The sequence below is a fragment of the Bacillus sp. V2I10 genome (assembly GCF_030817055.1).
GTDB lineage: Bacteria > Bacillota > Bacilli > Bacillales > Bacillaceae > Bacillus_P.
This window is the reverse complement of record NZ_JAUSYV010000001.1, coordinates 5,114,207-5,171,877: the sequence shown is the minus strand read 5'-3', so window position 1 is coordinate 5,171,877 and position 57,671 is coordinate 5,114,207. Positions and strand designations below refer to the sequence as shown.

52 protein-coding genes and 4 pseudogenes (1 of these 56 cut by a window edge) are annotated in these 57,671 nt (G+C 40.8%); 35 read left to right on the top strand and 21 right to left on the bottom strand.

Features of this window, described 5'->3' with window-relative positions; genetic code table 11:
• Positions 1-183: 183 nt before the first annotated feature.
• The gene (locus QFZ72_RS26090; RefSeq protein WP_307439124.1) at positions 184-2,088 is read left to right on the top strand and encodes an ABC-F family ATP-binding cassette domain-containing protein; all 1,905 of its coding nucleotides are present in this window, start codon (positions 184-186) and stop codon (positions 2,086-2,088) included.
• A gap of 49 nt (positions 2,089-2,137) precedes the next feature.
• Here QFZ72_RS26090 and QFZ72_RS26085 read toward each other — a convergent pair whose 3' ends face one another.
• The 4 genes from QFZ72_RS26085 to QFZ72_RS26070 form a co-directional block, all read right to left on the bottom strand.
• A complete protein-coding gene (locus QFZ72_RS26085) occupies positions 2,138-2,263 on the bottom strand; it encodes a hypothetical protein (protein WP_275976734.1) in 126 nt (41 codons plus the stop codon).
• A 97-nt stretch (positions 2,264-2,360) separates the two neighbouring features.
• Positions 2,361-3,140, bottom strand: coding sequence for an SDR family oxidoreductase (locus QFZ72_RS26080; RefSeq protein ID WP_307439121.1), 780 nt, complete (start codon positions 3,138-3,140; stop codon positions 2,361-2,363).
• Between the two features lie 333 nt (positions 3,141-3,473).
• Positions 3,474-4,961, bottom strand: coding sequence for a sodium:solute symporter family protein (locus QFZ72_RS26075; RefSeq protein WP_307440021.1), 1,488 nt, complete (start codon positions 4,959-4,961; stop codon positions 3,474-3,476).
• Positions 4,961-5,161, bottom strand: a complete 201-nt coding sequence (locus QFZ72_RS26070) for a DUF3311 domain-containing protein (RefSeq protein WP_307439120.1) — start codon at positions 5,159-5,161, stop codon at positions 4,961-4,963. The genes QFZ72_RS26075 and QFZ72_RS26070 overlap by 1 nt, the downstream gene beginning before the upstream one ends.
• Positions 5,162-5,400: 239 nt before the next feature.
• Between QFZ72_RS26070 and QFZ72_RS26065 the strand changes: the two genes are divergently transcribed.
• The 7 genes and pseudogenes from QFZ72_RS26065 (at position 5,401) to QFZ72_RS29665 (ending at position 10,364) form a co-directional block, all read left to right on the top strand.
• A complete protein-coding gene (locus QFZ72_RS26065; RefSeq protein WP_307439118.1) occupies positions 5,401-5,754 on the top strand; it encodes a lmo0954 family membrane protein in 354 nt (117 codons plus the stop codon).
• A gap of 21 nt (positions 5,755-5,775) precedes the next feature.
• The gene (locus QFZ72_RS26060; RefSeq protein ID WP_307439116.1) at positions 5,776-6,420 is read left to right on the top strand and encodes a PspA/IM30 family protein; all 645 of its coding nucleotides are present in this window, start codon (positions 5,776-5,778) and stop codon (positions 6,418-6,420) included.
• A 77-nt stretch (positions 6,421-6,497) separates the two neighbouring features.
• Positions 6,498-7,229, top strand: coding sequence for a cell wall-active antibiotics response protein LiaF (liaF, locus tag QFZ72_RS26055; RefSeq protein ID WP_307439114.1), 732 nt, complete (start codon positions 6,498-6,500; stop codon positions 7,227-7,229).
• The gene (locus tag QFZ72_RS26050; protein WP_307439112.1) at positions 7,226-8,266 is read left to right on the top strand and encodes a sensor histidine kinase; all 1,041 of its coding nucleotides are present in this window, start codon (positions 7,226-7,228) and stop codon (positions 8,264-8,266) included. The genes liaF and QFZ72_RS26050 overlap by 4 nt, the downstream gene beginning before the upstream one ends.
• Positions 8,259-8,891 (top strand): response regulator transcription factor, encoded by a 633-nt coding sequence (locus QFZ72_RS26045; RefSeq protein WP_307439110.1) that lies wholly within the window; start codon positions 8,259-8,261, stop codon positions 8,889-8,891. Before QFZ72_RS26050 ends, QFZ72_RS26045 begins: the two co-directional genes overlap by 8 nt.
• Positions 8,892-9,056: 165 nt before the next feature.
• Positions 9,057-9,596: pseudogene (locus QFZ72_RS29670) on the top strand (protoglobin domain-containing protein); the annotation flags it as partial.
• A gap of 3 nt (positions 9,597-9,599) precedes the next feature.
• The gene (locus tag QFZ72_RS29665; RefSeq protein ID WP_373464720.1) at positions 9,600-10,364 is read left to right on the top strand and encodes a methyl-accepting chemotaxis protein; all 765 of its coding nucleotides are present in this window, start codon (positions 9,600-9,602) and stop codon (positions 10,362-10,364) included.
• A 78-nt stretch (positions 10,365-10,442) separates the two neighbouring features.
• Here QFZ72_RS29665 and QFZ72_RS26035 read toward each other — a convergent pair whose 3' ends face one another.
• The 9 genes from QFZ72_RS26035 to QFZ72_RS25995 all read right to left on the bottom strand — a co-directional run bounded on the left by QFZ72_RS26035 (position 10,443) and on the right by QFZ72_RS25995 (position 18,636).
• Positions 10,443-11,000 (bottom strand): bifunctional transcriptional activator/DNA repair enzyme AdaA, encoded by a 558-nt coding sequence (locus tag QFZ72_RS26035; protein WP_307439107.1) that lies wholly within the window; start codon positions 10,998-11,000, stop codon positions 10,443-10,445.
• 22 nt (positions 11,001-11,022) lie between these two features.
• Entirely contained in the window at positions 11,023-11,793 is a 771-nt protein-coding gene (locus QFZ72_RS26030; RefSeq protein WP_307439105.1) for an isocitrate lyase/PEP mutase family protein, read from the bottom strand.
• A gap of 145 nt (positions 11,794-11,938) precedes the next feature.
• On the bottom strand, positions 11,939-13,252 hold the full coding sequence (locus tag QFZ72_RS26025) for a sodium:solute symporter family transporter (protein WP_307439103.1): 1,314 nt from the start codon (positions 13,250-13,252) through the stop codon (positions 11,939-11,941).
• A gap of 2 nt (positions 13,253-13,254) precedes the next feature.
• Positions 13,255-13,941, bottom strand: coding sequence for a response regulator transcription factor (locus QFZ72_RS26020; protein ID WP_307439102.1), 687 nt, complete (start codon positions 13,939-13,941; stop codon positions 13,255-13,257).
• A gap of 2 nt (positions 13,942-13,943) precedes the next feature.
• Positions 13,944-14,726 (bottom strand): sensor histidine kinase, encoded by a 783-nt coding sequence (locus QFZ72_RS26015; protein WP_307439100.1) that lies wholly within the window; start codon positions 14,724-14,726, stop codon positions 13,944-13,946.
• A gap of 65 nt (positions 14,727-14,791) precedes the next feature.
• The gene (locus tag QFZ72_RS26010; RefSeq protein WP_307439097.1) at positions 14,792-15,775 is read right to left on the bottom strand and encodes an ABC transporter ATP-binding protein; all 984 of its coding nucleotides are present in this window, start codon (positions 15,773-15,775) and stop codon (positions 14,792-14,794) included.
• Positions 15,772-16,776, bottom strand: coding sequence for an ABC transporter ATP-binding protein (locus QFZ72_RS26005; protein WP_307439096.1), 1,005 nt, complete (start codon positions 16,774-16,776; stop codon positions 15,772-15,774). The genes QFZ72_RS26010 and QFZ72_RS26005 overlap by 4 nt, the downstream gene beginning before the upstream one ends.
• Positions 16,777-16,788: 12 nt before the next feature.
• On the bottom strand, positions 16,789-17,709 hold the full coding sequence (locus QFZ72_RS26000; protein ID WP_307439094.1) for an ABC transporter permease: 921 nt from the start codon (positions 17,707-17,709) through the stop codon (positions 16,789-16,791).
• 18 nt (positions 17,710-17,727) lie between these two features.
• Positions 17,728-18,636, bottom strand: coding sequence for an ABC transporter permease (locus QFZ72_RS25995; RefSeq protein ID WP_373464643.1), 909 nt, complete (start codon positions 18,634-18,636; stop codon positions 17,728-17,730).
• A 187-nt stretch (positions 18,637-18,823) separates the two neighbouring features.
• Here QFZ72_RS25995 and QFZ72_RS25990 point away from each other — a divergent pair, with 187 nt between their 5' ends.
• The 12 genes and pseudogenes from QFZ72_RS25990 to QFZ72_RS25940 all read left to right on the top strand — a co-directional run bounded on the left by QFZ72_RS25990 (position 18,824) and on the right by QFZ72_RS25940 (position 32,066).
• Positions 18,824-20,407: a glutathione ABC transporter substrate-binding protein gene (locus QFZ72_RS25990; protein ID WP_307439090.1), complete on the top strand. Its 1,584-nt coding sequence runs from the start codon at positions 18,824-18,826 to the stop codon at positions 20,405-20,407.
• Between the two features lie 84 nt (positions 20,408-20,491).
• Positions 20,492-21,751 (top strand): amidohydrolase family protein, encoded by a 1,260-nt coding sequence (locus tag QFZ72_RS25985; protein ID WP_307439088.1) that lies wholly within the window; start codon positions 20,492-20,494, stop codon positions 21,749-21,751.
• Positions 21,723-22,961 carry an amidohydrolase gene (locus QFZ72_RS25980; protein ID WP_307439086.1) on the top strand — a complete coding sequence of 413 codons (1,239 nt, stop codon included), beginning with the start codon at positions 21,723-21,725 and terminating at the stop codon, positions 22,959-22,961. Before QFZ72_RS25985 ends, QFZ72_RS25980 begins: the two co-directional genes overlap by 29 nt.
• Positions 22,958-23,239, top strand: a complete 282-nt coding sequence (locus QFZ72_RS29660; RefSeq protein ID WP_373464642.1) for an EamA family transporter — start codon at positions 22,958-22,960, stop codon at positions 23,237-23,239. The genes QFZ72_RS25980 and QFZ72_RS29660 overlap by 4 nt, the downstream gene beginning before the upstream one ends.
• A gap of 210 nt (positions 23,240-23,449) precedes the next feature.
• Positions 23,450-24,139, top strand: coding sequence for a DUF2306 domain-containing protein (locus QFZ72_RS25975; protein WP_307439084.1), 690 nt, complete (start codon positions 23,450-23,452; stop codon positions 24,137-24,139).
• A 168-nt stretch (positions 24,140-24,307) separates the two neighbouring features.
• Complete coding sequence (locus tag QFZ72_RS25970) at positions 24,308-25,369, top strand: putative 2-aminoethylphosphonate ABC transporter substrate-binding protein (RefSeq protein ID WP_307439082.1); 1,062 nt, start codon at positions 24,308-24,310, stop codon at positions 25,367-25,369.
• A gap of 63 nt (positions 25,370-25,432) precedes the next feature.
• Positions 25,433-26,440, top strand: a complete 1,008-nt coding sequence (locus QFZ72_RS25965) for an ATP-binding cassette domain-containing protein (RefSeq protein WP_307439080.1) — start codon at positions 25,433-25,435, stop codon at positions 26,438-26,440.
• Complete coding sequence (locus QFZ72_RS25960; protein ID WP_307439078.1) at positions 26,441-28,204, top strand: putative 2-aminoethylphosphonate ABC transporter permease subunit; 1,764 nt, start codon at positions 26,441-26,443, stop codon at positions 28,202-28,204.
• Positions 28,204-29,001, top strand: coding sequence for a phosphonoacetaldehyde hydrolase (phnX, locus tag QFZ72_RS25955; protein WP_307439076.1), 798 nt, complete (start codon positions 28,204-28,206; stop codon positions 28,999-29,001). The genes QFZ72_RS25960 and phnX overlap by 1 nt, the downstream gene beginning before the upstream one ends.
• Complete coding sequence (gene phnW / locus QFZ72_RS25950; RefSeq protein WP_307439072.1) at positions 28,994-30,106, top strand: 2-aminoethylphosphonate--pyruvate transaminase; 1,113 nt, start codon at positions 28,994-28,996, stop codon at positions 30,104-30,106. The genes phnX and phnW overlap by 8 nt, the downstream gene beginning before the upstream one ends.
• A pseudogene (locus QFZ72_RS25945) lies at positions 30,103-31,282 on the top strand (saccharopine dehydrogenase family protein). Before phnW ends, QFZ72_RS25945 begins: the two are co-directional and overlap by 4 nt.
• Positions 31,283-31,298: 16 nt before the next feature.
• A complete protein-coding gene (locus QFZ72_RS25940) occupies positions 31,299-32,066 on the top strand; it encodes a DeoR/GlpR family DNA-binding transcription regulator (RefSeq protein WP_307439070.1) in 768 nt (255 codons plus the stop codon).
• Positions 32,067-32,116: 50 nt separating this feature from the next.
• On the opposite strand, the pseudogene QFZ72_RS25935 reads toward QFZ72_RS25940, so the two are convergent.
• A pseudogene (locus QFZ72_RS25935) lies at positions 32,117-33,475 on the bottom strand (IS3 family transposase).
• Between the two features lie 69 nt (positions 33,476-33,544).
• A complete protein-coding gene (locus QFZ72_RS25930) occupies positions 33,545-34,576 on the bottom strand; it encodes an NADP-dependent oxidoreductase (RefSeq protein ID WP_307439068.1) in 1,032 nt (343 codons plus the stop codon).
• 107 nt (positions 34,577-34,683) lie between these two features.
• Between QFZ72_RS25930 and QFZ72_RS25925 the strand changes: the two genes are divergently transcribed.
• The 3 genes from QFZ72_RS25925 (at position 34,684) to QFZ72_RS25915 (ending at position 37,277) form a co-directional block, all read left to right on the top strand.
• A complete protein-coding gene (locus QFZ72_RS25925) occupies positions 34,684-35,145 on the top strand; it encodes a GNAT family N-acetyltransferase (RefSeq protein ID WP_307439065.1) in 462 nt (153 codons plus the stop codon).
• On the top strand, positions 35,142-35,852 hold the full coding sequence (locus tag QFZ72_RS25920; protein WP_307439063.1) for a 5-formyltetrahydrofolate cyclo-ligase: 711 nt from the start codon (positions 35,142-35,144) through the stop codon (positions 35,850-35,852). Before QFZ72_RS25925 ends, QFZ72_RS25920 begins: the two co-directional genes overlap by 4 nt.
• A 93-nt stretch (positions 35,853-35,945) precedes the next feature.
• Entirely contained in the window at positions 35,946-37,277 is a 1,332-nt protein-coding gene (locus QFZ72_RS25915; protein WP_307439061.1) for an amino acid permease, read from the top strand.
• Between the two features lie 170 nt (positions 37,278-37,447).
• On the opposite strand, the gene QFZ72_RS25910 is transcribed toward QFZ72_RS25915, so the two are convergent.
• From QFZ72_RS25910 to QFZ72_RS25895, 4 genes are all read right to left on the bottom strand, one after another.
• Positions 37,448-38,059 carry a DedA family protein gene (locus tag QFZ72_RS25910; protein ID WP_307439058.1) on the bottom strand — a complete coding sequence of 204 codons (612 nt, stop codon included), beginning with the start codon at positions 38,057-38,059 and terminating at the stop codon, positions 37,448-37,450.
• An 83-nt stretch (positions 38,060-38,142) separates the two neighbouring features.
• The gene (locus QFZ72_RS25905; RefSeq protein ID WP_307439056.1) at positions 38,143-38,955 is read right to left on the bottom strand and encodes a YihY/virulence factor BrkB family protein; all 813 of its coding nucleotides are present in this window, start codon (positions 38,953-38,955) and stop codon (positions 38,143-38,145) included.
• A 119-nt stretch (positions 38,956-39,074) separates the two neighbouring features.
• Positions 39,075-39,860, bottom strand: a complete 786-nt coding sequence (locus tag QFZ72_RS25900; RefSeq protein WP_307439055.1) for an endonuclease/exonuclease/phosphatase family protein — start codon at positions 39,858-39,860, stop codon at positions 39,075-39,077.
• A gap of 2 nt (positions 39,861-39,862) precedes the next feature.
• The gene (locus tag QFZ72_RS25895) at positions 39,863-41,503 is read right to left on the bottom strand and encodes a PTS transporter subunit IIBC (RefSeq protein WP_307439054.1); all 1,641 of its coding nucleotides are present in this window, start codon (positions 41,501-41,503) and stop codon (positions 39,863-39,865) included.
• A 436-nt stretch (positions 41,504-41,939) separates the two neighbouring features.
• Between QFZ72_RS25895 and QFZ72_RS25890 the strand changes: the two genes are divergently transcribed.
• Entirely contained in the window at positions 41,940-43,007 is a 1,068-nt protein-coding gene (locus tag QFZ72_RS25890) for a nitric oxide synthase oxygenase (RefSeq protein WP_307440020.1), read from the top strand.
• Between the two features lie 366 nt (positions 43,008-43,373).
• Here the strand turns inward: QFZ72_RS25890 and QFZ72_RS25885 are convergent, their stop codons facing one another.
• Together QFZ72_RS25885 and QFZ72_RS25880 are read right to left on the bottom strand one after the other, a co-directional pair.
• A complete protein-coding gene (locus QFZ72_RS25885) occupies positions 43,374-44,795 on the bottom strand; it encodes an aldehyde dehydrogenase family protein (RefSeq protein WP_307439053.1) in 1,422 nt (473 codons plus the stop codon).
• A 48-nt stretch (positions 44,796-44,843) separates the two neighbouring features.
• Positions 44,844-46,193 (bottom strand): aminotransferase family protein, encoded by a 1,350-nt coding sequence (locus tag QFZ72_RS25880; protein ID WP_307439052.1) that lies wholly within the window; start codon positions 46,191-46,193, stop codon positions 44,844-44,846.
• A 229-nt stretch (positions 46,194-46,422) separates the two neighbouring features.
• On the opposite strand from QFZ72_RS25880, the gene QFZ72_RS25875 reads away from it, so the two are divergent.
• The 11 genes and pseudogenes from QFZ72_RS25875 to QFZ72_RS25825 all read left to right on the top strand — a co-directional run.
• A complete protein-coding gene (locus QFZ72_RS25875; RefSeq protein WP_307440018.1) occupies positions 46,423-47,814 on the top strand; it encodes a sigma-54 interaction domain-containing protein in 1,392 nt (463 codons plus the stop codon).
• 344 nt (positions 47,815-48,158) lie between these two features.
• Positions 48,159-49,610: a sigma-54 interaction domain-containing protein gene (locus QFZ72_RS25870; RefSeq protein WP_307439050.1), complete on the top strand. Its 1,452-nt coding sequence runs from the start codon at positions 48,159-48,161 to the stop codon at positions 49,608-49,610.
• Between the two features lie 323 nt (positions 49,611-49,933).
• Positions 49,934-51,337 carry a lysine 2,3-aminomutase gene (gene kamA / locus QFZ72_RS25865; RefSeq protein WP_307440016.1) on the top strand — a complete coding sequence of 468 codons (1,404 nt, stop codon included), beginning with the start codon at positions 49,934-49,936 and terminating at the stop codon, positions 51,335-51,337.
• A gap of 34 nt (positions 51,338-51,371) precedes the next feature.
• Positions 51,372-51,638 carry a YokU family protein gene (locus tag QFZ72_RS25860; RefSeq protein ID WP_307439048.1) on the top strand — a complete coding sequence of 89 codons (267 nt, stop codon included), beginning with the start codon at positions 51,372-51,374 and terminating at the stop codon, positions 51,636-51,638.
• Positions 51,639-51,699: 61 nt separating this feature from the next.
• Positions 51,700-52,560, top strand: coding sequence for a putative beta-lysine N-acetyltransferase (ablB, locus tag QFZ72_RS25855; RefSeq protein ID WP_307439046.1), 861 nt, complete (start codon positions 51,700-51,702; stop codon positions 52,558-52,560).
• A 30-nt stretch (positions 52,561-52,590) separates the two neighbouring features.
• On the top strand, positions 52,591-52,821 hold the full coding sequence (locus QFZ72_RS25850; RefSeq protein WP_307439044.1) for a ferredoxin: 231 nt from the start codon (positions 52,591-52,593) through the stop codon (positions 52,819-52,821).
• Positions 52,822-53,136: 315 nt separating this feature from the next.
• Positions 53,137-54,505, top strand: a pseudogene (locus QFZ72_RS25845) (aspartate aminotransferase family protein).
• A 10-nt stretch (positions 54,506-54,515) separates the two neighbouring features.
• Entirely contained in the window at positions 54,516-55,214 is a 699-nt protein-coding gene (locus QFZ72_RS25840; protein WP_307439042.1) for a CoA transferase subunit A, read from the top strand.
• Positions 55,199-55,861, top strand: a complete 663-nt coding sequence (locus tag QFZ72_RS25835; protein ID WP_223439603.1) for a 3-oxoacid CoA-transferase subunit B — start codon at positions 55,199-55,201, stop codon at positions 55,859-55,861. The genes QFZ72_RS25840 and QFZ72_RS25835 overlap by 16 nt, the downstream gene beginning before the upstream one ends.
• Before the next feature lie 18 nt (positions 55,862-55,879).
• On the top strand, positions 55,880-57,061 hold the full coding sequence (locus tag QFZ72_RS25830) for a thiolase family protein (RefSeq protein WP_307439038.1): 1,182 nt from the start codon (positions 55,880-55,882) through the stop codon (positions 57,059-57,061).
• A gap of 5 nt (positions 57,062-57,066) precedes the next feature.
• Positions 57,067-57,671: the 5' portion of a peptidase gene (locus tag QFZ72_RS25825; RefSeq protein WP_373464719.1), read on the top strand. It continues 673 nt past the right edge of the window; only the first 605 of its 1,278 coding nucleotides appear in the window; its start codon is at positions 57,067-57,069; its stop codon lies beyond the right edge, outside the window.

The window sequence follows — 57,671 nt, the reverse complement described above, 5'->3', positions numbered from 1 at the left end:
GTTCGACATTTCCTTGGAAATAAATCAGGTTATTTGCGGATTCCTGTAGAAAAAGGATGAGAAGTTTATCGGGATTTATCCAAGCTTGTCAGTCACATAGGAATGGAAAATATCTTATGCTAGTTTTTGTGCATCTAACTGCTGTACAATATAATGAAACATTATATAAGGGCGGATAAATAAATGAGCATTCTTTCTGTAGAGAATTTATATAAAACATATGGCGAAAAGACTTTGTTTGATCATATTTCATTTTCAATTGCTGAAAGGCAGAGAATTGGATTAATCGGGACAAACGGGACAGGGAAATCAACCCTTTTGAAATATCTTTCAGGACTAGAGACTGTTGAAGAAGGAAAAATGATTCATGCCAATTCGTTTCATATTGAATACCTTCCGCAGCAGCCTGTGCTTGAGGAAGAATTGACAGTCCTTGAACAGATCTATTACGGGGATTCCTTGATCATGCGGGCAATGCGTGATTATGAGCTTGCTCTTTCAGAACTGGAAGCAGATCCGTCTAATGAAAAAAAACAGTCCAAGCTTCTTTCAATGCAGCAAAAAATGGATGAAAACGACGCGTGGGAAGCGAGTACGGTTGCCAAAACCGTTTTGACCCGTCTCGGCATTTCCGACTTTGCAAGGCCAGTAAGGCTTTTATCCGGCGGTCAAAAGAAACGTGTTGCAATTGCAAAAGCTTTGATTCAGCCAGCAGATCTGCTGATTCTGGATGAGCCTACAAACCATCTGGATAATGAAACGATCGAATGGCTTGAGACTTTTTTAGCACAATACAAAGGCTCTATTCTTCTCGTGACCCATGATCGTTATTTCCTTAACCGGGTAACAAACCAAATTTTCGAATTAGAAAATGGCAAGCTGTATGTTTATGAGGGAAACTATGAAGTATTTCTTGAGAAAAAAGCAGAGCGTGAATTCAATGCCGAGCAGTCTGAAAGCAAGCGCCAAAATCTGCTGCGCAGAGAGCTTGCCTGGCTGAGACGCGGCGCTAAAGCCCGGACAACAAAACAAAAAGCACGCATTGGACGTGTGGAAGACCTTCAGGATCAGGAAGGACCGGCAGCAAAACATAGCGTTGATTTTGCCATCGGGTCAACAAGACTTGGAAAAAAAGTAATTGAGCTTGAAGGTGTTTCAAAAGCTTTTCAGGACCGTACCTTAATGACAAATGTAGATTATCTCGTGGTTCCCGGGGAGAGACTTGGAATCATCGGACCTAATGGAAGCGGGAAATCGACACTATTAAACATCATTGCAGGACGCATTCAGCCTGACAGCGGCAAGGTTGAAATTGGCGAAACCGTCAAAATCGGCTATTATACTCAGGATCATGAGGCAATGGATGAAGATTTGCGCGTCGTTGAATATATAAAAGAAGTCGCGGAAGTTGTGCAGACAGTTGATCATCAAACGATTACAGCAGAGCAAATGCTTGAGCGCTTCATGTTTCCAAGATCGATGCAGTGGACATACATCCGCAAGCTATCAGGCGGAGAGCGCCGCAGATTGTATTTGCTCAAGGTATTAATGCAGGAGCCAAACGTTCTCTTTCTTGATGAGCCTACAAATGACTTAGACACTCAAACACTCAGCGTCCTCGAGGATTATCTTGATCAATTCCCTGGCGTTGTCGTCACTGTTTCCCATGATCGCTATTTTCTTGACCGTGTAGTGGATCATCTCCTTGTTTTTGAAGGCAGCGGCAAGGTTCTCCGATTCCAGGGAAGCTATTCAGATTACATGGAAACAAGAAAAAGAATGAAGGAAGCTGAAAGTGCAGCACCAGCTCCTAAAGTTCAGGAAACGGCGGCAGCTCCGAAGCAGAGAAAAAAACTCTCCTATAAAGAGCAGCAAGAATGGGACGTTATTGAAGATAAGATTGCGGAACTGGAAGAAAAAAGAGAAGATCTTGAAGGCCAAATCGCTTCAAGCGGCAGTGATTACGGGAAAATTCAGCAGCTGATGGAGCAGCAGCAGGCTATTGATGCGGAGCTTGAAGCAACAATGGAGCGCTGGGAAGAACTCTCGCTTATGGTTGAAGAAATAGAAAATGCGAAGCAGCAATAAGTATAAGCAAACAGCCCGGAAAAATTTTCTTTTCGGGCTGTTTGCTTGCTTATTTTTTCAAATCTTTTTTCGTTTCTTCACTTCGGATGTTGATTTCTTTTGAGAATTCAGTATCCTGCTTCTTGTTGTTGGGATATTTGTTCTTCGATTCACGATTATCGTTGCGGTTAGTCAAGGTTAACCCTCCTTTAGTACAGATTAGAGGTTTATTTTGGTCCAAATCAGGCATTTTTATCCGAAAAAAACACCTTCTGTTTAGAAGGTGCTGCAGGTTAAAGCAATGATTCTGCTCCATCAATATAGACTTCTGTGCCAGTAATATGACTGGATAAATCGGATGCAAGAAAATAAACTAGATCTGCCACTTGTTCAGGCGAGCCTGCTTTCTTTTCTAAAGGCTGCTCACCCTCTGGAAACTCGACTGGAATCTCTACCTTTTTTATGTTTTCTTCTTCTGCAAAGGTATTGCTGCCGATGTTTGTTTCAATGGCTCCAGGACAGATCATATTGACGCGGATTTTATAACCTGCAAGCTCCAGGGCAGCCATTTTTCCAAATCCGACCTGGCCTATTTTTGACGTGCTGTAAGCTGACCGGCCAAATCCTCTGTATAAGCGGTTGCCATTAATAGAGCTGGTAATGATAATGCTTCCGCCTTTTTCTTTCATATACGGAATCGCATATTTGACACTCAGAAATGTACTCCTTAAATTCGTGTTGATTGTTTGATCCCAGTCCTCTGGAGTAAGATCCTCAATCGGGGTCCATCTGCCGTTGATCCCCGCGTTTGCAAACACGATATCGATTTGCCCCCACGTGCTGATGACTTTTTTGTAGCTGCTCTCCATTCGTTTTGCATCGGATACATCACACTCAATAATGATGGCCTCTCCGTTTTTTGCTTCAATCGCAGATTTCACTTTTTTGGCATTTTCCTCTTTTATGTCCAAAAGAGCTATTTTTGCTCCCTGTTCTGCAAGTTTTATCGCGGCAGCTTCACCAATGCCGGAGCTTGCGCCAGTAACAATCGCTACTTTACCAGATAAATTCATAATGGGGACAGCCTCCTTAATATTGCACTTTTCTTTTTATTATCCCCTTATTGCCAATTAAGGAAACCACTTTATTAAAAGGGCTGTGACCGGCTGTTTTTTGTATGGAATATCGGATAGTGCCCGATAAAAATAGGGAATCCGGATATAAACAGAAAAAAGCCGGATAAATTCAACACAGTGAAGATCTCTCCATTAATACCGTTGTGTTATCTGATTTCACAGCATGCACCTTCTGCATTTCAAACGCATTGGGAACGAAGTGAAATCCAATTCTTTGTAAAGGTAATAAAACAAAAAACAGGTACATCTCTTGGATGTACCTGTTTTTTGTTAAGCGCCTTTTCTGATAGGTTCATGCTGCTTTTTATCCTTAAAAAGGAAATGGGCAACATGGTTTGTTTTTGCTGAAAAAATCGGATTTAAGATGAATAGAGTTAAGAAGTTAGCTGATAATCCCCAGAAACCTTCATAAACTCCAAACGAAAGGCCTGTTCCATATACTGTGAATGTTACCACGAGTCCTACGATGAGACCGATAATGGTTGCTTCCTTCGTCTGCTTTTGCCAAAAGAGGCTGAGCACGATGGCAGGGAAAATCTGAACCATTCCTGATACCCCAAGCAGCTGCAGGGATACTAGAGCAGTCGGAAATAATAATCCAAAGATTAAGGCTAATCCGATTACTAGAAAAACCATGCTTCTTGTAATCATTGTCAGCTTTGCCGGTTTTACCCGGGGATTAATTAAATCTCTATAGATATTATTAGCGAATAAATTCGATGCGCCAATTGCCATAATGGAGCATGGAATGAGAGAAGCAAGGGCAATTGTTGAATAAGCGAGGCCCTGTGCAACACCGCCATAGGATGTCTGAATCAGCGTCAGCAGTGCAAAACGAGGATCCGTATCTCCCGGCAGAACAAGAAAAGCAATGAATCCTATGAAGATGACAAGAATTAAAACGACATTATATAAAGGCAAAAATATGGAATTCTTACGGATGGCATCTGCGCTTCTTGCTGTAAATACACCTGTAGCAGCATGAGCCCACATAAACAGGGCAAGAGACGAGACGACTGCCGCACTTGAGAACCACATCAGCCCTTTTGGTCCTGATTCAGGGATTGTTAAAAGCTGCGGAGCCTCTGTCACTACTTTATCGATCATCGGTGTCCATCCCCCGAAGTGAATAATTGGAAGAGATGCAACCATGAAAAGCATAATGGCCCATACAAGAACATCTTTAATAATGGCTGTGTATGTTGGACCTTTGATTCCACTGAAGAAAGTATACAGTGCAACTAAGAAAAAAGAGGTAATAACAACGACGGTTACATTGATATATCCAGTTCCGGCAACACGCAATGTGTCCATAATACCGCTGAGCTGCAAATCAATATAAGGAATCAGCATAAGTACGCCGACGATGGCAATTAACGACGAAAGCAGCTTGCTGTCAAAGCGTTCGCGTGCATAATCGGCGAGTGTTGTCAGCTGAAATTCTTTTGCCACCTTCCAGAGCTTCGGAAGGAAAAAATAAGCGATAAAGTACGCGAGCACCGAATAAGGAATCGCGAAAAAGGCAATGCTCCCGGCCTGAAATGCTGTACTGGTCAAACCAAGAAAGGTATAAGCGGTGTATAGATCAGCACCTACTAAAAACCAGACAAGCAGTCCTCCAAATTTTCTGCCTCCAACTGACCACTCTTCAACAGAGCTTCTCGATGCTTTATCACGTCCGGCTATAAATCCAATTAATACAACCGTTAAAATGATGAAAATCGTAATACTTAGTGCTGTCACATTTCCCTGCTGCATCATTCATGACCTCCCTGATTCTTTTGGATTTTAAAGATTCCCCACGTACATAAAGGAGTCAGGGCAATCCATAGGAAGAGCCAAAAGTGAAGGAACGGCAACCCGAGTATGATCGGATCGATCCTGTTTACGAAAGGAAGCAAGATAACCTGTAATAATGGGATAAAAATAAGTAATCCAATAAAATATTGCTTTTTCACTAAAATGCCTCCTGTAGTTACATAGTTGAATGTTCATTATGATAACAAGGAAAGAAGTATTGGACAAGAGGGAATTTTTAAAATTATATAAAAATTTAATATATTAGGCGAAATCTTGTTGAATCATGCCAGTCTCATGGACTGCTACGCCTCAAGTCTGAGTTCAAAATAAAGCTCAGGCTCGTTATGAGAAAATCGCAGGGAAGGTAGGATAGAGATATAGAAAGGAGGAACAGAAAATGAAAAAATTCGGTTTATTGATCGCAGGGGGAATTGCAGCCATAGTCCTGCTTGCAAATCTTGCCCCAATGCTGGCACTGGCCATCAGCCTGGTTATCCTTTATTACTCGTATAAAGGATTCATGAAGACTGATTCAACTGGAATGAAAGTTTTCTGGGCAATCGCCGGAATCATTGCCTTATGTGCGTCGGCATCAAATCTTCCAGCCGTACTTGGTGCAGTCGCAGCTTACATCCTTTATGTTGTCTATAAGAAATGGAATAAGAAAGAAAAGACTGCTTTTAAAGAAGAATCAAACGACCCATTCACAAATTTTGAAAGACAATGGGCAGAAATGAAAAAAAATCAATAATTGAAAGAGGAGAGGTAAAAAATGAGTAATTTGTTTACAAGAATTAAGGAAACAATCACGGCAGATTTTCACGAAATTCTAGATCAAAAAGAGAAAAAAAACCCAATCTCTTTGCTGAATCAATACTTAAGAGAATGCGAGCAGGAAACTGATAAGGTCCGAAAGCTTGTGGAAAGACAGTATTTATTAAAAGAAGAATTCACACGCGAATATAAGCAGGCAGAGCACCTTACTGAAAAACGCAAGCGCCAGGCAGAAATTGCGGCACAGGCCGGCGAGACAGAACTGCATGAATTTGCAGTGAGAGAACATGAACAGTATCAGGAGCGTACAGTAAGACTGAGCGAATCCCTAAAAGAAGTGACTCGTCAATTAGAGGATCTTGAACGCAAGTATGAAGAAATGAAGCATAAACTAAAGGACATGTATATCAAGCGCATGGAACTGATGGGCCGTGAAAATACAGCACGCGCCACTCACCGCATGAACAAAGTATTAGACAGCAGCAGCTATTCAGCAGGTTCGTATGGCCGCTTTGATGAGATGGAAAACTATCTTGAGCGCTTAGAGCATCAGGTCAATACAGGCTATCACCGCAATACAATTGATGGCAGAATTGCACAGCTTGAAAAAGAACTTAAAAAAGAAGATTCTATTGCACAATAAAAACATGGTATTCTAAAGAAGGCGTAGATTTCTGCGCCTTTTTAAAACAAAATTGGGACGGAAGGAGGTAAGCCCATATGCTCAAAAAAGCGAACGCTGATATGATGACGTATATTTTACTCATTGGAATCGTGCTGCTTATGCTTGAAGTCCTATTTGATCATGGAGGGCTTATCTTTTTTCTGTTTTTCTCATCAATCTGCATATATCTTGGGAAAAAACGCCTTGCCAGGAAAACGGGAAAACTTCTCTTTTGGTTTGGCTTAATTAGTTTGGTTATCACGGTCATGAATTTATGGGCAGTAAAATTTTTGATTTTCGCTTTCGCCATTTATTTATTGTTTCAATACAGGCAGTCTAAAAAAAAGCCAGCCGTTATTACACCTGAAATAAAAGAATCCATTTCTCTGCAAAAAGAAGATGTTGTTTATAAGAAACCACTGTTCGGCAACAACGTTTTTGGCCAGCAGACTTCTGCAGAAGAAATCTATGAATGGAATGATATTAATATCCAAAGCGGAATCGGAGACACGATCATCGATCTCAGCAACACCGTATTGCCGAAGGAAGAATGCATCATTGTCATCCGGAATGTCATCGGAAATGTGAAAATCCTTCTCCCTTATGAGCTTGATGCAGCTTTTCAGCATTCTTCATGGGCCGGAGCTGTATCCATCTTTGAACATCGTGAGCCAAAGGTTTTTAATCAGGTTGTTTCGTATCAGACAAAAGGCTACGAGGATGCCGTGCAAAAGGTAAAAGTGGTGACATCTTCGATAGTTGGTGATCTAGAGGTGAAAAGGATATGAGCAGCATTTTTCGGCAAATGGCGTTAGGTGCAGCCATTTCTTTTTCCGTTCTCATCTTCTTATCTGCCAGTTTTTTTGTTATGTTTCCGCTTGATGACTGGAGCATTTTATGGGAAAGCGAAATGCTGGATCTTCCTTTTATCTATTTCGTTCCTGCAGTCAGTCTTTTAATTGGCTTGTTTCTCGGCTTTCTCTCGGGGATTTTTCTGCGAAGCGATATTGCACAGCTGTCGGATGGACTTTCACAGCTGGAGCAGGGAAAGTATGTAGATGGCGCTTTTAGCCGAAAGTCAGGAGAGTTTGAAAAAATCTGGATTCATCTGCGCAATCTTCAAAAGCACATGACAGAGCAAACAAAGCTTTCTCAAAAGCTTGCAAATGAAAAAGCGGAAGAGCAGGAAAAGCGCATTCAAAAAATTGTTTCAGAAGAGCGCAACAGGCTTGCAAGGGAGCTTCATGATTCTGTCAGTCAGCAGCTTTTTGCCGCATCCATGATGATGTCGGCAGTCAATGAATCAGCTGATCATCGCAGTGAGGCAGAAAATAAACAATTAAGCATGGTCGAGCAGATGATTCATCAATCTCAGCTGGAAATGAGGGCTCTTCTTTTGCATCTCAGACCGGCCGCCCTAAAGGGGAAAACGCTTCATGAAGGGATGCAGGAGCTGTTAGAAGAGCTGCAGCAGAAGGTTCCGATGGAGATCTCATGGAAAATGGAAGAGATGAAGCTTGATAAAGGAATTGAAGATCACCTTTTCCGCATTCTGCAGGAATCTGTTTCAAATACACTGCGCCATTCAAAAGCAGAAACACTTGAAGTGCTTTTTATTCAACGGGATGAACTGATTTTGCTTAGAGTGATGGATGATGGAGTAGGATTTAAAGTAGATGCAGCTAAGACAGGAAGCTATGGTCTGCAGAATATGCACGAACGTGCAGCACTGCTTGGAGGCACGATGAAAATAGTGAGCTTCCCCGGAAAAGGAACGAAGCTTGAGGTTAAAATACCAATTGTAAGGGGTGAGAATAATGATTAAAGTTTTATTTGTAGATGATCATGAAATGGTGCGGATTGGTGTGTCATCCTATTTAGCCGCTCAAAGCGACATCGAAGTAGTCGGTGAAGCTGATAACGGCTTTAAAGCAATCGAACTTGCGCTCGAGCTCCGGCCTGACATTATCTTAATGGATCTTGTCATGGAAGGAATGGACGGGATTGAATCGACCAGACAAATCATCGAGAACTGGCCGGAAGCCAAAATCATTATTGTCACAAGCTTTTTGGACGATGAAAAAGTATATCCTGCTCTAGAAGCAGGTGCGACAAGCTATATGCTGAAAACATCTAAAGCAAGCGAAATCGCAAATGCAGTCCGGAATACCTTTCATGGACAATCTGTTCTTGAACCAGAGGTCACTGGGAAAATGATGATGAAAATGCGTCAAAAACCTGTTCATAACCCTCATGATGAGCTGACCGCCAGGGAAATGGAGATTCTGCTGCTCGTTGCAGAAGGAAAAACGAATCAGGAAATTGCAGATGAGTTATTTATAGCATTAAAAACAGTGAAAACACATGTAAGCAATATCTTAAGCAAGCTTGGCGTGCAAGACCGCACACAAGCCGTTATTTATGCATTTAAGCATTCCCTTGTACAATAAGGCTTGCAGGGATACATAGAGTGAGGACAAAGTGCAGATCGCAAAAGATTTGTGCTTTTTTTTTGCAGACAATAAAAAGATTTGGGACTTTAGTTTTATCTTTTTATGCCGATAGTAAGGATAGAATGTCATTTTTATAACTAATTGAAAATAAGGGGTACGAGCATGCTGACACTATTCTCAAAAAAACAGACGGCAGAACCATTTAATCCGGTCATGGGGTTTCCTGATAATAAACATATAGTATTTGTTGAAGATAAAGAATTGTCTTCGAGGCTTGCTTACATGGGTTATACCAATGAACAGCTCGAAACATTAAAAGAACTGAACCCTGTTGTTATGCCGCTGCTTGATGAGATCCTTGAAACAGTGCTGAATCACTTATATAAACAGCCTGTATTAAGCAGGATTGATATGGATCATTCGACCAGAGCGCGCTTAAAATCAGTGTTTGCTGATTATTTTAAAAGTCTGCTGAGCGGTGAAATGGATGAACGATTTTTTGAGATGAGATACCGTATCGGCGGAACGCATAACAGTGCTCACTTGCCTGTTACATGGTTTTTGGCGACATACTCGGCATTCAGCTCCCTGCTGATTCCAAAAGTCATTCAGGTGCTTCAAAATGAGCCTCAAAAACTCTCTGTGGCCCTGCTGGCTATTACACATGCCATAAATCTGGATTCACAGCTTGTAGTTGATCAATATATGCAAAAAAGAATGAATGAGCTGAATGATCTGAATGAAGAAAATGTAAACCTTCAACGGGAGCTGTCTTCCATCAGCCAGGAAATGGCCGCATCTGTTCAACTTACAGACTCTACTATGAACGATACAAGCTCAAAGGCCGAACAAATCCGGGAAGAAATTCAATCAACTCAAAAGAGCAGCAAAAACCTCCTGAATTTGACGAACAAGAACGAAGAACAGATGGACGAAATGGTTTCAGCGTTTGGAGAGGTTATTGAAAAAGTGGAAAACTCTCTTGAAGGCATCGGCAACCTTAAAGGCATTTCAGATCAAATTACGAGAATGACGAAAGAAATTGAAGGCATTGCAGATCAAACGAATTTACTGGCACTAAATGCATCAATTGAAGCTGCACGGGCAGGGGATCATGGAAAAGGCTTTGCTGTTGTAGCTAGTGAAGTCAGAAAGCTTGCGGAAGATTCTAAAAGAACGAGCAACGAGATAAACTCATTAATATCAAACAGCAATAAGCATATGGATACGATTGTCTCTATCATGAGTTCGATGAACGATTCAACTCAAACCTCTCAATCTCAAATTGCACAAGTTAGAAGCGGTCTGGTAACTGTAAAAATGGAGATGGAGAATTACACGGAAATGTTTGGGCGGAATAAAGTGGATTTGGACGCAATTGTTGATTCCATTCAAGAAATTAATAAAACGACTGAAAGCTTATCGGAACTGGCCAACGTTTTACTGCAAAAAGCGGAGAAACAGCTATAAATTCCATTCGTATCTATTCACTCAAAAGGCTTTACCTGAAAAAGGCAGAGCCTTTTGATTTTGGTTCCTTCAAGCTCTTTAGCTGGAAAGGTTTCGATATTCACTTGGCGAACAATTTTTCAAGCGGCGAAATACCTTGTAAAAATTTGAAGGACTTTGGAACCCAGTCTCAAAGCAAATATCCAGATTATTTTTGTCTGTGTTTATCAGAAGATGAACGGCCTTGTCGACTCTTATTTTTTCTAAATAGGTTCGTGGAGTTTCAGCCGTTTCCAGTTTGAACAGCCGTTCGAGATAAAACGTACTTACCCCGGCATGAGCTGCAATATCCTGTAATTGGAGCTTTTGATTATAATTGTTTACCAGGAAAGCAATAACCTTTCTGACAAGTGCAATATGTGGAGAGTGATCTATTTCTGGCTGACATCTCTTGCAAGCACGAAATCCGGCTTGTTCTGCACTTATTAGGTCATTGTAAAATTCAACATTTATTTTTTTAGGCTTTCTGGATCGGCAAGAAGGACGGCAATAGATTTTAGTTGTTTTCACTGCCGTAAAAAATAACCCATCATATGTTTGATCACAAGCAATGATTTTCTCCCATTTTTCTTCAAAAGAAAGGTTGACATCCGGCATGATAGAGCACCCCGCATCCAGGTTATTTCTCATATAAGTGTGCAGTATCGCTATACTCTAATAAGTGAGCTGCATTCATTTCTAATAAAGAGATCATTTTGTCCGATAGCGCATTTCCGAAGCTGAAGCGTTTAACTCCTAATTCTTTAAGCTTATTACAATTCGTTAGCCCGGGTAAAGATAAAATATTTAGCGGGGCGTTTACATGAAAGACAATTTCTTTTATTTCTTCATCTACTGACAAACCGGGAACGAAAATTCCGCTGGCTCCGCTTTCTGCGTATGCCTTTGCCCGATCGATTGTTTCCAAAAGTGGATGTTCCTTTTGAAGATACGTATCGATTCGGGCATTAATATAAAATCCTTCAAAGCCGGCACGATCTAACTCTGTTCTCATCTTTGACAATAAGCGGCTGTGCTGCTCAACTTCTTTAAGCCCCTTTTGTTTCTTCAGTGAATCCTCAATGTTAATACCTGCGACACCTGCATCAGCTGTTCTTAACACATTAGAAACGATTGTATCTATGTCTCCTCCATAGCCAGCCTCAATGTCTGCAGATACGGGGATTTTAACAGAAACCGCAATCAATTTAATCATCTTTAAATGACTATCAAAATCAATGTTTTCACCATCTGCAAATCCAAGGGAACGGGCAATTCCAAAGCTTGTCGTGCCAATTGCCTTAAACCCTGCTTTTTCAAGTGCCAAAGCAGACAGGTGGTCCCAGGCATTGCCTAAAAATAATAAATCTTCTGTTGAGTGGAGCTCATTAAACGTATTTATTTTGTTCATTTTACAGCCTCCTAATGTTTTGGATGTTCCAATTTTAACAAGGAAACTGGATCCATTTCGTCCTCATTCTTGCTGTTATGGTCTATTTGGAAAAATCATTCAAAACACAACTCGGGTATGGGAAAGGATAGAGAGCGGCTTATTCTCAGCCAGTTCCGCGATATAAATACTTTGCCTGATTTCCCATAAGATATAAAAAGACCAATATACTTGCCGTGACAAAGCTAATCCAGATAGAGGCAATAGACGATTGATAAAAAAGAGCTGCCGTCCCCGCCGCCCAGCCAGCTAATGAGCAATATGGCAGGTAAGCAGGAATTTCCTTGCGATAGAAAATGACTGCCGCCATTGTTGGGATAATGGATGCATAGACTTGCCCAAAAAAGAAAATAAGCTCAAGTAAACTGGGAGACAGGAATGAACTAATAGCAAACAGTGCCAGAGAGAGAACACCTGCAGCGATGTAAGAATTTTTCAGCTGGGTACGTTCGTTCCAATTGAATTTGATAGTAAGAATATTTCGGACTATCATAATTGCCGTTGAATGCAGTTCTGCAGCTACTGTAGAGGCGAGAGCACTAAAACAGCACCCGATAAATAGCGCTAATAAAAATAATGAGTCCATTTTATCGATGAGCTTGAACAGAACGGAGTAGAGGTTTTCATAACCTTCACTGAAAATAGCTATAACAATCATTCCGGAAAAGGCAATGGGGATAGTTGCCCAAATGATACCCGACATCATGAAGGTCGTTCTGATTTTCTTTTTTTCAATAAGATAGAGTCGCTGCCAGCTTGCTCTATCAATCAAGACCTGCCCAAATCCAATTAATAGAGCAGTCAGGACAAAGGGGGTGACAGAACTGTTTTTGAGAAATAATAAGTAGGGATGATAGAGATGAAGGCCATCATAAACAGGAAAAATCCCTTCTTGGATAAAAAAATAAACGGGTATAAGAATAATAGCAGCAAAAATAAGGGAAATATGTACCCCCTCAAATTGATGGATTTTCTTCATGCCGCCTATTCCTCCAAGTAAAAAGCAGTAAACAAAAAAAATGAACAGCCCAGCAAAAACAGGAATGTCAAACAGCAAATGAAGCAATATACCTGCTCCAAGGGACTGGATAAAAAGGGAGTCAACACTTGTAATCAATAAAACTATCATCACAAACCAGTAGGAATTCCCCTTGAGCCTTGTCGTTAAGACATCGCCAATTGTCATGGCATCTGGAAACCGTTCTCGTATGATAGGGGCGATCCAGCCAAAAGAAAAGAGCGCAAAGGCTCCCATTAATGCGTAGCCCACCCCTCCTAAAAGTCCATATTTAACAAGCGTTTCCGGTGATGAAAGAATGGTATTGCCTGTAATCCATCTCGCTAAAAGAGAAACGACGCCATATGCAATCCCAAATTTAATGCCTCCTTGAATATAATGTTGATAGACTCCCTGCTTCATAGTTAAACCTTCTCTCTTAGCCTGTATTCTCTCGGTGATAAACCAGTCTGTTTTTTAAATAAAACGCTAAAATAATGCTGGCTGTTAAATCCGCACTCTTCTGAAATAGAAGATATGGATTTCTCTGAATCCTGCAGTAATTGTTTCGCCATTTCAATTCGATACTCATTTAGATATTCAGAGAAACTGATTTTCATTTCTTCGTGAAACTTCCTGCTTAAATAGGCACTGTTGATATGGATTTGATTCGCCAGAAAGGAGAGGGAGAGTTTTTGGCTATATTGTTCATGGATAATATTTATTGCTTCTTGAATGATGTGTGATTGAACATCCGAATGCTGATAGTTCTCTAATATCTTGCACAGCTCTTCTTCAATAATCGGCTTGGTAATATAATCTTTTGCTCCTAAACGAATGGAAGCCTGCGCATAATCAAACGATTGAAAAGCCGTTACCATCACGATGTCCAGTTTTTTTTGACTTTTTAATTCAAGACCAAGATCAATGCCGGATTTACCTGGCAGCTGAATATCCAGAAGAGCAAGTGATATAGGATGTTCATGAATCACTTTTAGTGCTTTAGATGCATCGATTGCTTTATGAATTGTCCAATAAGGAAATCGGTGCTGAATGATATATTCGAGTTGTTCTAATTCAAGGGGTTCATCATCGACTAGTAGGATATGCATGTCTAACTCTCCTTTAGGAAATTATAGCGATCTTCTATCAATAATTTTGGCCAGAGAGTTTGAACGTTTGTCCCATGCTCTTCTTGCTGCAGTTTAAGATAGGTCTGTTTTAGCGGAAACAGCATTTGCAGCCTTTTTTGAATATTCAATAGGCCTAAGCCTATTTCATCGTCTTCCTGATAAGATGCGCAATCAACATCAGGAGAAGAGGTATTCCATACATCTAATTGAATATGTTCGTTTTCTTCTCTAATAGAGATGATTAATTTGACATTGCCGGGTGTCTTTTCTAATCCATGTTTAAAAGAATTCTCAACAAGAGTCTGCAATAAAAAAGGGGGGATAAGGGCGCTTAAAACCTCATTCTCTGTCTTCCATATGATTTCAAGTCTTTCTCTGAAGCGGATTTTTTGAATATCCAGATAGTACTGTGTGTATCTTGCTTCCTCTTCAATCGTGATGAAAGGTTCTGTTTCTTTGTATTTGAATTTTAAGTACTTAGAGAGAACTTCGATGGAAGAAATCAGTTCTTCTCTTCTGTTTAATCTTGCTAAACTAAGGATGACATTCAGTGTATTAAAAAAGAAATGCGGCTGTATTTGACGGCTAAGCTGATTGTATTTTGCTTCTTGAAGCTCCTGTTTCAGCATTAACTCTGTTTTTTCCTTTTTTAATTGATCTAATCTTTTCTCAAAAATGAATAAGAACAATAAGCTAAAAGCCCCAAGTAAAGGGGCTAAAACACAAATCATGATATAGAAGGAAAAGGACTCAAGTGTAATCATTGTTGGACTCCCTGAACTAATTATGTATCTATTCTAGTAGAAAAAGAAGATTCTGAAAACACCTATTAAACGTAATGACAGCGGGAAAAATGACCATCGTTGCCAATCATAGGGGGGAGTTCAGCTATACATAGATCTGTTGCTAAAGGACAGCGAGTATGGAATTTGCATCCAGACGGCGGATTAAAAGGAGAAGGGACATCTCCTTTTAAAATGATTCTCTCTTTTTTCTTTACTGAAATGTCTGCCACTGGAATTGCTGATAGTAAAGCTTTTGTATAGGGATGCTGCGGCTCCTGAAACAATTGGTGTTTTGAGCCTGTCTCCACAAGCTTCCCTAAATACATGACCATCACCCGATCAGAAATATGTCTTACCACACTAAGATCGTGTGAGATAAATAGGTACGTTAATTGCAGCTCTTTTTGAAGCCGTTTTAATAAATTCAAAATCTGTGCTTGAATGGAAACATCGAGAGCAGAGACGGCTTCATCACAAATGATGATTTTTGGGTTAACTGCAAGCGCACGGGCGATGCCGATTCTTTGTCTTTGGCCACCGCTGAATTCATGGGGTAAACGGTCTAATGAAGCAAGAGGAAGACCGACATAATCTAAGAGCTCTTTCATTCTTGGCTCTTGCTGTGATGGCGGAAGCACCTTCTGAATAGTCATCGCTTCTTTCAACATTTTTCTTACGGTTTGACGCGGGTTTAACGATGCATATGGATCCTGAAAGATAACTTGAATATCACCTCTCATTTTTCTTAAGTCTCTTTTAGATAGACTGGTTAGGTCAATGCCATTATATTTAACGACTCCCTCAGTTGGTTTATCCAGCTGCAGGATGGCACGGCCGGTAGTTGATTTTCCGCATCCGGATTCCCCAACAATACTTAATGTTTCTCCTTCATATAGGGTGAAGCTGATGTCATCAACTGCTTTTACTTCCTGTTTGGGCTGAAACAGAGATTCACGTTTAACAGGAAAGTATTGCTTGAGTCCGCTGATTTCTAATAATGGCCTTTTTACTGCTATCGCTTCTGTCATTTTGCTTTCACTCCTTTTCTTTGTGAGTCTGGGGTATAAAGGAAACAGCGAATTTGGCTGCCATCTTCTAAAATAGCAAGTGATGGTTCCTCCTCATGGCATTGCGCTGTTGCTGACGGACATCGAGGGGAAAAATGGCATCCTTTTGGCATATCGTATGGGGATGGGACATTGCCTTTCATTGTTTGTAATTCTTCCTGATCTTCATGTAATTTGGGCAGAGAGGACATTAGACCGATTGTGTATGGGTGTTTTGGTTTATTAAAGAGCTGTTCAGTTGTACTGTATTCAACGATCTGTCCTGCGTACATAACTGCAACTTTGTCACATAATTCAGCAACAACACCAAGATCATGAGTGATAAAAATAATGCCCATATTTAATTTCTTTTGAAGATCTTTCATTAATTCCAGGATTTGCGCTTGTATAGTTACATCAAGTGCTGTAGTCGGTTCGTCTGCAATTAATATCTCCGGATTACAAGCCAGAGCCATTGCAATCATTACCCGCTGCCGCATTCCTCCGCTTAACTGAAATGGCTCCTGTTTTGCCCGTTTATCAGGAGAAGGTATCCCAACGAGATCCAGCATCTCAACAGCTTTTTTCCACGAGGCCTTTTTGGACAGCTTTTGATGAACCCGTATCGCTTCAGCAATTTGTTCTCCAACCGGTATAACTGGATTTAAAGAGGTCATTGGTTCTTGGAAAATCATCGAAATTTGATTTCCTCTCATCTGACGCAGCTCTTTCTCAGACATTTGTAAAATATCTTTCCCTTTAAAGTTAATTGTTCCATCAACAATTTTCCCCGGGGGAGAAGGGATAAGACGAAGGATGGAAAGCGATGTCATACTTTTTCCACAGCCTGATTCTCCGACAATCCCAAGGGTTTCCCCTTCATGCAAAACAAAATCAATGCCATCGACAGCTTTGGTTACGCCCTTTTTTGATGAAAAATAGGTTTTGAGATTATTTACTTTCAGCACAACTTTGTTATTCATACCAGATCACTCCTAATTTAGCTCGATTCGTTTATTAAAGAATCGATATAAAATATCAACAAATAAGTTAACAAAAACGAAGACGAGGGAGGCAATGAGAACGCCGCCTTGTACCATTGGCAAATCCCGCATGCGTATGGAATCTACGATCATACGCCCGAGACCGTTAATGGCAAAAACGGATTCGATCAAAACCGTTCCGCCAAGTAAAGCCCCAAATTGAAGCCCTACTACAGTGATAACTGGTATTAGAGCATTACGAAGTGCATGTTTATAAATAATGACGTATCCTTTTAGACCTTTCGCTTGAGCCGTGCGGATATAATCCTTTCGCACAACTTCGAGCATACTCGAGCGGGTCATTCTGGCTACGATTGCAGCGCCGCCTAACCCAAGGGTAAAGGCAGGTAAAATAATGTGGAGGATACTGTCCCATCCTGCAACAGGCAATAGGTGCAGTTTAACGGAGAAAACATACATTAAAAGCATTCCAAGCCAGAAGCTTGGAAGAGAAATCCCTAATAAGGCCACAATCATGACAGTAATATCAGTGGGAGAGTATGGTCTTACTGCCGAGATAATACCTGCTGCCATTCCAAGGACAATGGTAATCATAATGCTGTAGAACGCTAATTCAATTGTAATGGGCAGTCTTGCAAGGACCTCTTGAAGGACAGGCTGCTGACTTTTTAACGAGGTTCCCAAGTCTCCTTGAAAGACATTTAGGATATAATCGCCATATTGCATGTATAGAGGTCCATTGAGACCTAATTCTTCTCGTATTTGATTGATTGTTTCTTTCGATGCACCTTCACCTGCAAGTAATACTGCTGGATCCCCTGGCACCATCTGCATAATTAGAAATACAACGAGTGTTACTCCAAATATGACTGGGATTATTTCCAGTAATCTTCGAAAAAGATAAAATATCATGATTTCTCCTCCTGTTCATTATGATTTTAGCCGCGGATCCAAAGCATCACGCAATCCGTCTCCAAATAAGTTGAACCCGAGAACAAGAACGGAAATGGCTAGTCCTGGGAATAATGCGATATATGGAGCACTGAACAGAAAATCTCTGCCGCTGGAAAGCATCGTTCCCCATTCGGGTGAGGGGGGCTGAGCTCCCAAGCCTAAGAAAGAAAGGCCTGCGGCTGAAAGAATAGCTGTTGCTAATCGCAATGTTCCTTGAATAATAATAGGTGATAGGATATTCGGCAGGATGTGCTTAAAAATAATTGTCCCATCATTTGCTCCCAATGAACGAATGGCGTCGATATATTCGAGTTTTTTTATTTCCATAGTAGAGCCTCTCACTACCCTTGCGAATAATGGAACTGAAAATATTCCAACAGCAATCATGACATTTACTAGACTGGGTCCTAGCGCACTGATAATGGCAAGTGCTAACAGAATTCCAGGGAAAGCGAGCATAACATCTAAAATCCTGCTGATCATTGTATCTACCCAGCCGCCATAAAATCCTGCTGCAAGTCCCATGATGATTCCGAAAAATGCACCAAATGATACTGCAGCAAATCCGATTCCCATGGATAATCTTGAACCATAGAGGATTCTTGCCATAATATCCCTTCCTTTATCATCTGTTCCCATCCAATGCTCAAAGCTCGGCTGCTGGAGCTTTTTGTCTAATTGAATTTCAAATGGATCATGTGCAGCAAGCAGCGGAGCAAAAAGGGCAATTAAAATATAAAAAAGGATAATCGCCCCGCCGACTACGGCTGCTTTGTTTTTAGAAAAGGGTTCCCAAAATCGCAGTAATCCTTCGCTGAACAGTGATGGGCCAGGTTCAGCATAGCTTTTTTGTACCTCTTTGGCCTTTAGTTCTGTGGTCATCATGTGTCCCCCTCATTAAATTTTTTTTTGTGTAACCTAAAGATAGTGGAAGCAGAAAGAAAAAAATAGACAATCTTTTAGAATTGTCAAAATAGTAAAAAAACAAGTAAAGATATTGCAAAAAATTCTGTGATTTCTTTTTTATAATGCAAATAAGCCTTGCAAACATAAAAAAGGAAGAAGGGGAAAAATGAGTCATTCAAGAAAGCTTAAGAAGAGTATGAAAGGTCTTATGGTTCTATTCATCATCATGTCGATGCTTTTGGTGCAAGCATGTTCTACTGGCAGTACTGGTAATGAAACAGCATCAAGTGATGAAAGCGGTAAGAAGAGTGGAGGAGTTCTCAAGGTCGTTCGACTATCTGATGCCACCAATCTAGATCCTCATTTTATTACGGATATTCCCTCAGCAAATGTTTTATATCAAAAGGTATATGAAACATTGGTCACATTTGATAAGGACATGAAAATTGTTCCCGGATTGGCTAAAAGCTGGGAACAGACTGATGATACTACATGGGAATTCACTTTAAATGAAGGGATTACATTCCACGACACTTCCAAGTTTAATGCAATTGCTGTAAAGAAAACCTTGGATCGTTTGATAGATCCAAAGACAGGATCCCCTCAAAAGGATAAGCTCGGCATGATTAAGGAAGTGACCGTTCTTGATGAGAACAAGGTTCAAATCAAACTTAGTACTCCATATGCCCCTCTCCTTTCGATTTTAGCCAGTAATGAAGGGAGTATTATAAGTCCCAAAGCAATAGAAGAAAGTTCAGATACCTTATCGAAAAAACCAGTTGGAACTGGACCATTTAAATTTGAATCCTGGAAATCAGGCGAGTCTATTACCCTTGTGAAAAATGATAAATACTGGGGAGAGAAACCGCTTATTGATGGTATTGAATTTGAAGTCGTTCCAGAGGATTCTACCCGGATTGCGATGGTTGAAACAGGGGAAGCTCATATCAATGATCAGGTGCCTGTAACGGAAATTGATAGAATTAATAACTCAGAAACTCTTAACCTCTATCGGACAGAAGGACTGGCCGTTGAATACATTGGATTTAATACACAAAAAGCTCCTTTTGATAATGTGAAGGTACGCCAAGCGATTTCTTCTGCCATTGAAAGAGAAGCGATAATAAAAGGGGTTTACAATGGGGCAGGAACATTAGCCAATGCGGCAATGAGCCCAAAAGTATTCGGATACAGCAAAGAAATAAAGCCGTACGAGTATGACCCAAATAAAGCAAAAGATTTGCTGAAAGAATCCGGTTTCAAAGACGGATTGGAGTTAACGTTAATAACAAGTGATCGTAAAGAGAGAATTAATATGGCAGAGGTCATCCAGTCACAGTTAAAAGGGATTGGCGTTAAAGTAAATATTCAAGTATTAGAGTATGGAGCCTATATTGAAGCGGTGGATAAAGGTGAACAAGACATGTTTATTGGAGGGTGGGGAAATGCCACAGGAGATGGAGATTATAATCAGTATAACTTGTTCCACTCCGACTCTCATGGTTCACCGGGAAATCATTTCTACTATACGAACAAAAAAGTCGATCAGCTCATTGAACAAGCCAGAAAAGAAACAGACCCAGAAGTGAGAAAAAAGCTTTATGAGGAAGCGATGGCCATCGAAATGGACGATGCTGTGTACATTCCAATTAGAAACTACGAGCACATGGCCATATATAACAACGAAGTAAATGACTTCTGGCTTAATGCTGTTAACTATTTAATGGTAAATGACGTTACGCTAGAGTAAGAGGAATAGGTGGCTCAGGCGAAAAAGAGCTCTGGGTCACCATCCGTGGTTAATAGAAAAAATCAATATGGGAGGAACTTTATAGTGAATACATTTTGGCTGAAAAATGTCAGGCTTGAAACGGGATTTAAAAAAGAAAATGGCGCAGTTACCGGGACCGTTGCACAAGAGTTCCATTTGAAAATAGAAAATGGAAAACTAACGTCCATGACAGCAGATGAAAGCGAGATCAACAATTCTTTACCTGTTGTTGATGCAAAAGGAAAGCTCATGCTGCCATCTTTTCGTGAAATGCACATTCATATTGATAAAACGTATTATAGCGGGCCATGGAAAGCGTGCCGTCCTATTACAAATGGCATTTTCACCAGAATAGAGGAAGAAAAGGAATTGCTTCCTAAACAATTTCCATTTGCTCAAAGACGCGCAGAGAAAATGATTGAGCTGCTGCTGCAAAATGGCCATACACATATCAGAACACACTGTAATGTTGAACCTACATCTGGCCTGAAAAATCTTGAAGTAACAGTAAGTGCGCTAGAAAAATATAAAAAATTTATAACCTATGAAATTGTTGCCTTCCCTCAGCATGGGTTATTGCGAAGTGGCTCTGTGCAATTAATTAGAGATGCAATGAAAAATGGAGCAACACATGTAGGCGGAGTGGATCCAGCGACAATCGACCGAAATATTGAACAATCTTTATGGACAACATTTGATATTGCGGCAGAACACAATGCAGGTATAGATATTCATCTCCATGAACCGAATTCATTAGGAGCCTTTACTTTTGAACGTCTTGCTGATTTTACGAAAGAAGCCAAAATGAAGGGGAAAGTGACAATCAGTCATGCTATTGCACTGGGTGATCTAGAAGGTCAGCCTCTCTTAGATATTATGAATGTATTAAAAGAACAAGAAATTGATATTACAACTACTGTTCCGATAAATCGTCCTACTATTCCAATTCCTGCATTAGATCAACATGGATTAAAAGTATCTGTTGGCCACGACAGTCTTACTGATCATTGGTCTCCATTTGGAACTGGGGATACAGTGGAAAAATTAAGTATTTTAGCGGAACGTTTCCGTTATATTGATGAATTTTCATTAAATAGATCTTGGAAATATGCCTCAGGAGGTGTCACTCCTCTTAATGATGCAGGTGAACAAGTTTGGCCGAAAGTCGGGGACCCGGCAGACTTTATTTTAGTGGATGCAAGCTGTTCAGCTGAAGCTGTAGCAAGAAGAGCACGAATTGAATCTGTCTATAAGAATGGGAATAAAGCAGATCAATCTTGCTTAGAAAGGAATGATGAACTTGAAATGGCTGAAGAACGTTAAATTAGAGGTGGGAAATCAGCTTAACGAAGATGGACTTATTGAAACGAAAACAGATCTATTCCATATTGGGATTAAAGAGGGAAAAATTAAGGAGCGGCTGCACCATACTGAAAGGATCTCAGAACAGGCAGAAGTGATTGATGCAAACGGATTACTTGCAATTCCAACCTTCAAAGAAATGCATAATCATTTGGACAAAACCTATCTATCATTGGATTGGAAGGCTTGCAAGCCAGTAAAGAATCTAAATGAACGGCTCCACTTTGAAGCGCAGGAACTAAAAGAACTTGCACCAACGACGAAGCAAAGAGCAATGAGCATGATTGAAATGATCTTATCCAAAGGCTCAACCCACATCAGAACGCATGTAAACATTGATCCTTACATTGGTCTGAAAAATTTAGAAGGTGTTCTTGAAGCACTTGAGGAGTTCAAAGGAGTAATTACCGCTGATGTCATTGCTTTTCCACAGCATGGATTACTGAGAGATGATGTTCCGCAGTTGATGAGAAAAGCGATGAGAAATGGAGCTACAATGGTCGGAGGCCTGGACCCTGCTGGAATCGACCGCTCGATTGAGAAATCATTATATGAAACTATGGAAATTGCTGCAGAGTTTAACGCAGACGTTGATATTCATTTACACGATGGAGGAAACGCTGGGGTCTACACAATAGATAAGTGGATGGATTACGTTGAAGAAGCGAACTGGCAGAACCGCTCTGCTATCAGCCATGCTTTCTGTATCGGAGAGGTTCCTGAAGTTCAGCAAAAAGCACTTGCAGAACGCTTAAGGGAAAATGGTGTCTCTATTATGTCAACCATTCCTCTTACAAAATCTTTACCGCCAATCGAGCTTTTAGATGCTCATGGCGTAGATGTCCACTTTGGCTGTGATGGTTTTTATGATTCATGGAGTCCTCATGGGAATGGAGATGTGCTTGAGAAGGTTCAAAAATATGCCCAAATTAGCCGCAGAATTGATGAGGTGTCGCTTCGGAGCACGTTAAAGTGGGCAACGGGAGGCGTAACCGCGTTAACAAATAAAGGAGAATATCTTTGGCCGAAAGCTGAAGATCGAGCAAATTTCATTTTCATAGAGGCTGCTTCCTCAGCAGAAGTAGTTGCAAGACGTCCAGATCGGAAAGCCATCATGATAAATGGGGAAATTGTATACGGCACGTTAAGTAAATTAGAGTATTCAGTATGAAGCATATTCTTAAGACAAAGCCCATGTTTATCTATATGGGCCTTCTTTTTTGTGTCATTTGCTGGGGCAGCAATTTTATCTTTGGAGCAATCCTGGTAAACTATTTCCGTCCAATAGAAATTGCATTCATACGGATCCTTTTCATCAATCTCTTTTTAATAATCATATTGTTTAATGTTGTTACAGCTCAGCGACCACTTAAAAGGGCTGTCATATTTCTTATGATGATCGGATTAATTGGGGTTACATTAAATCATTGGAGTTTCTTGCAAGTTTAACCAAAGCAGACCCTGTTACAGCGGCACTTATATTAGCGACTGCACCCATTTTCACCACGTTTATTAACTATTTATTATTTTAAATACTGAAAAAAAGGCTGCGAATAAATTGCGCAGTCTTTTGGCATTGAAATAAGAAATCACTCTAATTATAAAAAAAATAAGAAAATAATGTAAATAAAGAAGTAAAATAAATATGGAGGTGTTTCCGTGGAGTTTTTTCAATTATTTAAAATACTGCATATTATCGGGGGATTCGCTGCACTATTTGTCTTTTGGATTCCAATTGTAACGAAAAAAGGAGGCAAGGTGCACCGGGTATCAGGCTGGGTTTATACAGGCGGTATGATTGTGGTGGCTATAAGCGCTTTTTATATGGGCGCTTACCGTATTTTTTTCGACGCCAATGCGAGTGCAGAGCTCATCTCTTTTTCGTGGTTTTTAATTTTTATTGCGATTTTAAGCTCAGCAGCAGCTTATTATGGAATTCGCGTTCTCCGGTTTAAAAATCGGAAAGATCGGCACAGAAATGTACTCGATCTCTTTTATCCATTGCTGCTTCTATCATCAGGAATTGGTATGTGTATTTATGGGATTGTAAATGACGTTGCATTGCTCACTTGGTTTCCGCTTGTAGGAATCTTTCTCGGAATTTCTCAGCTGACGTACTGGCTTACTAAACCGAAGCAAAAAATGCATTGGTGGTTTGAGCATTTTTCCGGCATGCTTGCCTGCTGTATTTCGACGATCACGGCGTTTATGGTATTTGGAGCTCCAAGGCTGCTTGCGATTGAATCAGTGAGTATTCTATTATGGTTCCTGCCGACCATCGTGATTACGCCTTTAATCGTCGGATTATCGGTTTTTTACAGGAAAAAATTTAAAAAGAAAGCTGCTTAAAAAGAACAGAGGGGGATGGTCCCCTCTGTTTCTTTTTGATTTTAAAAGACAAAGGAATACAACAAAAAAGCACACAAAACAAATTCTTAACTTCACGTTAATATTTGCTTAACATTGTGGTTTTATATTGTATTTGTAACGAAAAATACTAAACGGGGAGAAAAAACAATGAAAAACCACATTCTTAAGCTTTTCGTTTTACTTATGTCTTTCACACTGTTAACTGCTTGCGGGTCAGCAACAAACGGAGAAGCAAACAAAGAAGTAGAAGGTGAACTTACGGTTTACACTGCTATTGAAGAAGAACTTATTCCAGAATACTTAAAATCATTTGAAGAGAAATACCCGAATATCAACTTAAATATTGTCCGTGATTCAACCGGAATTATCACAGCTAAGCTTTTAGCAGAAGGAAAAGATACTGAAGCAGATGTTGTTTGGGGACTGGCTGCCTCAAGTCTGCTGGCGCTGGATGGAAAGGAAATGCTGGAAGGCTATACTCCAAAGGATTCAGCTAAAATTCTTCCACAATTTAAAGATGACAATCAGCCTGAAAAATGGGTTGGAAACACCGCATTTATGACTGGGATTGTTGTAAACGAAGTGGAGCTTGAAAAGAAAAACTTGCCAATTCCAAAAACATATGAAGATTTAACTAAGCCTGAGTACAAAGGGTTAATCGTCATGCCTCACCCTGCATCATCGGGAACAGGTTACTTAACGGTCAATGCATGGCTGCAGGTGATGGGTGAAGACAAAGGCTATGATTACATGGAAAAACTGCATGAAAACATCGGTACTTACACACATTCGGGGTCAAAGCCCGCTAAGCTGTCTGCAGCTGGGGAATATCCAATTGGAATCTCATTAGTATACAGCGGTGTCACACAAAAACAAGATGGTGCCCCTGTAGATGTCATCCTCCCTGAAGAAGGCTTAGGCTGGGATGTTGAAGCGAATGGACTTATTGCTAAAAATGAGATGAAAAATGAAGCGGCTGCAAAAGCTTTCTTAGATTGGGCCATTTCGGAAGATGTGATGAAGAAATATTACGATGCAAATGGATTTTCAACAATGGAAAACAAGTTTGAAAAACCAGAAGCATTCCCTGAGGGTGTACAAGACAAAATGTACAAGGACAATGATCTGAATTGGGCTGCAGAAAACCGCGACATGATTCTTAAAAAGTGGGAAGCAGAATTTGGTGAAAAAGCTGAACCAAAAGAGTAAGAAAATGAGGCTTTAGCGAGAACTTGGTTTCTCGCCAAAGCCATTAGAAAGGCTGGTATAAAGATGCCGCATTCCTATCTGAAGGTTGAAGGAATAAGTAAAAACTTCAATCAGTTTACAGCTCTTAACAACGTATCTTTTGACATTAGCAAAAATGAATTTGTTTGTCTGCTTGGACCGAGCGGATGCGGAAAAACAACCCTGCTGCGCATCATTGCAGGACTTGAGGAACCTAATGCAGGCCGTGTTTATGTGAATGGCAAAGATATGACAGACTTGCCGCCGGCTAAGCGAAACTTTGGAATTGTGTTTCAATCCTATGCGCTATTTCCTAATTTAACAGCTCTTCAAAATATCGAATTTGGACTGAAAACCCGCAAGTATCCGAAAAAAAGAGTGAAGGAAAAAGCGCTTGAAGCTTTGAATCTAGTAGATCTTCTGCATGTTAAGGACAAATATCCGGCACAGCTCTCAGGCGGTATGCAGCAGCGCGTTTCGCTTGCAAGAGCGATTGCACTTGAGCCAGATTTCCTGCTGCTGGATGAACCTTTATCAGCGCTGGATGCAAAGGTGCGTGAAAAACTGCGTTATGAAATTCGCACCATTCAAGAAAAGGTTGGGATCACAACCATTATGGTCACGCATGATCAGGAGGAAGCATTAACAATGGCTGATCGGATTGTCGTCATGAATCATGCTCAAATCATGCAGGCTGGTACCCCGCAGGAAGTGTACCATCAGCCTAATCAGCCATTTGTTGCTAACTTTATCGGTTCTATGAATTTCTTGAATTCTGACAAAAATCACCTGATGGCGATACGGCCTGAGCATGTCCAGGTTACAAATGATAACGGAGCAAATGCAGTGATAGAAGCAGTTGAATTCAAAGGGCCTGTCTACAGGGTGAAGGTGAAAATTACCGAAACAGAATCGAAGCTATTCCATCAGAATTTGCTTGTTGATTTATCGGCCCATATGGCGCACCGCATGGATCTTTCGAAGGGGAAATCCTTGAAGATTACACTGCCGGATCATCGATTGTTAGCCTACAAAGAACAGGTGGTTGTCTAAATGGAGATGCGAATGGACACTGCACATTTAAAGCTATCATCGAATAAACGTAAACGGCAAAAAGCAGGATTAAATGAATGGCTGCAGCGTTTGCTCTTGATCTTCTCCCTATTAGCTGCTGCTGGAGTATTGGTACTCCCATTATTAATGCTGTTTGTCCAAGCATTTATTGACGGTAAAGGCATCTTTATTGGACTGCAGAATTTTGTCAGCTACTTTCAGTCTGAAATTCTTGTTCAATCTCTAAAAAATACACTCTTTGTTTCAAGCATTACTACAGTCCTGGCAGTAAGTCTCGCATTTGTATATGCATTGGCAATTGCCCGGACAAACGTTTATGGAAAAACCATTTTTCGCTATTCTGCATTGCTTCCATTATTTGCACCAACAATGATGCACGGAATTGCCCTGATGTATCTTTTTGGAAATCAAGGCTTGATTACAAATGGTTTTTTCGAAACGATTCCTGGGTTTAAGATCGATTTATATGGTCCAATCGGAATCATTATGGCTGAAACGATTTACACCTTTCCGCAGGCATTCCTGATTTTAATGGTTGCTTTATCTGGTGCAGATCAGCGGCTGTATGAAGCCGCTGACTCAATGGGAGCAAGCGGTATAAAAAAGTTTTTCACGATTACTCTTCCATCAGCGAAGTATGGTTTAATCAGTTCCATTTTTGTCGTGTTTACTTTGAGTTTTACAGATTACGGGGCTCCTAAAATAGTAGGCGGCCAATATAACGTTCTTGCGACAGATGTCTATAAGCAGGTCATTGGCCAGCAAAACATGGGCATGGGCGCCACAGTCGGCATGATTCTCATGCTTCCGGCGATCCTTGCATTTGCAGCTGACCAGCTATCCCAGCGGAAACAACAAGGCGCTGCCAGTTCAAAAGCAGTCCCTTATCAAATAAAACGCAATCCTCTAAGAGACCGTTTAGCATTTCTTTATTGCTCTGGCATTTCATTAGCCGTCTTTGTCCTTTTCTTAGCTGTGTTCATTGCGGCCAGCGTGAAAATCTGGCCATATAACATGACGTTTACATTAGAGCATTTTGCCTTTGACAGCTTTACGGGCGATGGCTTGACGGCTTATAAAAATAGTTTGCTTGCAGCGGTCCTAACGGCCGTCTTTGGAACAATTTTTACGTTCACTTTTGCTTATATGATAGAAAAATTCAGGGGAATGATTGGACTTCGGAAATTGAGCACCTTTTTATCTCTTATTCCTCTTGCAGTTCCTGGCTTAGTCATTGGACTCGGGTATATCTTTTTTTTCAGTAAACAAAATCTGTCCATCTTTGGCTATACGGTAGCAAATCCGTTTCATTTTCTATACGGAACCATTGCCATCATTGTTATTGCAAATATCGTTCACTTTTATTCTGTTTCGTTTATTACCGCAACAACGGCATTGAAAAAACTGGACAAAGAATTTGAGCTCGTATCAGAGTCTATGGGTGTTCCGTTTTATAAAACCTTCATGAAAGTGACGGTTCCAATGTGCCTGCCGGCGATTCTTGAAGTAGCGATGTATTATTTTGTGAATGCCATGGTGACAGTTTCAGCGGTCATATTCTTATATACAGCTGATTTTAAACTTGCTGCAGTATCAATAGTCAACATGGATGATGCCGGGAATTTAGCATCAGCAGCTGCCATGAGCATCTTGATTGTTGTAACGAACATTTTTGTTCGGGTTTGCTATGAACTGATGGTGAAATGGATGAAAAATCGAAAAGTACTTAAGGAGGAACTATAATGGGGAAAATTGAAGGAATAATCTTGGATTGGGCTGGCACAACGATTGATTATGGATGCTTTGCTCCGCTCCAGGTGTTTATTGAAGTTTTTCTGAATCAGGATGTGAACATTACAGCTGAGGAAGCGCGCAAGCCGATGGGATTATTAAAAATTGATCATATTCGAGCATTATGCGAAATGCCGCGCATTAAAAAAGAATGGATGAATGTTCATGGACAGGAGCCATCTGACCAGGATATTGAAAGGATGTATGGAGAATTTGAAAAGATTTTATTTTCCATTCTTCCGCAGTTTACGACGCCTCTTCCGGGTGTGATCCAAACGATACAAAAGCTGCGCGGCCAAGGTTTGAAAATTGGATCTACTACTGGCTACACAAAAGAAATGATGAAAATTGTGGCACCTTATGCAAAGGAAAAAGGATATTATCCCGATTATCTTTTCACTCCTGATGATGTAAAAGAGGGCCGTCCTTATCCTTGGATGTCATACATGAATGCAATGGAGATGGGTATTTATCCAATGAATAAGCTTGTAAAAGTCGGTGATACCGTTTCGGATATGAAAGAAGGCATCAACGCAGGTATGTGGACAGTAGGAGTTATCCTGGGCAGCAATGAACTTGGACTGACGGAAGATGAAGTGAGTACGCTCTGTCAAGAAGAATTAAAGGAAAAAATGAATGCAGTCAGAGAGCGTTTCTATGAGGCTGGGGCTAATTATGTTATTAATGAATTTGCAGAACTGATTCCTTTAATTGAGGAAATGGAAAAGAGGCTGACTGCACATGAATAATCCATACTTGCTGTTAACACCCGGACCATTATCAACTTCAAATACAGTCCGCGAGTCGATGCTGAAAGATTGGTGCACGTGGGACAAGGATTATAACGCAATCGTTCAGGATATAAGAAAAAAATTAACAGCTCTTGCAGCTCCTGGATCAGATGAATACACTGCCGTTCTCATGCAGGGCAGCGGAACGTTCTCAGTTGAGTCTGTCATTTCAAGCGTGATTCCAAAAGAAAAGGGGAAGCTTCTCGTCGCATGCAACGGGGCATATGGAGAACGAATCGCAGAAATGGCGGATATCCTTGGAATTCCGACGATCATTAAAAGAACAGATGAGCAGTCTGTTTTAGATATCGAATCCATTCAAGAAATACTTGAATCCCATAAAGATCTTACGCACCTTGCAGTCGTGCATTGCGAAACTACGACCGGGATGCTGAATCCGATTGAAGATATATGCCGTCTCGCAAAGAAGCATGGATTAATCACAATTGTTGATGCAATGAGCAGCTTTGGAGGAATTCCGATTGACGTCTCAGCCTTGAAAATCGATTATATGATCAGCAGCGCCAATAAATGCATTCAAGGTGTTCCGGGTTTTGGATTTATCATTGCTAAAAAAGAAGAGCTTGCTAAATGCAAAGGCAATGCGAGATCTCTGTCTCTTGATTTATATGATCAATTTGAAACGATGGAGAAGCATAAAGGAAAATGGCGATTTACATCCCCAACACATGTTGTCAGAGCTTTCTTTCAGGCACTGAATGAGCTTGAAGAAGAGGGCGGTGTTTTGGCAAGATATGAACGCTATAAGGAGAATCAGCGGCGTCTTCTCGATGGCATGCAGAAAATGGGTTTTGCTGCATTGCTGAATCAAGAAAACCATTCCCCAATTATTACGGCATTCTTGTATCCTAAAGACACTTCATTTACATTTGCCGGTTTCTATGAAGCATTAAAACTAAAAGGATTTGTCATCTATCCCGGGAAAATCTCTAAATTGGATACCTTCAGAATCGGAAATATCGGCGAGGTTTATCCGAATGATATCGATCAATTATTAGCTGCAATTAAAGAGACATCATCTGAAGGGGCCGTAAAACTATGAAAGTATTTTGCTTAGGCGGAGCAGGGAAAATTTGCAGAGAAGCGATATTAGATTTAGTGGAGTATTCGAAATTCGAAAAAATCACAGTAGCAGACTTCAATGAAGAAGAAGGCATGAAGGTAGTTGAGTGGATGAATGATCCGCGAGTCGATTTTGTAAAAGTGAACGTGTTTGATCATGAGGATACAGTCTCCAAAATGCGGGGCTATGATATTGTAATGGACGGCACCACGATAACGCTGAACGGAAAATCAACGGCTTGCATCGCCGAAGCGGGCTGTCATGGCATTTAATTTAAACGGCTTTGGCGAAGAGGATTCCCAGCACGAATTATTCCAGAGAAATGAAAAAACGTGTCTTCCCGGTTTTGGCATGACGCCAGGACTGACCCAGATGATGGCCATGCATGCTGCAAACCAGCTTGAGACAATAGAGTCTGTAAGAGTCAGCCACGGTTCTTTCCGTCCTATTGCGTTTTCTCGCTCGATTGCAGAAACAACCTCTTATGAGTATGATCCGAATCTTCCATCACGGGTCGTCTTTGAGAACGGTGAGTTCATACAGGTGCCTCCATTTGCGAGACCAATGGAAATTGAGCTTCCGCAGCCATATGGAAAAGGTGTGCAGTATATTATTCCGCACTCGGAAACGAAAACATTGGCTCAAGCTTTAAAGCATAAAGGCGTTCAGTTAATCGAGGTCAGAGGAACGTGGCCGCAGCAAAATATGCAGCTTGTGCGGGCATTATATGATTATGGTATTCTGCGGAATGATAAATTTGTCATGAACGGTACAGAAATAGGGATTATGAATTGTATCTCGGAGTACTTATATCAATCAAAAGAAGGCACAGAAACAAAGCAATATGGTTATGCCCTTCATATTCAGGTCATTGGAACGAAAAATGGCGAAAGAGTTGAGCATATTCTAACCCATACGCATCCTTCTTCAGATGGCACTGTCCAAGGCTGGGAAGGATTGAGAGCCTACACACGCAACGTAGCGATTCCTTTTGCAATCGCAACAGAGCTGATTGCAAAAGGTGAGGTTCTGAAAAAAGGAATCGTGATACCTGAGGATGCTTTTACGGATCCTGTACAAATATTTAATCAGTTAGAAAAACGTGGTATATTTATCCATGAAGAAATCAATAAATTGAATGAAAATAATATTTAATATAGGAGTCTGAGGAATGTCTTTATTAGCAGAGGAAAGAAAAAGAGTCATTGCGGAGCTAATAGAAAAACAAGGTAAAGTGAAGGTCAACGATCTTGCTAAGGATTTTGACGTATCAACTGAAACCATCAGGCGTTACTTAGAAGAGCTTGAAAGTGAAAAAAAACTTAAAAAAGTGTATGGAGGCGCCGTAAAAGTTTCTGATGAAAAGGAAGAACCGGCACTTTTTGAACGGGAAATCATTAGAATTGAAGAAAAGCAGTGCATCGCACAGAAGGCTGTATCTTCCATTAATAAAAACGACGTCATTTTCATTGATGAAGGAAGTACAACTTTGCAGATGGTCAGACCATTATGTGATTGTCCAAATGTGACCGTCATTACAAACTCCTTTCCAGTCGCATCGCTCTTGATATCATACGCCAATAAGAATTTATTTGATGGAGAGGTTATTTTTATCGGCGGAAGCGTAAGAAGCAAGCACTATCGGTCTTCGGGAGCGCTGGCAGAGCAAATGGCAAATGAATTTTACGTCAATAAAGCCTTTATCTCGATAGACGGCATTTCCGCTGAAGAAGGCATTACTTGCTATGATCTTGAAAAGGCTGTTCTATCAAAGATACTCATTCAAAATGCAAAGGAAGTCTATGTTTTAGCCGATCACTCTAAAATTGGCTCACGTGCCAACTATAAAATGGTGCCTATAGAAAAAGTGGACAAAATTATTTCCAATGCCGATAAGCCGGCAGACTGGGATGTTTTGTGTGATTGGATCCAATGCTGAAAAAGTCGACCGATATGAACTGACCCCATAAAGTTAGACAGGTTATTTCATTAGGCAGCCCGTTGGGCATGAGCTCGGTATTGTACCGGGCTCATGCCTTTTAATTTTGCCTTGATTCTTTTGTGATTATAGTATTCTATATATTTTTCTAGTTCTTGTTTAAAGTGTTCCACACTTTCAAATTCTTTTAGATAAAGAAGTTCCGATTTCATGATACCAAAGAAATTTTCCATAACAGCGTTATCGTAACAATTCCCTTTGCGAGACATACTTTGCGTAATGCCACGTTCCCTAAGGGCATTACTGTATTGTTTCATTTGATAATGCCAGCCTTGATCGGAATGAATAAGGAGAGTATCGTCGTCTGTTAAACTTTCAAAAGCTTGATCTAACATCGTTGAAATGATTGAGTAGGTTGGTCTTGAACCGATTGTATACGTAATGATTTCTCCATTAAATAAGTCCAATATCGGCGATAAATAGCTTTTCTCCAAATAATTTAAACTCTGTAATATCCGTAACCCATTTCTCATTTGGTTTTTCAGCTTTGAAATTACGATCTAAAATATTTAGAGCAATCTTGCCCACAGTTCCTTTGTAAGAGCGATATTTTTTCATACGGACAAGACATTTTAGCCCTAGTTCTTTCATGATACGCTGTACCTTTTTGTGGTTTACTTGGTGTCCGCGATTTCTAAGTTCATCACGAATACGACGGTAACCAAACCGACCTTCATGTTCATCGAAAACAGATTTAATCAATACTTTCAGTTCTGCATCTGGATCAGGACGACCGAAGTTTTTCACCCAATAGTAATACGTGCTACGCGGAATGTCTGCTAGCTGTATAAGTGCTTTCACCGGGAATGCATTCCTTAATTCATAGACTACTTGTGCTTTGTCATGTTTGGTGATTTTTCCTTGTTTTGAACTAAGGCATTCAACTTTTTTAAATAGGCATTCTCCATACGTAAACGTTCATTCTCTGCCTGTAAAGCCTCTATTGACCCTTCATCGGGTACATGAGTATTTGATGTCTTATTATTTTTATTTTTCATGGATGGACGCCCCTTTTTCTTTGATTGTAGGGCATCAAATCCTTCTGTTTCATAAGCAACTTTCCATTTTCGAAGCGTTTCATAAGATGGAATATTAAAAATCGCCGCAGTTTCCCTGATAGACGTCCCGTGTTCGTTCATATAATTGAGTACATCTAGTTTAAACTGTGCGGGGTAGGGTGTATAGCGTTTTTCAAAAGCATCATCACCAAAAAGTGCAAATTGTTTAATCCACTGATGGAGTAAACTCGGATGAACACCAATAGATTTAGCAATTGTTTGTCCTCCCTCATTACCATCTATATATTGTCTTACTGCCTGTATTTTTTCTTCTGAAGTAAATCTCGCCATAAAAACTGCACCTCCAATTGTTAGTTGTGTCTAACAATTGGGGTGCAGTTCAATATGGTCGACTTTTCGTTATAGTGAGGATGATTTTACAGTCGGCTCAGCAATCTTTACTAGCTGCTTTCCTAAATTTGTTCCTTCAAACAAGCCAAGGAAAGCCTGTGGAATATTGTTAAAGCCTTCAACGATCGTCTCTTCATATTTCAGCTTGCCTTCCTGCAGCCAGCCTCCAAGCTCTTCTGCGCCTTCGCTGAAGCGGGAAGAGAAATCTCCGACTACAAATCCCTGCATAAGGACACTTGATTTGATCAGCGTTGTTTCTATGCGAGGGCCTAAGTCAGCACCTTCTGAATTATAAGTTGAAATCGCACCGCATACTGGAATTCGTGCGAACTTATTCAGCTGTTTATGGACAGCTTCTGAAATTTCTCCGCCAACATTGTCATAATAGACATCCACGCCATGTGGGCATGCTTCCGCAAGTGCTTTTTCTACATCTTCTGTTTTATAATTAATAGCAGCATCAAATCCAAGTTCATCAATCAAATACTTGATTTTTTCATCTGAACCCGCAACTCCGACAACTCTAGCACCTTTAATTTTAGCTATTTGGCCAACTACAGAACCAACAGCTCCAGCTGCGCCTGAAACAACGACTGTTTCGCCTTTTTTAGGTTTCCCGATATCAAGCAGACCAAAATAAGCTGTTAATCCAGTCATGCCAAGGATGCCAAGGTATGCTGTAATGGGTGCTATGGAAGGGTCGATTTGGCGGACCTCTCTTTCACCTGCCACAGAGTATTCCTGCCAAGGAAGATTGCCGATGACGATATCCCCCTGTTTTAATTTACTGCCTTTTGAATCAACAACCTCACCAACAACTCCGCCTGAAATTGGTTCATTCAGCTGAAAAGGCGCGATGTAGGATTTGCCTTCATTCATACGGCCTCTCATATAGGGGTCAACGGATAAATACAGAGTGCGAATAAGGACTTGACCTTCCTCAGGGGTAGGCACAGGCACTTCAGAATATTGAAACGTCTCGGCTGTTGGTGTTCCTGTTGGACGGTCTGCAAACAGTATTTGTCTTTGTGAATACGTCAATTTATACATCCTCCTGATATTGTTTTTATTACCGTAACACCTGATGATGGACAAGGCAAAGAAAGAGTCTTTTAAAATGTTCTATTGAAGAAGAAAGAGGGAATTAGTTGATTACAATAAAACGATGGGATTCAGCAGATTCGGAAGGGATTTCAAAGCTTGTTGAGGAAAGTAAAGGAGATGGATTTCGTTTTTTGGAAAGACTCGTTACTGAGTATCAATCTGGAGATAATACGTTTCAAAAGCCAGGGGAAATACTGTTGGGGGCATATCTTGATGAAACTCTGATTGGTATCGGGGGCATAAATCAGGATCCATATTTACAAAATGAAAAGGCTTTGCGGATAAGGAGGTTCTATGTTTCAAAAGAACATAGAAGGCAAGGTGTCGGCGGACTTCTATTAAGTACTCTTTTAACGGGAGCCGATGATTTCTTCGATGTCGCTGTGCTAAGAACGGATACTAAGGAAGCATCCCGCTTTTATATTCAGGCGGGATTTATAGAAGATAATCTATTTGAAAACTCAACACATTATTTAGATTTGAAACGAAAGGGGGACAATCAATGAAAACGAAGGACGAAATTCGTCAGAATAAGTGGGACAGGCTTGAGAAAGAGAAGCTTGGAGGATTTCCGTTTCCATTAAAAAATAGAATCCCGAATTTTAAGGGGGCAGCGGCGGCAGCAGAATATGCAACGCAGCTTGATGTATACAAAAATGCTGAAGTGATAAAGATTAACCCCGATGCGCCACAGCTGCCCCTTCGTGCCCGTGTCATTAAAGACGGAAAAACACTTCTCGTTCCGACTCCTAGGTTAAAAGCAGGTTTTATTATGCTTAAAAGAGAATGGGTCCCTGAAGGAGAAGAGCGGAGGGCTGTGAGCTTGAAGAATATGAAACAATATGGAAAAGAAATTCCGTTATCCGGGCTGCCGAGGGTTGACTTAATTGTGGCCGGATCTGTTGCTGTTCATAAAGACGGAAGAAGAATCGGCAAAGGAGAAGGGTATTCGGACCGGGAGTATGCCATTATGAGGGAGCTTGGAAATCCTCATGTTCCTGTCATATCAACGATCCACAGCATCCAAGTGACGGATGAGGAGTTTGAGGTGGATACATATGATTTGCCTGTGGATTATATCGTAACAGAGCTTGGTGTGATGGAAACGAACACACCATACAGCAAGCCTGACGGCATTCATTGGGATAGGGTAACAGAAGAAGAAAAACTGGAGATGCCGGTTTTAAATGAGATTTGGGAGCTGACGAAATAAACCTAAATTTCAGGCAGTTTTCACGTTTCTGCTTTTTTGTTAAGATAACATGTACCACAAAAGAGCATAGAACATGAGTAAGGAGAGACGAGCATGAGTTCAAATAAAGAAGAATTAGCCAGAGGACTGAAATCAAGGCATGTGACCATGATTGCCCTTGGCGGTGCAATCGGTGCAGGCATTTTTCAGGGCAGCAGTTCATCCATTGAGCTTGCGGGACCTGGGGTTATTTTATCTTATTTATTAGCAGGCATTATTTTATATTTTGTCATGCAGGCTATGGCTGAAATGGCTGTTCAGCAGCCTAAAGCGAAAACTTTGAGAGATTTGATTCAGACGATTCTCGGCCCGTATGCCGGATTCTTTGCAGGGTGGATTTATTTCATCAGCTGGATGCTTGTTATGGCAGCAGAAATGGCAGCTGCAGCCGGGTTTTTGAAATATTGGTTTCCAGATACACCGCTATGGCTGCTGTCGCTGATTGTTTCTGTATTAATCACAGTTATTAACTTGTTTGCGGTTAACATATTTGGAGAGACAGAATACTGGCTTTCAGCTTTAAAGGTTTCCGTTTTAACCCTGTTTATTTTACTTGGAGGCGTTCTGATTTTTGCAGACTTTAATGGAGAAAGTGCTGCCGGGTTTGGAAACCTTACCGCGCATGGCGGCTTTCTTCCGTTTGGCCTATCAGGTATTGCCGCTTCTATGCTTGTTGTTATGTTTTCATTTGGCGGAACTGAAATGATCGGTATGACGCTTGGAGAAACAGAAAATCCTGAAAAAGTTATTCCAAAAGCAGCACGCAGCGTCATTATCCGGATATTAGTCTTTTATGTCCTTCCGATACTTGTCATTGTCAGTCTGATGCCATGGAATGAGGTTGGCAAGCAAAGCCCATTTGTTACGGTATTCGATACACTTGGTATTCCTTATATAGGGGGCTTTATGAATTTCGTCCTGCTGACTGCTGTGATATCTGCGGCAAACACGGGAATGTATGCTGCATCCCGTCTCCTGTATACACAGGCTTTGGACGGAAATGCACCGAAGTTTTTCTCGAAGTTATCTTCTAAACGTGTTCCAGTCAGAGCGCTGCTTGCGAGTACTTCATTCTTATATGTCGGAGTAATCATTGCGGTATTTGCTGAAGGCGAAACGTTTGGCTATCTGATGGTTGTGCCTGGATATGCGATTTTAACGATCTGGATTTTGCTTACAATTGCTCATTTGAAAAGCAGAAAACCAGGAGTTGCGCTAAAAGGTTTTTTTGTAAAAAGCTATCCTTATACATCATGGTTTTCACTAATTGCATTACTTGCGATTCTAGTTGGGATATTAATGACTTCACCGCCTATCGGTACGATTATCACACTCGCGATATGCATCATTTTGTCGCTGATTTACCTGATTGGTGCAAAAAAATAATCCAAGGGGATTCCCCTTGGATTTTTTTAGAGATAAGAACGTATAAAATTTTGCGCATTTTTGTCTAGCTTCATCGCCAGAACAAATCCGGCAAAAAAATCAAGACCGGAATTTTTCTGCCGGATTTGTTCTGCCATGCCCTGAGCTAAAGGGCGCTTCCGCTTTTCTAATTAAACCTTTTGACTGGAGGAACTTGCTGAATCAGAACAATCCTTCTTCTTGTAGACAAAACGGTAGAGAAGGAATAGGACAATCGCCAATCCGGCGGCAATTATAAGATAAGTCTGCATATCTGACATGAATGCAGTAATCGATTTTAGGCTGCCAATCTGTCCAAGCCAGAGCATGGTGATATTTAGAGGGAATACCCCTAAAAATGTAAGGCCAGCAAATGGCAAAGCCTTCACTTTTGAAAGGCCTGAAACGTAAGAAATATAGTTGCCGATTCCTAAGGGCCGTGCAATTGCAATGCTCCAAAGACCGCATTTATTAAACCAGCGCTGCGTTTTTTCAAATGTTTTTTTCTTTTTTGTCAGCTTCTTTTTCATTTTATGCTCTAATTTATATCCAATCCAATAAGGAATAAAACTGAATACCGTATAAACCGCACTCCCTAAAAGGGCAATCCAGATTAATTGGAGTATCGATAAATCCAGTAAATAGCCATACGCAAGGGTTATAAGTGAACCTGGAAAAGGCAGGGATGAAGCTTCAATTGCAAGACCTGCCATCAGACCCCATATTCCAAACTCCCGCAATAGATTTATGATGAAATCTAACATGAGATCTCCTTTCTCCTCTTTCGTCTTCTTACCGTAAAAGTACCCTCTGCCATATATATCAAAACTGGTACATTCAGGAGAAATCAGTTAGGACAGAACTTTTTCCTTCTGCGGCAGACGAGCATCGCATTTATTTCTCCGCCAAGCAAAATGGAGAAGGCTGTGAAATACAGCCAAATCAGTAAAATAATGATGCCTCCCAAACTTCCATAAGCAGCATTAAAGGCTTTGAAATTATCAACGTAAAAAGAAAACCCATATGAGCTTATAATCCAGAGCGTTGTGGCTAAAAGAGATCCGAAATAGATTTCAAAAAATCCAAGCTTTTCACTTGGCGCAAAATAATAAAGGGCGAGCAAAACCAAATTAATCATGAAAAATGAAAGAATCCACCTGGCCTGATTCAATAGCGGATTGATATTTTCAAGAAAGGGCGCATACTGAGTCGCACTGTCGATGATGACTTTTCCAAATACAGGAAGAAGCAGGGCGATTGTAATTGTAATGATTAGGCCTGCTGCCAAAAGCAGAGCATCAATACGGACTTTAATGAAAGGACGGGTTTCTTTAATTTCAAGTGCCCGGTTAAATGCCCGAATCAAAATATGTGTCGCGTTACTTGCAGACCAGAGCGCTGCGATCAGGCCGAATGCGAGAATGTAGCTATTTGTTTCCCCAAACAGACTTTTGATCTGTTCTGTAAGCAGCTCAGCTGTTTCAGAAGGCACGTAGTGATTAATCCATGTTAATAATGGAGAAACATCTAGCGAAAAATATGGAAACATGGCAATTAAAAAAATAAGCAGCGGAAAAAGGGAAAGTAAAAAATAATAGGCAATAACTGCTGATAAGTCGTTTAATTCGTGCTGGTGAATTCTTCTTAGCAAATCTTTCATAGTCGGCCTCCCTATAACCTTTTTAATTTCCCCGTGAGATATAAAGGATAAACACAAAAGAAGAAGAAAAGGTGACAAAATAAAAAAAAGCTGCCTCTTTAAAAAGAAGCAGCCCTCATTTACATGCTAATCTCTGTCTCAACACCATAATGATCTGAAACGACAGGTTTATGATCACCGTTGAAAATAACTTTGGATGACAGCACTTTAACCTTTTCACTTGATAGAATCAAATCAATGCGCAAATCTTGTTTATTTTCATCCCAGCCGGCTATTTTGCCTTTAACGGTTATGCCTGAATCCTTATCTTCAGCAAGTTTATACGTATCATATAAACCGTTTGACAGGAGGTAGTCATAACCTTCATCTCTTATATCAGCGCTGTTATTGAAGTCACCCATTAAAAAGAACGGATGAGATCGGTCAAGCTTTTGAAGAAGAGAATCCATCTGGAATTTACATGGCTCCTCTTCGTCATGCCACCAGCCAAGATGACATGAGTAAAAGGAGAGTAATCGCTCATTGTATTGAATTGTGGCACAAACGATTGACCGGACTTTCCAGGTATTCTGACCTTTGGTAACGAAGAAGGTTTCATTATTGGTTATAGGATGCTTGGATAAAATAGCCAAGCCTTCCTCGTATCCAGGATATCCCATATGGGCAAACCCCCAAACGAGATGATAATCAGTTACTCCAAGCTGTTTCAGCTCGTCGAGAAGAACTAACGCATAATTGTTCTTTTTTAACTGATCATAAACGATGGGCTCATCTTCAAGCTGGCTGACTTCCTGAAGGGCAATGACATCATATGATTTTTCCTGGATTGTTTTTGCCAGTGTTTTGATTTTCTCCATCTGGTTTTCTTCTTGCCAAGAGTGACAATTAAGCGTTAATAATTTCATGGTTAAGCTCCTAACGTATCTTGAATATCAGATTTTAAAACATCTGCTTTCGGTCCGTAGATTGCTTGTACACCTTTGTCTTTAATAATTAAACCAAGAGCGCCGTTCTCTTTCCATTGCGCCTCGCCTGCAACCTTGCCTGAATCTTTTACAGTAACACGAAGGCGTGTCATACATGCATCTACATCTTCAATATTAGCAGATCCGCCAAGTAAAGTAATGATAGCAGAAGCCTGTGAATCGCTGTTTACTTCACCATTGCCTTTAGCAGCAGGCTCTTCAGAATCGATGTAGTTTCCGTTGCGTCCCGGAGTAGGGAAGTTGAATCGTTTGATCATGAAGTTAGCGATTCCAAAGTTAAGACCAAAGAATACTAAACATGCAAGAACAAAGTTCACGATATCCATCCATAAACCAGCTTTAATGATCATTGGAGTACGTGTTAATAACTCAATGAAACCAAATGAGTGAACACGGATGTCGATGATATCGACGATCGCAAATGCAAGCCCTGTTGTAATAGCGTATACAACATACAGAACAGGAGCAGCGAACATGAACATGAATTCGATTGGCTCTGTTACGCCAGTTAAAAATACTGCAAGACCTGCAGATAGGAACATTGATTTATATTTCATTCGTTTGTCTTTATCAACATTGCGGTACATCGCATAAGCAATACCGATTAGTGAGGCTGTAGAAAGAATCATTTGTCCAACTTTAAAACGGGCTGGTGTCACGTCATTTAACAACTTGTTATAGCTTGCAGTATCTCCTGCAGCAAGGAAGTTGTTTAAGTCGGCAATCCATGCAAGCCATAAAGGATCTTGACCGGATACCGTTGAACCAGCGCTTCCGCCAGTTAAGATTTCGTATGTTCCGCCAAGAGACGTATAGTTCATCGGCACTGTCAGCATGTGATGAAGACCGAAAGGAAGAAGCAGGCGCTCAAGTGCGCCAAAGATAAATGGTGCAACAATTGGTGCCGTGTTGCGTGAAGTGGCAATCCATTGACCGAAGTCATTTAAAAGGCCTTGAATAAATGGCCAAACTAGAGATAATACGATAGCGGTTACAACAGATCCGCCGATAACTGCGAAAGGCACAAAGCGCTTGCCGTTAAAGAATGAAAGTGATTCTGGAAGCTTATTGTAATTGTAATATTTATTAAACAGGTTTGCACCAAGGAAACCTGCGATAATCCCAACGAATACACCCATGTTTAATGCCGGGGCACCTAATACAGATGTGAAGTAATCTTTAACAATTAATTCTTGTCCGAATAAAGAATTTACAGTCGCTTCAGGATCTGCAAGCATAGCAGAATTAACTCCAAAGATCGCTCCTGTAATACGGTTAATAAGAATGAACGCGATTAATGCAGCGAACGCTCCGCCAGCGCGTTCTTTAGCCCAGGAACCCCCAATCGCAACTGCAAACAGGATGTGAAGATTGGTGATAATGCCCCAACCGATATCTTCCATTACTCGTGCAATCGTTTGCACGAGCGTGATGTCTCCGCCTGACATGGCGATTAACTTGCCAAGTGAGATCATAATTCCGGCTGCTGGCATAACGGCTACAACAACCATCAAGGCTTTACCGAATTTTTGCCAGAAATCAAACGATAATAAGTTCTTCATCTTTTGCCCTTCTTTCCCTTATTAAATATAAATAGTGTAAACGAATTCATTATTAGGAAGAATTGCTTACTTATTTTTTAAAATAATGTTGTGCAAATATGAGTGCAATCTCGTGCAATCGCTTGCATAAACCCTATTTTAAATAAAGGGCTTTCATATTGCAACAAAAAAATGATAAGTTTTTCATATTTTTATAGAATATCTTTTTCCTAGAGCGAAATTCCTCCTGAGAGATATGAATTAGGCGAGAATCCTTCATATATATATTTTCCGTATAGAAAAGTTCATCAAAGTTTTGTTTGTAGTAAAAGTATGCTTCAATAGGGATGATATACTGTAATGATATCGGAAGTAGTCTTTTTTGAAAAATTTACGTAGTTCTTACTATATAAGCTTGGTTATTTAGGAGGTTATCGTGGCTGCTCAACTTGAATATATGATAGAGGCAGAAAAATTTATCAGACAATGTTATCAGGAGCTGGGAAAAACGGAAGAAGAAACCGTTGCCCGTCTTTTGCAAATCAAATCTCTGCTCGATAAAGAGGGTCAGTATCATTTAACGTTTGAAGAACTTGAGCACGGGGCTAAACTGGCGTGGAGAAACAGCAATAAGTGCATTGGCCGCTTATTCTGGAACACGCTAAGAGTTGTGGATGCAAGAGACCTTGCGACGGAAGAAGAGATCAGGGACGCGCTGTTTTCGCATATTGAATATGCAACCAACAACGGCAGAATCCGTCCGCTGATTACGATTTTTAAGCCTGCCAAGGATGGATCTGAACTAGTCCGAATCTGGAATCACCAGCTGCTGAGATATGCGGGCTATGAAACGGATTCAGGCATTGTCGGCGATCCAGGGTCCATCGCATTTACAAAAAAATGTGAAGAGCTTGGATGGGAGGGAGGGGGAACGGACTATGATCTGCTTCCGCTTGTCATACAGGCAGGAAATCGGGAGCCGGTGTGGTATGAAATCCCTTCTGAAATTGTGTTTGAAATTCCAATCACGCATCCTCAATACCCGGAGTTCTGCAAGCTTGACGCCAAATGGTATGCTGTTCCGATTATATCCGACATGAGCCTTGAAATAGGCGGGATAACCTTTCCTGCAGCACCGTTCAATGGCTGGTATATGGGAACGGAAATCGGGGCAAGGAATTTAGCTGACGAGGGAAGATATAACATGCTTCCAAAAGTGGCTTCAATTATGGGAATAGATACCTCCTCCAATGCGACGCTTTGGAAAGATAAAGCACTTGTTGAACTGAACGTTGCTGTATTGCATTCTTTCAAAGAAGCAGGAGCAAGCATTGTCGATCATCATACCGCTGCCCAGCAATTTAAACGCTTTGAGCACAACGAAGCGGCAGAGGGACGGGATGTAACGGGAGATTGGACATGGCTGATTCCTCCGGTTTCACCTGCGACGACTCATATTTTTCATAAACAGTATGAAAATAAAATCCTGAAGCCGAATTATTTTTATCAGGATCGTGCTTATTAGGACAAGCTCATTTATGGGCTTGTTTTTTAATTTCAAGGCTTTGTTAATGTATGGTGATGATTTTCTTAATGGAAAGACCAGCTAATAGTTTGACAACATTTTTTAATGAAAATCTAGAACCTCTGATAATTCACTGAAAAATGCATGAAAATAGCCTTCCGTTAGTCATGTTTAATAAACTTGATATGGATAGGGCTGAGCGCAAACTCCATTTATTCTGCTTATTCTATATTGTGCACTCTAATTAAAGGTCCCCCCTTTTTGTTGAAAAAGCATCTGCTTTCACCTAAGCAGATGCTCCTTTTTTGTTCGTGATTCTTCTATTTTATAATCGATTTTTCAGTGTTTCATAAAAGTAAAAAGTTATTAATTTTGATTAAATATGACTAATTTTTGTTCCGTCATTTCCTCAATGGCGTACTTTATACCTTCCCGTCCAATTCCGCTTTCTTTTACTCCCCCATACGGCATATGGTCCAGACGGAATGTAGGGATATCATTTACTATTACGCCTCCAACGTGCAGCTTTTGCGAAGCCATTAATGCCGTACGAATATTCTCTGTGTAAATACCCGCTTGCAATCCGTAGCGAGAATCATTGACAAGCTCTATTGCCTGATCAACTGTTGAGAATTTATTGATCAATACGATAGGGGCAAACACTTCTTGGCAAGAAACTTTTTGGGAAGGATCCACTTCCAATAAAACAGTTGGATGCAAAATATTCCCTTCCGATTTACCTCCTGTGGCCACTATTGCTCCTTTCTGCTTCGCTTCCTCAATCCATTCGAGGGATCGTTCTATGTCTCGGGGACTGATTAATGCAGAAACATCTGTCATCGGATCAAGAGGATCTCCTAGTTTTAGCTTTTGAGTCGCTGCAACGAATTTTTCTACAAATGTTTCATATAGTTCTTCATGAACATAAACCCGCTGAACGGAAATACAGACTTGTCCTTGAAATGCAAATGCTCCCGATACACAACGTGAAATGATTTTGTCAATATCAACGCCTTTGTCAATAATGACCGCCGCATTAGAACCCAATTCAAGGGTGACCTTTTTTAATCCGGCTTTATTCCGTATGCCAATGCCTACTGCGGGGCTTCCTGTAAAAGATATCTTTTGAATTCTTTCATCTGTCACAAGCTTTTCACCTATTAATTTCCCGCTTCCTGTTACAACATTGAATGCTCCTGCCGGCAACCCTGCTTCCTGGAGTAACTCAGCAAGAAATAATGAGGACAATGGTGTTTGTGCAGCCGGTTTTAAAACAACGGAATTGCCTGAAGCAAGTGCAGGTCCTACTTTATGTGCTACTAGGTTCATAGGAAAGTTAAAAGGTGTAATAGCCGCAATGACTCCAATTGGCTCCCGGACAGTATAGGCAACTCTTCCTTCTCCTCCTGGAGCAGCATCAACCGGTATCGTTTCTCCATGTATCCGTTTTGCTTCTTCAGCAGAAAATTTATATGTTTGAATCGTGCGATCAACTTCCCCTTTTGCAGTAGAAAGTGGTTTAGCTGCCTCCAGAGCAATGATTTCTGCCGCTTCATCAGATCGTTGTTCTAATAGAGCTGCAAGCTTCTCTAAAATCCTTGCACGCTTATAACTTGGCATATCAGCCATTGTTTTTCTGGCTTCATAAGCAGCAGTCAGCGCCATTTCTACTTCTTTAAGAGTTGCTGCAGGAACTTCTGCAATCACCTCTCCACTGTAAGGAGATAATAAAGGACTATAGCTTTCTGCATTTACCCACTCACCGTTAATAAATAAGTTTTTTTTCATAATGAATCTCCTCGCCTTGCATTATTTGTGTATGAATAATTTTTGTGTTTACTTGGTTGCATAGTTTTCTGAAGCAAGGTCTGCTTCGATAACACTGATAGATTTGTTTAGAATTTCAATCATTTTTTTGATCTCGTCTTTATTAATCGTTAACGGCGGTGCAAATACTACTATATCTTGATCATCCAAGACGACTGATCTGCAAATAAGCCCTTGTTTTGCAGCTTCTAAAACAATAGCAGGAGACAGAGGGGCAGCGTAACGTTCTTTTGTTTTTGAATCTTTGACAATTTCAATACCTGCCATCAATCCAAGTCCTTTTACTTTACCGACTATTTTTCGCTCTTGTTGGATTCGGTAAAGTCCTTTTAGCAGTTCCTGTCCCATTGCTTCAGCATTTTCTATTAAATGTTCCTGTTCAATAATCTCCAAATTTTTCAATGCAACCGCACAGGCCATTGGATGCCCGCTATACGTGTATCCATGCAGCAAAGTGCCCGTTGAGAGCTCCGTTAATTCCTGATGGATCTTTTCTGATATCATGACCCCTCCAAGCTGAGCATATCCGCTTGTGACACCTTTTGCAAAGCACATCATATCAGGTGCAACACCGTAATGATCCATTCCAAAGTACATTCCTGTTCGGCCAAATCCAGTGATCACTTCATCTGTAATAAATAAAACTCCATACTCATCGCAAATTTCACGTACTTCCTTAAAATAATTTTCCGGAGCTACGTGAATGCCCCCTGCTCCTTGTACAGGTTCTGCAATAAAAGCCGCAATCGTTTCAGGACCTTCTGCTGCAATCAATTCACGTAAAGATTGAGAAGAAAAGTTGTCTGCGTACAGAAAATCAGGAGCAAGTGAGTTCGTGAAATCCCGAAACGCTTTCAGCCCAGTTGCACTTGTTGCCCCCATTGAGACTCCGTGATAGGACTTTGTTCTTGAAATAATCTTTTTTCTTCCTGGCTGACCTTTTAGAATCCAGTAATGCCGTGCAAGTTTATAAGCCGTATCATTCGCCTCCGAACCGCCAGAAGTGAAGAAGGTTGCGCTTAAATCTCCAGGAGCGATTTGTGCAAGTTTTGCGGCCAATCGAATGGCAGGTTCGTTGCTATATGTGGCAAAACAAGAACTAAAACCCAGTTTTGACATCTGCTCCATCGCCGTTTTGCCTAATTCCACGCGTCCATGCCCTACGTTTACATTCCAGAGAGATGACATACCATCAATGACTTTTTTTCCTGTTGCATCTTGAAGATAGACTCCCTTTCCTTCTGTAAAAATAAAAGCAGGCCCCTGTTCTTGCTGCTGTTTAACTGGGGATGTTGGATGGATAAAATGTTTTTTATCTAACTCTCTTAATTCCTGGATTGAGTTTTCAGTATGTGTCATCATGAACACCCTTTCTTTTTGAATAAATAAATATGATCTTACCTATTGATTATGCAAGATTCGTGCCAAGTAATTTTCCTAGAGATAAGGCTGTTTTTTAGTTTAATTGATTTAAAATTAAATCAAATATGTGGTTTTTAATTTAATTATTGATTATTTTCTCTTTTTTGATTTATATTTTAATCAACATCTATAGACATAAAAGGAGGGGACCGTATTGGAAGATGGAATGCTGGAGATGGAATTAAATAAAATTATCGAAACATCGAATAATAACATTACAATTACAGATGAAAAAGGAATTATTTTACGATCTAATCGAGAACATTGGTCAATTTATGATATGCAGCCTGATACATACATCGGTACATCGGTTTATCAATTAGAAAAAGAAGGGCTGCTTTCACCTTCTATCAATGCAATCGTTTTAAAGGAAAAAAAATTCATTCGTATTATGCAGCATACAAGAACAGGCCGAGTTGTCATGTCAACTGGCTATCCAATTTTCAATAAGCAAGGCCTCTTGGTAAGAGTGATCAGCTATAGTCAGGATCAAACCGAAATATGGAAATTGCAGGAACAATACGAGGAATTACAACGCAAGGTAAAGGGCTATCAGACAGAAGTCGAGGATTTAAGGGAAAAGGAACTTGGTCATCATGCTTTTATCGCTAGAAGTAATCAGACTCAGCAGATTTTAAAAACGATTCATAATGTCGCTAAAACCGATGCCACGATTCTTTTTTTAGGACCAACTGGGGTAGGGAAAAGTACGTTTGCACGCGCTCTTCATAATCAAAGCAACCGAAATAAAGAGCCATTTATCGAGGTGAATTGCAGCACAATCCCAGAAAGTCTGTTTGAATCAGAGATATTTGGATATGAACCAGGATCCTTTACAGGGGGAAACAAACAAGGCAGGCAGGGACTGATTGAACAAGCTGACAGCGGCACTCTTTTTTTAGATGAAATCGGGGAACTTCCCCTTGCTATGCAAGCCAAATTATTGAAAGTGCTGCAAGAAAAAAAGATAAAGCGCATCGGCGGAAAAAAAGAAAGACTTATTAACTTCCGGCTAATCGCAGCAACAAATCAGGATTTGGAGAAGATGGTAAATGAGGGGAAGTTTAGATTAGATTTGTTTTACCGTTTAAATGTGATACCCATTCAAATACCTTCATTACTTGAGCGTAAAGAAGATATACCAATCTTAATTCAGCATTACTTGCAGAAAACCAATGATAAATACCAGACAATAAAAAAATTACATCCCTCGACTTATGAAGTATTGACTCATTACGAATGGCCCGGAAATATACGGGAATTAGAAAATTTGATTGAACGGTTAATTCTGACCATTGATGAACCCGCTATCTATCCCAAACACCTTCCCCTAGCGATCACAGGGCAAGTGGAACAGACGGAAGATTCCTCTTCCTCCGCAATTGAACAAGAATTAAGCGGGAAACAAGATCTTAAAAAGACGTTAGAAAAGATTGAAATACAATTGATTGCCAAAGCATATAAACAATGTAAAACGACATACGAAATGGCAGATTATTTGGGGATCAGTCAACCTTCAGTCATCTATAAATTAAAGAAATATAAGGAACATTTTTGAATCATTAGGAAGAATCTCTGAAACCCATATAAAAGAAATTTATCACCTGATTTAATCTTTCCTTCGCAAACTCCTTTATAAAGCGGGAGGTATCGCAGCTGATGAGGTAATTCTGTCATCCACTAAACTAAACAATGTGTGGTCATTTAGAAAGCCGCTTTTTTCGCCAATCAGCTTCATTGGTTGGTATGAATTCCTTACCGGTCATTGCAAAAGCACTTGATATTATATCATTCTCGGAATTAGAATTTTCAGATTTATATAGATAAAGAGATAAATAGTTCATATCCAAATGCTATAATTTACTGGTAATACTATCAATTACAAAGAGCGGAGATGAGGAAATGAAATCTTTAGCAAACCAGTTTTCCACTCAATTTGAATGGATATTAAATGTGATTAATGTTGGTGTCCATATTGTTAATAAGGATGGAGATACCGTATTCTACAATGAAATGATGGCTCATATCGATGGGCTGAATCGTGAACAGGTGTTAGGAAAAAATATCTTTCAGCTGTATCCATCCTTAACGGATGAATCCAGTACGCTGTATTTGGCATTGGGAAAAGGCATAGAAACGAATGAGTCTATTCAAACCTATGTCAATTTAAAAGGGGAAAAAATAACTTCTATTAATAGCACGTATTCTTTATACGAGGAAGGCAAAGTGATTGGAGCAGTGGAAATCGCCAAGGATATTACAAAGGTCATGAGCATGTACGATCAAATTGTGGATTTGCGTTCTCAGCTGGCCGAGACCCACAAGAAAAGCAAGTTCTTTGCAGGTACAGCCACATATCATTTTAGTGATTTAATTGGGGACAGCCCTGCTTTTCAAGAAGCTATTTCATTGGCGAAAAAAGCGGCTCGTACACATTCTCCAGTAATGATTTATGGACCTACAGGAACAGGAAAAGAACTAATTGCCCAAAGTATACATAATGTAAGTGCTCGGAGAAATCAGCCATTCATTGCGCAAAATTGTGCTGCTGTTCCAAAGGAATTAATGGAGGGTCTGCTGTTTGGTACAACGAAAGGGGCTTTTACGGGAGCGGTGGACCGTCTGGGTATTTTTGAACAGGCAAGTGGCGGTACCTTGTTTCTTGATGAACTGAATAGCCTAGACCTTGGTCTGCAGGCAAAATTGCTGCGAGTTTTACAAGAAGGGGAAATACGCCGTGTTGGAGGATCGAAGGAGCAGAAAATTAATGTAAAAATCATTGCTGCGATGAATATTTCTCCAGATGAGGCGTTAGAGCGGGGAATTATTCGCTCAGATTTATTTTTCCGTCTAAATGTTGTGACAATCCAAATGCCATCTCTACTGGAACGCAAAGAAGATATTCCTGACATCGTAAATCACTTTATTCACAAATTCAATCGATCATTCGTTTCGGATGTACGAGGGATCAGCCGAAAAGCTATGCAACGGATGCTTCAATATCCATGGCCGGGGAACATTCGGGAATTGGGTCATGCTATAGAGTTAGCTTTTAACGTCATGGACGCGGGGGAAAAAACAATTGATGAACATCATCTTCCTGCTTATTTATTCCCATCAGGAAAGTATTCCGCATCAAATACGCAGAACCTTCTTCCTCCATTAAAAAATGAGATTGATTTACCTGTTGTACTGGAAGAAATAGAAAGGGATATGATTATAAATATGTTTGAGAAATGCAACGGGAATATCAGCAAAACAGCTGAGGCACTCAATATAAAGAGACAGGGTTTACAGTATAAGCTGAACAAATACGGTATTGAGAAAGTATATACCGGGAGAACAAGGGAATAAAAATAATCTAGATAATTTTGGAAACGCTTCCATTTGAATGAGTCAAAAGTAAAATTGTAATAAGATTGAGTTTGCAACTCATCCCCGAGTGAAACTAACTAAAAATATGAATAAATTTAACTTGGAGCAAATTAATTGGCTGCAAAACATCATGCGTAACGCAAAATATCTTGCGTTTTTAAAAAGAAAGAGGGCATACAGCCCTCTTTTTTCTATGTTTTCCTCGTTTTGTATGTTGGCATCATTCTTGCAAGTAGATAAATATAAAGAACAATCCAAAGTTCTTAAGATAGAAGGAGGTAATTTTAATGAGTTTGATGGAGATGGACTTAAAACGTAAAGAATACCTTGGTGGACGCAGACACTATAATGAGATTGAGCTGTGGAAAGATGTAACGGAAGAGAAATGGAATGATTGGCTCTGGCAATTAACAAATACAATTAAAACTCTGGATGATCTGAAAAAAGTTGTGAACTTGACACCTGATGAAGAAGAAGGGGTTCGAATTTCGACTCAAACAATTCCTTTAAATATTACGCCTTACTATGCATCCTTAATGAATCCGGATGATCCTCGCTGCCCGATTCGTTTACAGTCTGTACCGCTTTCGGCAGAAATGAACAAGACCAGATATGATTTGGAAGATCCGCTGCATGAGGATGAAGATTCCCCAGTGCCAGGTCTGACGCATCGTTATCCGGACCGCGTTCTATTTCTTGTCACGAACCAATGCTCTATGTATTGCCGTTATTGTACTCGCCGTCGCTTTTCCGGTCAGGTTGGCATGGGGGTTCCTAAGAAGCAATTAGACGCAGCGATTGAATATATTCGAAATACTCCAGAAGTGAGAGACGTTCTGATTTCAGGAGGAGATGGTCTGTTAATCAATGATAAGATTCTCGAATACGTATTAAGTAATTTACGTGCTATCCCACATGTGGAAATCATCCGGATTGGTACTCGTGCACCGGTCGTTTTTCCGCAGCGGATTACAGAGAATTTATGCAATATTTTGAAAAAATATCATCCAATCTGGTTAAATACGCATTTCAATCATTCACTTGAACTGACGGAAGAAGCGAAAAAGGCATGTGATATGCTGTCGATGGCTGGAGTGCCGCTTGGTAATCAGGCTGTCATTCTTGCTGGGATTAACGATAGTGTTCATATCATGAAAAAGCTTATGCACGACTGTGTTAAAGCTAGAGTAAGACCTTATTACATTTATCAATGTGATTTATCTGAAGGGATTGGCCATTTCCGTGCCCCGGTTTCTAAAGGACTGGAAATCATCGAAGCGCTTCGCGGCCATACATCAGGATATGCGGTGCCGACCTTTGTGGTAGACGCTCCTGGAGGAGGAGGGAAAATCGCCTTGACTCCGAATTACCTCCTTTCACAAAGTCCTGATAAAGTGGTCTTACGAAACTTTGAAGGAGTTATCACAAGCTATCCGGAGCCGAAGAACTACATTCCTGGAAGTGCAGATGCTTACTTTGATGAGGTGTATGGTACGGAAGAAAGAAAAGAAGCCGTGGGAATCGCTGCTCTCATGACAGACGAAAAATTCAATTTGGTACCAGAAGGCCTCCGCCGCCTCGACAAGAGAAAAGCGTATGAGAGTACTGAGGAACATGCATCCTTAAAAGATCGCCGTGATAAACGGGATGAAATGAAAGAAAAATTGATGAAAGCTCAAGAAAAAAAGAATCAGCCGACGGTGTAGACTCGGTGAAAAATGAAGGCAAGGGGGAATAAAGATGGATTGCTTGTGGTGTAATGCCCCAAACGTGGAGGAAAGTGAAAAGAAGGATTGTTACTGGATTATGCCTGATGGCAAACGATCAATAAAGGTTCTTCAAGTTCCAGCTCTGAACTGTCCGAATTGCGGAATCTATGTGTCTGACTTGATGAATCAAAAGGTGGATGAAGCTTTATATATATATGACGTGAGTGAGTATCCTGATGAGTTTACGTATGAACAGCTTCTTTCAGCCCCTGTAAAGAAATTGTTTAATTGGAAATAGAATGCCGGGAGAAGAAGATGAAATCATCACTTCTCCCGAATTTAGATGAGGAGGGTACATAATGTCTGTTCAAAACCTGCCTTTTTTCACCCGAATTGAGACTGGGGAATGTTTTACGATAGAGCTCTTTCTTGATCATGCGAATCTTCGCTTACGCATTGATGATTATCAAGGAAATATCAAAAAAGCGATAGCTCGAGCACTGGTCATCGCTCAGGAACATGGTTTTACAAAAGTGATCCTTAAAGCTAGACAGGAAGATTTATCTGCGATATTGGCTCATGGATTTATGCTGGAGGGGAAATTGAATAGGTATTTTAATGGGAATGATGCTTATTGCATGGCATTGTATTTTACCAATGAGAGGCGAACAAGCGACTATTGGATGAAAGAAGACAAAATTCTAAAAGAAATCATTGAGATTCCCAGGCTGATAGAAAAGCCGCAAATCCCTGAAAATTACTCCCTTCGATTTGCTGCAGTTGAAGATGCACACGAGCTGGCAAATTTATATAGTACAATTTTTGAAACCTATCCAACACCAATGAATGATGAGCATTATATAAAAAAAGTGATAGAAGAAGGTACGATCTTCAGTGTTATCCAGTATGAAGGATCCATCGTGAGTGCCGCATCCGCGGAGGTAAATGATATCTATCATAATGCTGAGCTAACAGACTGTGCGACTATCCCTCATCATAGAAAGCATGGTTTTATGAAGGTGCTTATCTCGGCATTAGAACAAGAACTTATCAGGCAAAATATTTATTGTGCCTATTCGTTAGCACGAGGTTTGTCAATGGGCATGAACGCCGTTTTTCACCAGCTGGGATATGAATATGGAGGAAGATTAACAAAGAATTGCAATATTTGGGATAAGTATGAGGATATGAATATTTGGGTTAAAGATTTATCTTCTTGAAAAGGATTTTTAAAATAGGAGGAAATTTTCATGGCTAAATACACATGGGTAGATAAAGATACTTGTATTGCCTGTGGAGCATGCGGTGGAACAGCACCTGATATTTATGACTTTGACGAACAGGGACTTGCTTTCGTTGTCTTGGACGAAAATCAGGGGATTGCCGAAATTCCTGAGATTCTTCATGATGACATGCATGAAGCATTGGAAGGCTGCCCTACAGAATCAATTCTCATTCAGGATGAACCTTTTAATAGGTAAACTCGGTTTCATAGAATCAAATTTGCCATTTATTCTTTCATTTATTTAATCGAATTTTTCCAATAGATTAAGGGAATTTGGATGCTTCACTCCCTTGATATTAACGAATAGCGATCCTGAACTTCATAGATCATAATTTATGGTATTACCAGGAACTTGCTTCTGAAACATATCATACGATTGTACCGATTACAGGGAATGGACAGTGGAAATCTAAATTGTTGTTCCTTTTATATATTCAAATTAATAGGTTAACTGATTCATAGAAATAGAAAAATGAGTACTGGGCAAGAAACTTAAAAAAGGAGAGATGAAATGAAGCGGAGTCATTTGATTAAGCCTATTCTAGACCATAACTATCCCACCGTCTCTCATGGGAATGGAATATATCTTTATGACATGGATGGTAATCAATACATCGACGGATCATCAGGTGCGGTTACAGCAAGTATTGGTCATGGAGTATTAGAGGTTGTTGATGCCATGATGGTGCAGGCAAGCAAAGTTTCTTTTGCATATAGATCTCATTTCACAAGTGAAGCCGCAGAGACATTAGCAAAAAAGTTAAGTGAGTTTAGCTCCAGGAGACTTAAATTGGACGTTTTTTGTAAACAGCGGATCTGAAGCAACGGAAACGGCGATGAAGATAGCGATTCAACATTGGCAAGAAAAAGGATATGAGCGGAAAAATCGCATCGTCTCCCGCTGGACGAGTTATCACGGGATTACGATGGGTGCTTTATCCATGTCCGGTCATGTGTTAAGAAGAAAACGTTTTGTTCCGTTATTAGAGGATTTTCCCGGTATATCTGCTCCGTATTGTTATCGGTGTCCTTATAATAGTGAACCTTCCAGCTGCAAGCTGCAGTGTGCAAATGAATTGGAGACGGCCATTCAAAGAATTGGATCTGAGAATATTGCCGCATTCATTGCCGAACCAATTATCGGGGCATCCGCAGGTGCTGTTACACCGCCTGACGGATATTATCAAAGGATTAAGGAAATATGCGAACGGTATGACATTCTATTTATCGCTGATGAGGTTATGACAGGAATCGGACGTACGGGAAAAATGTTTGCTATGGAACACTGGGGCGTTACCCCAGATATCATTGCATTGGGTAAAGGAATGAGCGCTGGCTATACTCCGATGGCTGCCGCTTTGGTTAGTGATCGTGTTATGGAACCCATTTTAAAAGGCTCAAACTCAATCATGGCTGGACACACTTATAGTGCAAATCCACTATCTGCTGCCGTTTCCTTAGAAGTTCTTAATTACATTGAGCGAATGAATTTGGTTCAGGAAGCTGAAGAGAAAGGACAATACCTATTGCAGCAATTACATGGACTTGCTGAGAGATTTGACATCATTGGTGATGTGCGGGGAAAAGGGCTTCTTCTGGGACTTGAGTTTGTTTCCAATAGAACTTCAAAAACGTCATTCCGCTTGCAAAATGGCATAACCTCAAGGATCGTAAATAAAGCATTTGAGAAGGGATTGTTGATTTATCCCGCTTCTGGTGCTATCGAGGGAATCGAGGGCGATGCGGTTATTATTTCTCCGCCGCTGGTTATTTCAAATGAAGAAATTGACCGCCTTGTAAAGATGCTGGAAGCATCAATTGAGGAATTACAGCATGAATTGCATTCGGAAGGCCTGATAGAGAACATGCAGGCTATTTAGGAGGAACGATATGAAGCAAGCCATTGCGAAAAAAAACAAAATTGTACCCATAGAAGAAGCACTCAAGCATATCAACGATGGATGTACACTCATGTATGGAGGGTTTGGGGGAGTGGGGACTCCGCCAACACTCATACAGGGCATCCTGAACAAGGGCGTTAAGGAACTAACTTTGATTGGCAATGATGCAGGATTCCCTGATATCGGAATTGGCCGGCTAGTGTCTGATGAAAGAGCCAAAAAGGTCATCGCCTCTCATATCGGATCCAATCCTAATGCGGGCCGGCTCATGAATGAAGGAAAGCTGCAAGTGGAATTCTCTCCGCAAGGGACATTAGCTGAAAGGATTCGTGCAGGCGGAGTAGGCTTGGGCGGGATTTTTGTCGATATCGGGATTGGCACGATAGCTGAAGAAGGCAAGGACAAAATCGTAATTGACGGAAAGGAATATTTGATCGAAACGGCTTTAACCTCGGAAGTGAGTGTTGTCTATGCCAAAAAGGCAGATCCGCTTGGAAATTTGGTGTATGACAAGAGTGCCCGCAACTTCAATCCGCTGGTAGCGATGGCAGGAGCCTTTACCATTGCAGAAGTCGAAGAAATTGTTCCGGCAGGCGAATTGGATCCGGAGTGTATTGCCACGCCAGGTATTTATGTAGATATGGTAATTCCAACAAAAGGGGTGAATTGGAAATGGGCATGGGAGTAGATGTACGAAATCGCATCGCCAAACGCGCTGCCAAGGAAATCCATGATGGATTAATCGTCAATTTAGGTATTGGCATTCCTACTTTAGTCGCCGATCATTTACCTCAAGATATCCATGTGCTGTTCCATGCGGAAAACGGTGTCCTTGGGACAGGACCCAGTCCGAATCCGGGGCAAGAAGATCCTGCTCTCTGTAACGCAGGAGGGTTCCCGATTACGACCGTAACAGGGGCTTCTTACTTTGACAGTGCAACTGCATTTGGCATGATTCGTCGAGGATACATCGATATTACCATCCTTGGTGCATTGGAAGTTAGTGAAAAAGGGGATTTGGCCAACTGGATTGTCCCAGGCAAACGGGTGCCGGGAATGGGCGGAGCTATGGAGCTTGCCCAAAAAGCCAAAAAGGTGATTGTCTTGATGAATCACGTGAATAAGCAGGGTGAATCAAAGATATTAAAGGAATGTACGCTTCCTTTAACCGCAAGACGAAGTGTAGATTTAATCATTACCGATATGGCTGTCATGGAGGTTAAAAAAGAGGGATTGGTGCTGAAGGAAGTTATGGCACCTTATACAGTGGATGAAGTGATTGCGAATACAGAGGCGACGCTTAAAATCCCGGCTGTTGTCAACAGCATTGAATAGCTAAGAGGAGGCAGAAGCATGAATGAGGTTGTCATCGTTGCTGGAGCGCGAACCGCAGTAGGATCCTTTGGGAAATCACTCCGGAATGTTAAAGCTGCCGAAATGGGCCGTCAAGTATTGGAAGGCTTAATGGAAAAGTCTGGCTTAGGCAAAGAAAAGGTCGATGAAGTGATCTTTGGACATGGCTATGTCCATGGAGGCGGTCTTAACTCTGCACGGATTTCATCGCAGATGGCGGGTTTCCCGCAAAATATCCCTGGTCACATTGTAATCAAAGCATGCGGATCAGGTTTAAAGGCCATTACCAGTGCGGCTTTAACTATCGCTGCTGGTCAAGAAGATGTAATCATCGCCGGCGGAGTGGAGAGCATGAGCAATGTGCCTTATATCGTGAAAAATAGATGGGGCGGTAAATTTGGAAACGTAACGATGGAGGATGCTCTGCTGGCAGATGGATTAATATGCTCCTTAGAAAATGAGCATATGGGAATAACAGCTGAACGTCTGGCTGAACAATACGGTATCCGTCGCGAGGAACAGGATCAATTTGCTTATCAAAGCCACAAGAAGGCCTGGAAAGCTGTAGCAGAAGGTCGCTTTGATCAAGAAATTATTCCGCTTAAAATCAAGGATCGAAAAGGGCTTCATATCTTCAGCCAAGACGAAGGGGTTCGTGAGGACATTCATCTGGATCAACTAGCCGGCCTTCCTGCAGTATTCAAAAATGAAGGAACCATTACGGCAGGTAATGCCTGTCCCATGAATGATGGAGCAGCAGCTGTACTATTAATGTCCAAGCAGCAAGCAGAAGAAAATGGATTAAAAACGCTTTTGAAAATCAAGGCTTTCGCCAGTGCAGGTGTCGAACCGGGAGTTATGGGGATCGGACCTGTACCAGCGACTCGAAAAGCATTGGCAAAAGCAGGTCTATTGTTAGAGGATATCGGCCTGGTTGAACTTAATGAAGCCTTTGCTGCCCAAGCACTTGCCGTGATCAAGGAGTTAGATTTGAATCCGGATATCGTCAATGTCAATGGAGGGGCAATTGCACTTGGACACCCTGTAGGAGCAACAGGTGCAAAATTGACAGTCACACTGATGCATGAAATGCTGCGTTCTCAGGTTAAGTACGGAATGGTAACGTTGTGTATGGCAGGCGGAATGGGACTTTCAGTTATTTATGAGAATATGTGCATTTAAGGAGGATAAAAGTGCCAGATATTAAAAAACGCATTCACCAATGGATCAAGGATCATCGGAAAGAAGGAACAGACTTATTGCAACAATTGGTACAAGCTCCCAGTACGCAAGGGAATGAAGCCGCGGCGCAGGCTATCGTCGCCCAAAAACTGCAGGAAATGGGTCTGCAGGTTGATATTTGGGAGCCTGACGGTGTGGAATTGAAAAAGCATTCCTATTTCTATTCTCCTCGCAGCGATTTTTCAAACAGCCCTAATGTGGCGGGAATTATGAAAGGATCCGGAGGAGGCCGCTCCATTATCTTGAACGGACACATCGATGTGGTTCCGGATGGTGATCGGGAACAGTGGAATGACGATCCATACAGCGGAGCTATTAGAAATGGGAAAATGTTTGGGCGTGGCGTAACAGATATGAAAGGAGGCAATGTATCCCTTATTTTGGCTATGCAGGCGTTACAGGAAAGTGGCATCCAATTAAAGGGAGATGTGATTTTTCAAAGTGTGATTGAAGAAGAAAGCGGCGGAGCAGGAACTTTATCAGCCATTTTGAAGGGATACAAAGCCGATGCTGCCCTTATCCCTGAACCGACAAATATGAAGATTTTTCC

What these genes read in the sequence shown, in the direction of transcription:
- QFZ72_RS25965 (WP_307439080.1), top strand. Translation starts at nt 25,433, where the DNA reads ATGCCGCATTCCTATCTGAAGGTTGAAGGAATAAGTAAAAACTTCAAT.
- QFZ72_RS25840 (WP_307439042.1), top strand. Translation starts at nt 54,516, where the DNA reads ATGAAGCAAGCCATTGCGAAAAAAAACAAAATTGTACCCATAGAAGAA.
- phnW (WP_307439072.1), top strand. Translation starts at nt 28,994, where the DNA reads ATGAATAATCCATACTTGCTGTTAACACCCGGACCATTATCAACTTCA.
- QFZ72_RS25875 (WP_307440018.1), top strand. Translation starts at nt 46,423, where the DNA reads ATGCTGGAGATGGAATTAAATAAAATTATCGAAACATCGAATAATAAC.
- QFZ72_RS25860 (WP_307439048.1), top strand. Translation starts at nt 51,372, where the DNA reads ATGGATTGCTTGTGGTGTAATGCCCCAAACGTGGAGGAAAGTGAAAAG.
- liaF (WP_307439114.1), top strand. Translation starts at nt 6,498, where the DNA reads ATGCTCAAAAAAGCGAACGCTGATATGATGACGTATATTTTACTCATT.
- QFZ72_RS25900 (WP_307439055.1), bottom strand. Translation starts at nt 39,860, where the DNA reads ATGAAATTATTAACGCTTAATTGTCACTCTTGGCAAGAAGAAAACCAG.
- QFZ72_RS29665 (WP_373464720.1), top strand. Translation starts at nt 9,600, where the DNA reads ATGCAAAAAAGAATGAATGAGCTGAATGATCTGAATGAAGAAAATGTA.
- QFZ72_RS25835 (WP_223439603.1), top strand. Translation starts at nt 55,199, where the DNA reads ATGGGCATGGGAGTAGATGTACGAAATCGCATCGCCAAACGCGCTGCC.
- QFZ72_RS25910 (WP_307439058.1), bottom strand. Translation starts at nt 38,059, where the DNA reads ATGTTAGATTTCATCATAAATCTATTGCGGGAGTTTGGAATATGGGGT.
- QFZ72_RS26050 (WP_307439112.1), top strand. Translation starts at nt 7,226, where the DNA reads ATGAGCAGCATTTTTCGGCAAATGGCGTTAGGTGCAGCCATTTCTTTT.
- QFZ72_RS25940 (WP_307439070.1), top strand. Translation starts at nt 31,299, where the DNA reads ATGTCTTTATTAGCAGAGGAAAGAAAAAGAGTCATTGCGGAGCTAATA.
- kamA (WP_307440016.1), top strand. Translation starts at nt 49,934, where the DNA reads ATGGACTTAAAACGTAAAGAATACCTTGGTGGACGCAGACACTATAAT.
- QFZ72_RS25920 (WP_307439063.1), top strand. Translation starts at nt 35,142, where the DNA reads ATGAAAACGAAGGACGAAATTCGTCAGAATAAGTGGGACAGGCTTGAG.
- QFZ72_RS26025 (WP_307439103.1), bottom strand. Translation starts at nt 13,252, where the DNA reads ATGAAGCAGGGAGTCTATCAACATTATATTCAAGGAGGCATTAAATTT.
- QFZ72_RS26000 (WP_307439094.1), bottom strand. Translation starts at nt 17,709, where the DNA reads ATGATATTTTATCTTTTTCGAAGATTACTGGAAATAATCCCAGTCATA.
- QFZ72_RS25880 (WP_307439052.1), bottom strand. Translation starts at nt 46,193, where the DNA reads ATGACACATACTGAAAACTCAATCCAGGAATTAAGAGAGTTAGATAAA.
- QFZ72_RS26090 (WP_307439124.1), top strand. Translation starts at nt 184, where the DNA reads ATGAGCATTCTTTCTGTAGAGAATTTATATAAAACATATGGCGAAAAG.
- QFZ72_RS25895 (WP_307439054.1), bottom strand. Translation starts at nt 41,503, where the DNA reads ATGAAGAACTTATTATCGTTTGATTTCTGGCAAAAATTCGGTAAAGCC.
- QFZ72_RS25830 (WP_307439038.1), top strand. Translation starts at nt 55,880, where the DNA reads ATGAATGAGGTTGTCATCGTTGCTGGAGCGCGAACCGCAGTAGGATCC.
- QFZ72_RS25905 (WP_307439056.1), bottom strand. Translation starts at nt 38,955, where the DNA reads ATGAAAGATTTGCTAAGAAGAATTCACCAGCACGAATTAAACGACTTA.
- QFZ72_RS26075 (WP_307440021.1), bottom strand. Translation starts at nt 4,961, where the DNA reads ATGCAGCAGGGAAATGTGACAGCACTAAGTATTACGATTTTCATCATT.
- QFZ72_RS25915 (WP_307439061.1), top strand. Translation starts at nt 35,946, where the DNA reads ATGAGTTCAAATAAAGAAGAATTAGCCAGAGGACTGAAATCAAGGCAT.
- QFZ72_RS25890 (WP_307440020.1), top strand. Translation starts at nt 41,940, where the DNA reads ATGATAGAGGCAGAAAAATTTATCAGACAATGTTATCAGGAGCTGGGA.
- QFZ72_RS25850 (WP_307439044.1), top strand. Translation starts at nt 52,591, where the DNA reads ATGGCTAAATACACATGGGTAGATAAAGATACTTGTATTGCCTGTGGA.
- QFZ72_RS25970 (WP_307439082.1), top strand. Translation starts at nt 24,308, where the DNA reads ATGAAAAACCACATTCTTAAGCTTTTCGTTTTACTTATGTCTTTCACA.
- QFZ72_RS25995 (WP_373464643.1), bottom strand. Translation starts at nt 18,636, where the DNA reads ATGATGACCACAGAACTAAAGGCCAAAGAGGTACAAAAAAGCTATGCT.
- QFZ72_RS26060 (WP_307439116.1), top strand. Translation starts at nt 5,776, where the DNA reads ATGAGTAATTTGTTTACAAGAATTAAGGAAACAATCACGGCAGATTTT.
- QFZ72_RS25870 (WP_307439050.1), top strand. Translation starts at nt 48,159, where the DNA reads ATGAAATCTTTAGCAAACCAGTTTTCCACTCAATTTGAATGGATATTA.
- QFZ72_RS25980 (WP_307439086.1), top strand. Translation starts at nt 21,723, where the DNA reads ATGAACTTGAAATGGCTGAAGAACGTTAAATTAGAGGTGGGAAATCAG.
- QFZ72_RS26030 (WP_307439105.1), bottom strand. Translation starts at nt 11,793, where the DNA reads ATGAACAAAATAAATACGTTTAATGAGCTCCACTCAACAGAAGATTTA.
- QFZ72_RS26010 (WP_307439097.1), bottom strand. Translation starts at nt 15,775, where the DNA reads ATGACAGAAGCGATAGCAGTAAAAAGGCCATTATTAGAAATCAGCGGA.
- QFZ72_RS26045 (WP_307439110.1), top strand. Translation starts at nt 8,259, where the DNA reads ATGATTAAAGTTTTATTTGTAGATGATCATGAAATGGTGCGGATTGGT.
- QFZ72_RS26035 (WP_307439107.1), bottom strand. Translation starts at nt 11,000, where the DNA reads ATGCCGGATGTCAACCTTTCTTTTGAAGAAAAATGGGAGAAAATCATT.
- QFZ72_RS26005 (WP_307439096.1), bottom strand. Translation starts at nt 16,776, where the DNA reads ATGAATAACAAAGTTGTGCTGAAAGTAAATAATCTCAAAACCTATTTT.
- QFZ72_RS26080 (WP_307439121.1), bottom strand. Translation starts at nt 3,140, where the DNA reads ATGAATTTATCTGGTAAAGTAGCGATTGTTACTGGCGCAAGCTCCGGC.
- QFZ72_RS26020 (WP_307439102.1), bottom strand. Translation starts at nt 13,941, where the DNA reads ATGCATATCCTACTAGTCGATGATGAACCCCTTGAATTAGAACAACTC.
- QFZ72_RS25960 (WP_307439078.1), top strand. Translation starts at nt 26,441, where the DNA reads ATGGAGATGCGAATGGACACTGCACATTTAAAGCTATCATCGAATAAA.
- phnX (WP_307439076.1), top strand. Translation starts at nt 28,204, where the DNA reads ATGGGGAAAATTGAAGGAATAATCTTGGATTGGGCTGGCACAACGATT.
- QFZ72_RS26015 (WP_307439100.1), bottom strand. Translation starts at nt 14,726, where the DNA reads ATGATTACACTTGAGTCCTTTTCCTTCTATATCATGATTTGTGTTTTA.
- QFZ72_RS25885 (WP_307439053.1), bottom strand. Translation starts at nt 44,795, where the DNA reads ATGAAAAAAAACTTATTTATTAACGGTGAGTGGGTAAATGCAGAAAGC.
- QFZ72_RS26065 (WP_307439118.1), top strand. Translation starts at nt 5,401, where the DNA reads ATGAAAAAATTCGGTTTATTGATCGCAGGGGGAATTGCAGCCATAGTC.
- QFZ72_RS29660 (WP_373464642.1), top strand. Translation starts at nt 22,958, where the DNA reads ATGAAGCATATTCTTAAGACAAAGCCCATGTTTATCTATATGGGCCTT.
- ablB (WP_307439046.1), top strand. Translation starts at nt 51,700, where the DNA reads ATGTCTGTTCAAAACCTGCCTTTTTTCACCCGAATTGAGACTGGGGAA.
- QFZ72_RS25990 (WP_307439090.1), top strand. Translation starts at nt 18,824, where the DNA reads ATGAGTCATTCAAGAAAGCTTAAGAAGAGTATGAAAGGTCTTATGGTT.